This is a genomic window from Salmonella sp. 5800 (assembly GCF_046558195.1).
GTDB classification, from domain to species: Bacteria; Pseudomonadota; Gammaproteobacteria; order Enterobacterales; family Enterobacteriaceae; genus Salmonella; species Salmonella enterica.
The window spans coordinates 173015-230685 of record NZ_JBGDOX010000007.1; the positions used below are offsets into that span (position 1 = coordinate 173015).

Annotated in this window: 55 protein-coding genes and 2 pseudogenes (2 of these 57 running past the window's edge); 26 read left to right on the plus strand and 31 right to left on the minus strand. The window is 52.4% G+C overall.

Annotated elements, in window-relative coordinates; translation table 11 throughout:
* Positions 1-2431 carry the 3' portion of a valine--tRNA ligase gene (locus ACLJZ5_RS14725; protein WP_024797437.1) on the plus strand. It extends 425 nt beyond the left edge of the window, so the window shows 2431 of its 2856 coding nt (coding positions 426-2856); its start codon lies off the left edge, out of view; it ends in the stop codon at positions 2429-2431.
* 141 nt (positions 2432-2572) lie between these two features.
* On the opposite strand, the gene ACLJZ5_RS14730 is transcribed toward ACLJZ5_RS14725, so the two are convergent.
* Complete coding sequence (locus tag ACLJZ5_RS14730; protein WP_024797436.1) at positions 2573-3760, minus strand: YjgN family protein; 1188 nt, start codon at positions 3758-3760, stop codon at positions 2573-2575.
* A 194-nt stretch (positions 3761-3954) separates the two neighbouring features.
* Here ACLJZ5_RS14730 and ACLJZ5_RS14735 point away from each other — a divergent pair, with 194 nt between their 5' ends.
* The gene (locus ACLJZ5_RS14735) at positions 3955-4458 is read left to right on the plus strand and encodes a GNAT family N-acetyltransferase (protein WP_024797435.1); all 504 of its coding nucleotides are present in this window, start codon (positions 3955-3957) and stop codon (positions 4456-4458) included.
* 106 nt (positions 4459-4564) lie between these two features.
* The gene (locus ACLJZ5_RS14740) at positions 4565-5053 is read left to right on the plus strand and encodes a DUF3617 domain-containing protein (RefSeq protein WP_000826193.1); all 489 of its coding nucleotides are present in this window, start codon (positions 4565-4567) and stop codon (positions 5051-5053) included.
* Between the two features lie 244 nt (positions 5054-5297).
* Here ACLJZ5_RS14740 and miaE read toward each other — a convergent pair whose 3' ends face one another.
* Positions 5298-6110, minus strand: coding sequence for a tRNA isopentenyl-2-thiomethyl-A-37 hydroxylase MiaE (gene miaE, locus ACLJZ5_RS14745; RefSeq protein WP_049826045.1), 813 nt, complete (start codon positions 6108-6110; stop codon positions 5298-5300).
* Positions 6111-6121: 11 nt separating this feature from the next.
* The gene (rraB, locus tag ACLJZ5_RS14750) at positions 6122-6538 is read right to left on the minus strand and encodes a ribonuclease E inhibitor RraB (RefSeq protein ID WP_000002940.1); all 417 of its coding nucleotides are present in this window, start codon (positions 6536-6538) and stop codon (positions 6122-6124) included.
* Positions 6539-6638: 100 nt separating this feature from the next.
* On the opposite strand from rraB, the gene argL reads away from it, so the two are divergent.
* Together argL and argF (ACLJZ5_RS14760) are read left to right on the plus strand one after the other, a co-directional pair.
* Positions 6639-6734 carry a putative translational regulatory protein ArgL gene (gene argL, locus ACLJZ5_RS14755; protein ID WP_223148976.1) on the plus strand — a complete coding sequence of 32 codons (96 nt, stop codon included), beginning with the start codon at positions 6639-6641 and terminating at the stop codon, positions 6732-6734.
* Positions 6704-7708 (plus strand): ornithine carbamoyltransferase, encoded by a 1005-nt coding sequence (gene argF, locus ACLJZ5_RS14760; RefSeq protein WP_000103041.1) that lies wholly within the window; start codon positions 6704-6706, stop codon positions 7706-7708. Before argL ends, argF (ACLJZ5_RS14760) begins: the two co-directional genes overlap by 31 nt.
* A 73-nt stretch (positions 7709-7781) precedes the next feature.
* On the opposite strand, the gene ACLJZ5_RS14765 is transcribed toward argF (ACLJZ5_RS14760), so the two are convergent.
* Complete coding sequence (locus ACLJZ5_RS14765; protein WP_000583453.1) at positions 7782-8234, minus strand: YhcH/YjgK/YiaL family protein; 453 nt, start codon at positions 8232-8234, stop codon at positions 7782-7784.
* Between the two features lie 676 nt (positions 8235-8910).
* Here ACLJZ5_RS14765 and arcA point away from each other — a divergent pair.
* The 5 genes from arcA (at position 8911) to ACLJZ5_RS14790 (ending at position 14324) form a co-directional block, all read left to right on the plus strand.
* Positions 8911-10131, plus strand: a complete 1221-nt coding sequence (gene arcA / locus ACLJZ5_RS14770) for an arginine deiminase (RefSeq protein WP_024797433.1) — start codon at positions 8911-8913, stop codon at positions 10129-10131.
* A 10-nt stretch (positions 10132-10141) separates the two neighbouring features.
* Positions 10142-11074, plus strand: coding sequence for a carbamate kinase (arcC, locus tag ACLJZ5_RS14775; protein WP_000428751.1), 933 nt, complete (start codon positions 10142-10144; stop codon positions 11072-11074).
* Between the two features lie 111 nt (positions 11075-11185).
* Positions 11186-12190 (plus strand): ornithine carbamoyltransferase, encoded by a 1005-nt coding sequence (gene argF, locus ACLJZ5_RS14780; protein WP_000237031.1) that lies wholly within the window; start codon positions 11186-11188, stop codon positions 12188-12190.
* 55 nt (positions 12191-12245) lie between these two features.
* Positions 12246-13649 (plus strand): YfcC family protein, encoded by a 1404-nt coding sequence (locus ACLJZ5_RS14785; RefSeq protein ID WP_024797432.1) that lies wholly within the window; start codon positions 12246-12248, stop codon positions 13647-13649.
* Between the two features lie 186 nt (positions 13650-13835).
* Positions 13836-14324, plus strand: a complete 489-nt coding sequence (locus ACLJZ5_RS14790) for an arginine repressor (protein ID WP_000666051.1) — start codon at positions 13836-13838, stop codon at positions 14322-14324.
* Here the strand turns inward: ACLJZ5_RS14790 and ACLJZ5_RS14795 are convergent.
* Positions 14294-14435: pseudogene (locus ACLJZ5_RS14795) on the minus strand (hypothetical protein). The gene ACLJZ5_RS14790 and the pseudogene ACLJZ5_RS14795 overlap by 31 nt on opposite strands.
* Between ACLJZ5_RS14795 and pyrL the strand changes: the two are divergent.
* From pyrL to ridA, 4 genes are all read left to right on the plus strand, one after another.
* Positions 14415-14516, plus strand: coding sequence for a pyr operon leader peptide (pyrL, locus tag ACLJZ5_RS14800; RefSeq protein WP_000249504.1), 102 nt, complete (start codon positions 14415-14417; stop codon positions 14514-14516). The pseudogene ACLJZ5_RS14795 and the gene pyrL overlap by 21 nt on opposite strands.
* 35 nt (positions 14517-14551) lie before the next feature.
* Positions 14552-15487 carry an aspartate carbamoyltransferase gene (gene pyrB, locus ACLJZ5_RS14805; RefSeq protein ID WP_000013055.1) on the plus strand — a complete coding sequence of 312 codons (936 nt, stop codon included), beginning with the start codon at positions 14552-14554 and terminating at the stop codon, positions 15485-15487.
* A 12-nt stretch (positions 15488-15499) separates the two neighbouring features.
* Complete coding sequence (pyrI, locus tag ACLJZ5_RS14810; protein ID WP_000148567.1) at positions 15500-15961, plus strand: aspartate carbamoyltransferase regulatory subunit; 462 nt, start codon at positions 15500-15502, stop codon at positions 15959-15961.
* Positions 15962-16037: 76 nt separating this feature from the next.
* Positions 16038-16424: a 2-iminobutanoate/2-iminopropanoate deaminase gene (ridA, locus tag ACLJZ5_RS14815; protein ID WP_000047544.1), complete on the plus strand. Its 387-nt coding sequence runs from the start codon at positions 16038-16040 to the stop codon at positions 16422-16424.
* 88 nt (positions 16425-16512) lie between these two features.
* Here ridA and mgtA read toward each other — a convergent pair whose 3' ends face one another.
* Positions 16513-19221 (minus strand): magnesium-translocating P-type ATPase, encoded by a 2709-nt coding sequence (mgtA, locus tag ACLJZ5_RS14820; RefSeq protein ID WP_031617833.1) that lies wholly within the window; start codon positions 19219-19221, stop codon positions 16513-16515.
* A 140-nt stretch (positions 19222-19361) separates the two neighbouring features.
* Positions 19362-19460, minus strand: a complete 99-nt coding sequence (gene mgtL, locus ACLJZ5_RS14825) for a mgtA regulatory leader peptide MgtL (RefSeq protein WP_107320725.1) — start codon at positions 19458-19460, stop codon at positions 19362-19364.
* A 144-nt stretch (positions 19461-19604) separates the two neighbouring features.
* Between mgtL and treR the strand changes: the two genes are divergently transcribed.
* The 5 genes from treR (at position 19605) to nrdG (ending at position 26942) form a co-directional block, all read left to right on the plus strand.
* A complete protein-coding gene (gene treR / locus ACLJZ5_RS14830; protein WP_024797430.1) occupies positions 19605-20552 on the plus strand; it encodes a trehalose operon repressor TreR in 948 nt (315 codons plus the stop codon).
* 137 nt (positions 20553-20689) lie between these two features.
* Entirely contained in the window at positions 20690-22108 is a 1419-nt protein-coding gene (gene treB / locus ACLJZ5_RS14835; RefSeq protein WP_000048846.1) for a PTS trehalose transporter subunit IIBC, read from the plus strand.
* 49 nt (positions 22109-22157) lie between these two features.
* Positions 22158-23810: an alpha,alpha-phosphotrehalase gene (gene treC / locus ACLJZ5_RS14840; protein ID WP_024797429.1), complete on the plus strand. Its 1653-nt coding sequence runs from the start codon at positions 22158-22160 to the stop codon at positions 23808-23810.
* Between the two features lie 408 nt (positions 23811-24218).
* A complete protein-coding gene (gene nrdD / locus ACLJZ5_RS14845) occupies positions 24219-26357 on the plus strand; it encodes an anaerobic ribonucleoside-triphosphate reductase (protein WP_000187821.1) in 2139 nt (712 codons plus the stop codon).
* 120 nt (positions 26358-26477) lie between these two features.
* Positions 26478-26942, plus strand: coding sequence for an anaerobic ribonucleoside-triphosphate reductase-activating protein (nrdG, locus tag ACLJZ5_RS14850; RefSeq protein ID WP_023205808.1), 465 nt, complete (start codon positions 26478-26480; stop codon positions 26940-26942).
* A gap of 3 nt (positions 26943-26945) precedes the next feature.
* On the opposite strand, the pseudogene ACLJZ5_RS14855 reads toward nrdG, so the two are convergent.
* The 13 genes and pseudogenes from ACLJZ5_RS14855 to pmbA form a co-directional block, all read right to left on the minus strand.
* A pseudogene (locus tag ACLJZ5_RS14855) lies at positions 26946-27232 on the minus strand (type II toxin-antitoxin system RelE family toxin).
* On the minus strand, positions 27222-27464 hold the full coding sequence (locus ACLJZ5_RS14860; RefSeq protein ID WP_000212722.1) for a type II toxin-antitoxin system RelB/DinJ family antitoxin: 243 nt from the start codon (positions 27462-27464) through the stop codon (positions 27222-27224). The pseudogene ACLJZ5_RS14855 and the gene ACLJZ5_RS14860 overlap by 11 nt, the downstream one beginning before the upstream one ends.
* A 77-nt stretch (positions 27465-27541) precedes the next feature.
* Complete coding sequence (locus ACLJZ5_RS14865) at positions 27542-29455, minus strand: BglG family transcription antiterminator (protein ID WP_024797428.1); 1914 nt, start codon at positions 29453-29455, stop codon at positions 27542-27544.
* A gap of 16 nt (positions 29456-29471) precedes the next feature.
* Positions 29472-30212 (minus strand): 2-dehydro-3-deoxy-phosphogluconate aldolase, encoded by a 741-nt coding sequence (gene dagF / locus ACLJZ5_RS14870; RefSeq protein ID WP_024797427.1) that lies wholly within the window; start codon positions 30210-30212, stop codon positions 29472-29474.
* Entirely contained in the window at positions 30209-31327 is a 1119-nt protein-coding gene (locus ACLJZ5_RS14875; protein WP_024797426.1) for a DgaE family pyridoxal phosphate-dependent ammonia lyase, read from the minus strand. The genes dagF and ACLJZ5_RS14875 overlap by 4 nt, the downstream gene beginning before the upstream one ends.
* Positions 31311-32444, minus strand: a complete 1134-nt coding sequence (locus ACLJZ5_RS14880; protein ID WP_000459926.1) for an amidohydrolase/deacetylase family metallohydrolase — start codon at positions 32442-32444, stop codon at positions 31311-31313. Before ACLJZ5_RS14880 ends, ACLJZ5_RS14875 begins: the two co-directional genes overlap by 17 nt.
* Before the next feature lie 58 nt (positions 32445-32502).
* The gene (locus ACLJZ5_RS14885; protein WP_000392127.1) at positions 32503-33147 is read right to left on the minus strand and encodes a DUF4310 family protein; all 645 of its coding nucleotides are present in this window, start codon (positions 33145-33147) and stop codon (positions 32503-32505) included.
* An 11-nt stretch (positions 33148-33158) separates the two neighbouring features.
* Positions 33159-33935 carry a DUF4311 domain-containing protein gene (locus ACLJZ5_RS14890; protein ID WP_000478578.1) on the minus strand — a complete coding sequence of 259 codons (777 nt, stop codon included), beginning with the start codon at positions 33933-33935 and terminating at the stop codon, positions 33159-33161.
* 22 nt (positions 33936-33957) lie between these two features.
* Positions 33958-34260, minus strand: coding sequence for a DUF4312 family protein (locus tag ACLJZ5_RS14895; RefSeq protein ID WP_000975187.1), 303 nt, complete (start codon positions 34258-34260; stop codon positions 33958-33960).
* The gene (locus tag ACLJZ5_RS14900) at positions 34260-34622 is read right to left on the minus strand and encodes an SFCGS family glycine-rich protein (RefSeq protein ID WP_000435389.1); all 363 of its coding nucleotides are present in this window, start codon (positions 34620-34622) and stop codon (positions 34260-34262) included. Before ACLJZ5_RS14900 ends, ACLJZ5_RS14895 begins: the two co-directional genes overlap by 1 nt.
* Positions 34623-34632: 10 nt before the next feature.
* Positions 34633-34971: a glycine dehydrogenase gene (locus tag ACLJZ5_RS14905; RefSeq protein WP_001255102.1), complete on the minus strand. Its 339-nt coding sequence runs from the start codon at positions 34969-34971 to the stop codon at positions 34633-34635.
* Positions 34972-35248: 277 nt separating this feature from the next.
* The gene (cybC, locus tag ACLJZ5_RS14910; protein ID WP_001232231.1) at positions 35249-35635 is read right to left on the minus strand and encodes a cytochrome b562; all 387 of its coding nucleotides are present in this window, start codon (positions 35633-35635) and stop codon (positions 35249-35251) included.
* A 98-nt stretch (positions 35636-35733) separates the two neighbouring features.
* Entirely contained in the window at positions 35734-37086 is a 1353-nt protein-coding gene (gene pmbA, locus ACLJZ5_RS14915) for a metalloprotease PmbA (protein WP_000852994.1), read from the minus strand.
* Between the two features lie 95 nt (positions 37087-37181).
* On the opposite strand from pmbA, the gene yjgA reads away from it, so the two are divergent.
* Positions 37182-37733 carry a ribosome biogenesis factor YjgA gene (yjgA, locus tag ACLJZ5_RS14920; protein WP_000166287.1) on the plus strand — a complete coding sequence of 184 codons (552 nt, stop codon included), beginning with the start codon at positions 37182-37184 and terminating at the stop codon, positions 37731-37733.
* A gap of 55 nt (positions 37734-37788) precedes the next feature.
* Here the strand turns inward: yjgA and iolH are convergent, their stop codons facing one another.
* The 5 genes from iolH to iolD form a co-directional block, all read right to left on the minus strand.
* Positions 37789-38673, minus strand: a complete 885-nt coding sequence (gene iolH, locus ACLJZ5_RS14925) for a sugar phosphate isomerase/epimerase IolH (RefSeq protein WP_023216472.1) — start codon at positions 38671-38673, stop codon at positions 37789-37791.
* Between the two features lie 52 nt (positions 38674-38725).
* Positions 38726-39541, minus strand: a complete 816-nt coding sequence (gene iolI2, locus ACLJZ5_RS14930; protein WP_001019386.1) for a 2-keto-myo-inositol isomerase IolI2 — start codon at positions 39539-39541, stop codon at positions 38726-38728.
* A gap of 160 nt (positions 39542-39701) precedes the next feature.
* Positions 39702-40928, minus strand: coding sequence for an MFS transporter (locus tag ACLJZ5_RS14935; RefSeq protein ID WP_024797425.1), 1227 nt, complete (start codon positions 40926-40928; stop codon positions 39702-39704).
* A 72-nt stretch (positions 40929-41000) separates the two neighbouring features.
* Positions 41001-42023, minus strand: coding sequence for a D-chiro-inositol-2-dehydrogenase IolG2 (gene iolG2, locus ACLJZ5_RS14940; protein WP_000736098.1), 1023 nt, complete (start codon positions 42021-42023; stop codon positions 41001-41003).
* 180 nt (positions 42024-42203) lie between these two features.
* Positions 42204-44144 (minus strand): 3D-(3,5/4)-trihydroxycyclohexane-1,2-dione acylhydrolase (decyclizing), encoded by a 1941-nt coding sequence (gene iolD, locus ACLJZ5_RS14945; RefSeq protein WP_000849477.1) that lies wholly within the window; start codon positions 44142-44144, stop codon positions 42204-42206.
* A gap of 416 nt (positions 44145-44560) precedes the next feature.
* Here iolD and ACLJZ5_RS14950 point away from each other — a divergent pair, with 416 nt between their 5' ends.
* Both ACLJZ5_RS14950 and ACLJZ5_RS14955 read left to right on the plus strand, forming a co-directional pair.
* On the plus strand, positions 44561-46498 hold the full coding sequence (locus tag ACLJZ5_RS14950) for a bifunctional 5-dehydro-2-deoxygluconokinase/5-dehydro-2-deoxyphosphogluconate aldolase (protein ID WP_014343940.1): 1938 nt from the start codon (positions 44561-44563) through the stop codon (positions 46496-46498).
* Between the two features lie 60 nt (positions 46499-46558).
* The gene (locus ACLJZ5_RS14955; RefSeq protein WP_001111174.1) at positions 46559-47725 is read left to right on the plus strand and encodes an MFS transporter; all 1167 of its coding nucleotides are present in this window, start codon (positions 46559-46561) and stop codon (positions 47723-47725) included.
* Between the two features lie 4 nt (positions 47726-47729).
* On the opposite strand, the gene iolI1 is transcribed toward ACLJZ5_RS14955, so the two are convergent.
* The 5 genes from iolI1 to reiD form a co-directional block, all read right to left on the minus strand.
* On the minus strand, positions 47730-48563 hold the full coding sequence (gene iolI1, locus ACLJZ5_RS14960) for a 2-keto-myo-inositol isomerase IolI1 (RefSeq protein WP_024797423.1): 834 nt from the start codon (positions 48561-48563) through the stop codon (positions 47730-47732).
* Entirely contained in the window at positions 48564-49907 is a 1344-nt protein-coding gene (srfJ, locus tag ACLJZ5_RS14965; RefSeq protein WP_024156583.1) for a lysosomal glucosyl ceramidase-like type III secretion effector SrfJ, read from the minus strand.
* A gap of 97 nt (positions 49908-50004) precedes the next feature.
* Positions 50005-51015: an inositol 2-dehydrogenase IolG1 gene (gene iolG1, locus ACLJZ5_RS14970; RefSeq protein WP_000172704.1), complete on the minus strand. Its 1011-nt coding sequence runs from the start codon at positions 51013-51015 to the stop codon at positions 50005-50007.
* 18 nt (positions 51016-51033) lie between these two features.
* Entirely contained in the window at positions 51034-51954 is a 921-nt protein-coding gene (iolE, locus tag ACLJZ5_RS14975) for a myo-inosose-2 dehydratase (RefSeq protein WP_012601329.1), read from the minus strand.
* Positions 51955-52212: 258 nt separating this feature from the next.
* Positions 52213-53037 carry a myo-inositol utilization transcriptional regulator ReiD gene (reiD, locus tag ACLJZ5_RS14980; RefSeq protein ID WP_000332219.1) on the minus strand — a complete coding sequence of 275 codons (825 nt, stop codon included), beginning with the start codon at positions 53035-53037 and terminating at the stop codon, positions 52213-52215.
* Between the two features lie 122 nt (positions 53038-53159).
* Here reiD and ACLJZ5_RS14985 point away from each other — a divergent pair, with 122 nt between their 5' ends.
* From ACLJZ5_RS14985 to iolB, 3 genes are read left to right on the plus strand one after another with little or no spacing between them, the layout of a single operon-like run.
* Entirely contained in the window at positions 53160-53462 is a 303-nt protein-coding gene (locus ACLJZ5_RS14985) for a hypothetical protein (protein ID WP_410958964.1), read from the plus strand.
* A gap of 15 nt (positions 53463-53477) precedes the next feature.
* Positions 53478-54983, plus strand: a complete 1506-nt coding sequence (gene iolA / locus ACLJZ5_RS14990) for a malonate-semialdehyde dehydrogenase IolA (RefSeq protein WP_000450729.1) — start codon at positions 53478-53480, stop codon at positions 54981-54983.
* Positions 54984-55007: 24 nt separating this feature from the next.
* The gene (iolB, locus tag ACLJZ5_RS14995) at positions 55008-55817 is read left to right on the plus strand and encodes a 5-deoxy-glucuronate isomerase (RefSeq protein WP_000002010.1); all 810 of its coding nucleotides are present in this window, start codon (positions 55008-55010) and stop codon (positions 55815-55817) included.
* Positions 55818-56169: 352 nt separating this feature from the next.
* Here the strand turns inward: iolB and iolT2 are convergent, their stop codons facing one another.
* Positions 56170-57606, minus strand: a complete 1437-nt coding sequence (gene iolT2 / locus ACLJZ5_RS15000; protein ID WP_023138834.1) for a myo-inositol import MFS transporter IolT2 — start codon at positions 57604-57606, stop codon at positions 56170-56172.
* A gap of 36 nt (positions 57607-57642) precedes the next feature.
* Between iolT2 and ACLJZ5_RS15005 the strand changes: the two genes are divergently transcribed.
* A protein-coding gene (locus ACLJZ5_RS15005; protein WP_024797771.1) for a hypothetical protein crosses the window boundary here: on the plus strand, positions 57643-57671 show its 5' end (the start). 166 nt of this gene lie beyond the right edge of the window; only the first 29 of its 195 coding nucleotides appear in the window; it begins with the start codon at positions 57643-57645; its stop codon lies beyond the right edge, outside the window.

Sequence of the window (57671 nt, forward strand, 5' to 3'; positions counted from 1 at the left end):
CTTCACCATGGACGAAGGCCTTTCCAATGCCGTGAAAGAAGTCTTTGTTCGCCTGTACAAAGAAGACCTGATTTACCGTGGCAAACGCCTGGTGAACTGGGACCCGAAACTGCGCACCGCCATCTCTGACCTGGAAGTGGAAAACCGCGAGTCCAAAGGCTCGATGTGGCACATCCGCTATCCGCTGGCCGATGGCGCGAAAACCGCAGACGGTAAAGATTACCTGGTCGTCGCCACCACTCGTCCGGAAACCGTATTGGGCGATACCGGCGTGGCCGTGAACCCGGAAGATCCGCGTTATAAAGATCTGATTGGCAAATTCGTTATTCTGCCGCTGGTTAACCGCCGCATTCCGATTGTGGGCGACGAACACGCCGATATGGAAAAAGGCACCGGCTGCGTGAAGATCACCCCGGCGCACGACTTTAACGACTATGAAGTCGGGAAACGTCACGCCCTGCCGATGATCAACATCCTGACCTTTGACGGCGACATTCGCGAAAGCGCGGAAGTGTTCGATACCAAAGGTGAAGAGTCTGACGTTTATTCCAGCGAGATTCCGGCTGAGTTCCAGAAGCTGGAACGCTTTGCTGCCCGTAAGGCCATCGTTGCTGCCGTTGACGCGCTGGGCCTGCTGGAAGAAATTAAACCGCACGATCTGACCGTTCCTTACGGCGACCGTGGCGGTGTAGTTATCGAACCGATGCTGACCGACCAGTGGTACGTCCGTGCCGACGTGCTGGCGAAACCGGCGGTGGAAGCGGTTGAGAACGGCGACATTCAGTTCGTGCCGAAGCAGTACGAAAACATGTACTTCTCCTGGATGCGTGATATCCAGGACTGGTGTATCTCTCGTCAGTTGTGGTGGGGTCACCGTATCCCGGCATGGTACGACAACGACGGCAACGTCTACGTTGGCCGTACCGAAGACGAAGTGCGTCAGGAAAATAGCCTCGGCGCCGACGTTGCGCTTCGTCAGGACGAAGACGTTCTTGATACCTGGTTCTCCTCCGCGCTGTGGACTTTCTCCACCCTCGGCTGGCCGGAAAACACCGACGCGCTGCGTCAGTTCCACCCCACCAGCGTGATGGTGTCCGGCTTCGATATCATCTTCTTCTGGATTGCCCGCATGATCATGATGACCATGCACTTCATCAAAGATGAAAACGGCAAGCCGCAGGTGCCGTTCCATACTGTCTACATGACCGGTCTGATTCGCGACGACGAAGGCCAGAAGATGTCCAAATCCAAGGGTAACGTTATCGACCCGCTGGATATGGTGGACGGCATCTCCCTGCCGGAACTGCTGGAAAAACGCACCGGCAACATGATGCAGCCGCAGATGGCGGAGAAAATCCGCAAGCGTACCGAGAAGCAGTTCCCGAACGGCATTGAGCCGCACGGCACCGACGCCCTGCGCTTTACCCTGGCGGCGCTGGCCTCGACCGGCCGCGACATCAACTGGGATATGAAGCGTCTGGAAGGTTATCGTAACTTCTGTAACAAGCTGTGGAACGCCAGCCGCTTTGTGCTGATGAACACCGAAGAGCAGGATTGCGGCTTCAACGGCGGCGAAATGACGCTGTCGCTGGCGGACCGCTGGATCCTGGCGGAATTCAACCAGACCGTTAAAGCCTACCGCGACGCGCTGGACAGCTTCCGCTTCGACATCGCCGCGGGCATTCTGTATGAATTCACCTGGAACCAGTTCTGCGACTGGTATCTGGAGCTGACCAAGCCGGTAATGACCGGGGGTTCCGAGTCTGAACTGCGCGGCACCCGCCATACGCTGGTCACCGTACTGGAAGGTCTGCTGCGCCTGGCGCACCCGATCATCCCGTTCATCACCGAAACCATCTGGCAGCGCGTGAAGGTTATCTGTGGCATTATCGCCGATACCATTATGCTGCAGCCGTTCCCGGAATATAACGCCGCACAGGTGGATGAAGCCGCGTTGGCCGATACCGAGTGGCTGAAGCAGGCGATCGTCGCGGTACGTAACATTCGTGCGGAAATGAACATCGCCCCGGGCAAACCGCTGGAACTGCTGCTGCGCGGCTGTAGTGAAGAAGCCGTTCGTCGTGTTAACGACAACCGTAGCTTCCTGCAAACCCTGGCGCGTCTGGAAAGCATCACCGTGCTGCCAGCTGATGACAAAGGCCCGGTTTCCGTGACCAAAATCATCGACGGCGCTGAACTGCTGATCCCGATGGCTGGCCTCATCAACAAAGACGATGAGCTGGCGCGTCTGGCGAAAGAAGTGGCGAAAATCGAAGGCGAGATTGCCCGTATCGAAGGCAAACTCTCCAACGAAGGTTTCGTTGCCCGCGCGCCGGAAGCGGTCATTGCCAAAGAGCGTGAGAAGCTGGACGGTTACGCAGAAGCGAAAGCGAAGCTGATTGAGCAGCAGGCGGTTATCGCCGCGCTGTAATCTGAAAGCCTGATGGCGCTTCGCTTACCAGGCCTACACGTTCGCTTATTGAAATGGCGCGATCGGTAGGCCGGATAAGGCATTCACGCCGCCATCCGACAACATGAATTATGGGCCGACGTAAACGTCGGCCTTTTTACATCAGATAAACGGGAAGTAAGGCATGATGCCACGAGAAATCCACATTAGCGGGCCATTTTCCAGCGGCGTCTCATCATTGGTTAACTCAAGTGAATCCAGATCGCCCTGGACCTGTGTATTCTGCGCCAGCCAGCTCACCAGCCCAATTTTCAACCACGGATAAGCCAGCCCTAAGGTCACGCCGGAAATCACAAACACCACCAGTAACCGCCACAGCATACCGTGTGAAGTGACAGAGGAATGAAAACGAATCGAATCGTTCGCCAGTGACAAATTGTTTAAAAACAGGTTGCGTAACGCCACATATAAGTAACTGGTTACCACAATAATCGCGAGAAAATAGAGGAAATAACATGCCATTATCTGGCTATAATATTGCAGAATAAGCGCCCCTTCTGCCTGCGCATTCCCCATCATACTCAAAAGAATCATGTCGGTGAACACCGGCGCGATTAGATAACCAATCACGACAGCAAAAGGGAAAAGGGTCAACATTGCCAACACGCACCCTCTGATGCACGTTTTAACATTAACCTGAATCGAGAAACGATGAATGCCAAAGTTTGCGCCATTGCCAAACAAGGTCATCCATTTGCTGTAGGTAATACCGTTAATGACCCCTATCCCAATAATAGCCAGCAAACCGAGAAAAACGATATTGAACACTAAACCGCCGACGGCGATGGTTACCAGTGAGATAATATAAAGAACAATATAAAGCGCCACCATCAGGAGTACCGGGAGAGCGAACATGTACCACCAGGCTCGCCGCATGGAACACTGGAATCCAAAATGTACGCCATTAAGCGAAGTCATCATCGCCTGATACTGTAATCCTTTCACCGCCATAAAAGGAATAATCGCAATTAATAAGCCGAATAGCGTAAAACCGAGACCGGGATGACCGTGTTCAATAAGAGAGAGGCTAACAATATAAATAATAAAAACTAACAACACACTAATAAATAATGCGCCGCCCGTGGCTTTGTAAGCAAAAGGCTGATTGTTTAGCGTCATATTAGTATAAATATAACGTCGACATTTCACCATCGCCCACGGCGCATAGATTCCCAACGTGATACACGTCAACAAGAAATTCACAAGGCAAATAACAAAATACTTTCCGCCCTTGCCTGTAAACACCAACGTGTGATTATGGTTATCTTTACTACTGATAACGTTATTCATGAATCATATCCCTGACTTGCAGTCTATTAGAATTAATAATAAAAATCAGTAGATTGTTACTGATTCGACTACAATACTATTTTTGTTTAATTTTTCCGCCTTTTATTTTGTCTGATTCAGGATCTCCTTGCGCGTGACTCAAGACGGTGGTATTAAAGTAATCTATAAATAAATTTTAAAAATTGAGCCATATTATGAATAATGTCGCCTCGCCAACGCTCACGGTGCGCCGAATCACTACCGCCGACAATGCCGCTATTGCTCGTGTCATCCGTCAGGTTTCAGCGGAATACGGACTTACCGCCGATAAAGGTTATACCGTTGCCGACCCCAATCTGGATGAACTGTATCAGGTTTATAGCCAACCGGGCGCGGCCTACTGGGTGGTAGAGCAAAACGGTTGTGTGGTGGGCGGCGGCGGCGTGGCGCCGTTATCCTGTAGCGAACCAGACATTTGTGAACTGCAAAAAATGTATTTTTTACCGATGATTCGTGGTCAGGGGCTGGCGAAAAAGCTGGCGCTGATGGCGCTGGATCATGCCCGTGAACAGGGTTTTAAACGCTGCTATCTGGAAACAACGGCTTTTTTACGCGAGGCGATTGCGCTATACGAACGTTTAGGATTTGAACATATTAGCGAACCGCTCGGCTGCACCGGACATGTCGATTGCGAAGTGAGGATGTTAAAGGATCTCTGAAAACCAGGCGTTTATTTATCCTCGCCAGGTATTATTTTTGCTGATATAAGTAATCCCGGAAACATCCTGTTATCCGGGAATCACTTATTATTCAAGGAAGTTATAAATGAAACGCCTATTATCAGCAATTGTTTTCCCCGCTATGTTTATTAGTATCTCTAATGTATATGCATTAGATATACAGCCCGGCGAATGGAAAATGGAAAATATAGAAATGCGCACCATCAATCCAGATACAAAAGAAGTATTAATGGATGAAAAAAATTCGGGCATAGCGACGCTTATGTGTTATACCCCTAAAATGTCTGAAGATTCTAAAAAAATGGTGAAGGGTTTTTCTACCAGTGCAGGCGGTTGCACGACAACATTTGTAGAAAGTACGGATACCAAACTGATCAATGAGACTGTCTGTAATAATCCTGATGTCAAATCGCACTCTATTGTAGAAACGACGAAAATAAGCGATACAGAATTTGCGATGACCATGAAATCGGATGTCGATGCAGGAGGTAATAAAACAACCTCCATCAACAAAATTAAACAAACTTTTGTTGGCAAGACCTGCTCTGAAGCGTCAAAAGGCGTGAAACAGTAACTATTTCAACACAAAAACCCGTAGTGGTTGATGCAAAAATGGCATTATTCACGGTCAACTTTCGGGAATATAACACTGAGTGAGTTCTTTTTTGCCTGCCGCTGGCAGGCTTTACTCAGAACAGAATATCATGAAAATGACCTTTCCTGCTCGCCAGCAGCTTGATGCCGGGCGGATGACCACCACAAATTTTGCAGGTGGCGACAGCGTAAAAGATAAAAACGCTAATCTTTAATTTTACCCTTTATCCGGCGGCTGGCACGCCGCTATGAAAACGAAACTCGCGGTCTGGCGACAAGATAAGGTCAGCTTCCACCTCGCCAAAATAGCGCACGCGCGCAGAAATGTCCTCGGCGGAAATCTGCTGCGCCAGCGCCAGGTAATCCTGATAATGCCGCGCTTCGGAGCGCAGAAGCGAGAGATAAAACGTCTGTAAATCCTCATCCAGCCAGGGCGCCAGAGCGGCAAAACGTTCGCAGGAGCGGGCTTCGATATACGCCCCGCAAATCAGCTTATCAATTAAGGTGAGCGGTTCGTGCGTGCGTACCGCTTTCAACATTCCTTTCGCGTAGCGGCTGGCGGTGATTTTCACATAAGGAATGTTTCTGACCTGCATGACCTCGCGTACCTGCCAAAAATGGTGCAACTCCTCTTTAATCAATAACACCATATGGTCGATAAGCTGACGACCCCAGGGGTCATCAGTTTGCGGCATGGCGCTTTTGCTAATCTGTTTATGCAGGGCAACAAAATCCGGCTCCGGCCCCTGACGAAACGCGAACGCCTCGTAAGGTTGCAGCCAGGCGAGCAGCGCGTCGGCGCCCGATTTATCGGCGACATATTTACGCACCAACAGCAACGCGGTTTGCGCAGCCTTCAGTTCGCAGATCAAGTGATCGGTAAGCAGAAGAGGAAGATTTTGCGGATCGCGGGCCTGGACAATCCACGCCTGCGGCGTCGGGCAATGCAGGAAATTAAGCACCGGAGAGAGTATTTGCGGGTAATTCATACGTAACCTGTTAAAAAAATACGACAGCAGACGCTGCCGTACCGTCATACTATGCAGCTTTAGTGACGCACGCCGTCGTCATCTTCATCGACATAATCGTCGTCATCACCCTCTTCGCCATTAGGGTCTTCAAAATAGGTTCCCCAGCCGTCGTATTCGACATCATATTTTTCTGCCAGGTTCATCAGTTGCTCAACCTGAGCGTCGATGAGTTCGGCGTTCAACGCGCACTCGCTGAGGATGTCGCAACAAATAACCGTATCGCCCTCTTCCACTTCCAGCTCTTCCGGCTCCGTCACTTCATAGCCGAGTTTAAAGGCTTCTACCGCGGCTTTTTCCAACGTTTCGAAATCGTCAGCGGAAAGGTGATGCTCGATAGTGTACAGCGCATCCGGATCGCTGCCGTCCTCAAGTAACTCTTCAATAATTAACCGCGTTTCTTCACGCTGCTCTTCCAGTAATTCCGGGTTTGCCATAGCTCGTTCCTCATAGATGTCCTGCCGATACTCTTATTGTCACATACCGCCGACGTTGCCTCCACCTTATCGAGAAAAGTTTTATCAAACAGGGTTGCAAATGAATAATCATCCATATAAAGTGAATTTTAATTCAATGAGAGGCCTAAGCCATGTGAGGGAAGTATGTCTACGTTTTACCAAAAACCTTTTTTAAAGTTACTTGATTTCACCGCCAGCGAGCTCACTGCTCTGTTGCAGCTTGCCGCCAAACTGAAAGCCGATAAGAAAAACGGTAAAGAAGAACAAAAGCTGGTGGGTAAGAATATTGCGCTCATCTTCGAAAAAGACTCGACCCGGACACGATGCTCTTTCGAAGTTGCCGCATACGATCAGGGGGCGCGCGTGACGTACCTGGGTTCCAGCGGGAGCCAGATCGGCCATAAAGAGTCCATCAAAGATACTGCCCGCGTCCTGGGCCGGATGTTTGACGGTATTCAGTATCGAGGATATGGCCAGGAGATCGTCGAAACGCTGGCTGAATATTCCGGTGTGCCGGTATGGAACGGTTTAACCGATGAGTATCACCCAACGCAATTACTGGCGGATCTGCTCACCATGCAGGAACATCTGCCGGGTAAAGCCTTTAACGAGATGACGTTGGTCTATGCCGGAGACGCGCGTAATAACATGGGTAACTCCATGCTGGAAGCCGCCGCGTTAACAGGATTGGATCTCCGTCTGGTCGCGCCAAAAGCCTGCTGGCCGCAAGCCGCGTTAGTGGCGGAGTGCAGCGCCATGGCGAAAAAGAACGGCGGCGCCATCACCCTGACCGAAGATATCGCCTCGGGCGTAAAAGGCGCGGATTTTATCTATACCGATGTTTGGGTCTCTATGGGCGAACCCAAAGAGAAATGGGCGGAGCGTATTGCCCTGCTGCGTGATTATCAGGTCAACAGCCAGATGATGGCGTTAACCGGCAATCCGCAGGTTAAGTTCCTGCATTGTCTGCCTGCGTTCCATGATGACGAAACCACGCTCGGCAAAAAAATGGCCGAAGAGTACGGTTTACATGGCGGGATGGAAGTGACCGACGAGGTTTTTGAGTCTGCGGCCAGCATTGTCTTTGATGAAGCGGAAAACCGAATGCATACCATCAAAGCAGTAATGGTAGCGACGCTGTCTAAATAATGTCGTTATGATGCCGGATGGCGGTTGGCCTACAAAATCGCAACGTGCAGGCGCCGCCATCCGGCACAAAATATTACGCCATCAGCATTTTCACAACCGCTTTACGTACCCGCGCCGGTTCTCCCACCGCGCACAGGGGCTTATGCACTTCGCCGGGATAAAACACCACAAAGTCACCTTCGTTCAGGACGACGGTTTTCTCGCCGATGCTCGTCGGTAAAAATGCAATGTCTTTATCCGCCAGCCAGTCCGTGTGCGGCGTTCCCGCAGGCCGGGTACTGAATGCCATCCCTTCCTGACCTTGTAGCACAATCTGAATATCAAGATAACGGGCGTGGTACTCTGCGCTGCGCGATTCGCCCGGCTCCGTCATATTTTCAGAAATCATATAAAACAGCCTGTCGCCGTCAATGTCATACTTACCTGGCGCGGTCGTTGCCGTGACATGCGCATTGACGTGCTCAATCGCCTGCCGTAACGCCGTCGGCAGCCAGGCCTCCAGATGTTCAATATTGCCAATAATCATCGCATCCCCTTAGTTAAAACAGCGTTTTATTTTTTCTCTTTATACGAGAAAAATGGCTGCCATACTACCCTTACTCTCATCGATTTTGCGCCAGCGCATGTTTATCGCCAGCGGTGTTTATATATTGTTAATAGTTCGCCCAACTTTATGCAGTACCTATGCATAAACCCCAGCGGCGCCAAATCGCCATCACTAACAACCCCTTGATATTAAAGGCGTTAACATAAAAACGTTTTAGCGATCACAATTCGCTCTTCCCGCATAAATGACTTCTATATCCATAGTTATTTTTAAATTATTTAAATATCCCCGATAATAAAATCCCCCTCACGCATAGTTATGCAATTCTCAAGAATAATCACTTTATTTTCAATTAGTTAAGATTTAAATATCATTCAATACAACAAACAAATAATTAACAATAAAAAAATAACAAACCATATAGCTGCGTAGTAATTCATTTAATGCCTTATTGTTTTTTGAATTTCTCTGACCCGGCTCATATATTAAATAAGAAAAATAGCACTCCTTGATTGATGTGAATCTCATCACATTAACAACCCAAATAAAATTCAATCATTGCTCCCGAATTTAACTGAAACGCCGCGACTGCAAGCACGCTAAATATTTGCAGTCACTCCTTCTTTATTCTTGAAATTATGTAAAAGGTATAATGATGGAAAAGCATTTTGTCGGTTCTGAAATTGGTCAATTACACAGCGTAATGTTGCATCGTCCCAATCTCAGCCTAAAAAGACTTACCCCTTCAAATTGTCAGGAATTACTTTTTGACGATGTATTATCCGTAGAGCGCGCTGGCGAAGAGCATGACATTTTTGCCAACACGCTGCGCCAGCAAGGGATAGAAGTGTTGCTGTTAACCGACCTGCTCACCCAAACGCTGGATGTGGCTGACGCTAAAGCCTGGCTACTGGACACGCAAATTTCCGATTATCGCCTTGGGCCCACCTTTGCCGCAGATATTCGCGCCTGGCTGGCGGATATGCCGCACCGTGAACTGGCTCGCCATTTAAGCGGCGGTTTAACTTACGGCGAAATCCCCGCCTCCATAAAAAATATGGTGGTCGATACTCACGATATTAATGACTTTATTATGAAGCCATTACCGAATCACCTATTTACCCGTGACACGTCCTGCTGGATATATAACGGCGTCTCAATTAACCCCATGGCAAAACCTGCACGCCAACGTGAAACGAATAATTTACGTGCTATTTATCGCTGGCATCCTCAATTCGCAGGCGGTGATTTCATTAAATATTTCGGCGACGAGGACATTAATTACGACCACGCCACTTTAGAGGGCGGCGATGTGCTGGTGATTGGCCGCGGCGCGGTGTTGATCGGTATGTCTGAACGTACTACGCCGCAGGGCGTCGAGTTCCTGGCGCAGGCATTGTTTAAACATCGTCAGGCGGAACGCGTCATTGCCGTTGAACTGCCAAAACATCGCTCCTGTATGCACCTTGACACCGTCATGACCCACATTGATATCGACACCTTCTCCGTCTATCCGGAAGTCGTTCGCCCGGACGTTCAGTGCTGGACGCTGACGCCAGACGGACGCGGCGGTCTGAAACGAACCCAGGAGAGCACGCTGGTTCATGCTCTTGAAAAAGCGCTTGGCATCGATCAGGTGCGCTTAATCACCACTGGCGGCGACGCATTTGAAGCTGAGCGCGAACAGTGGAATGACGCCAATAACGTGCTCACTCTGCGTCCCGGCGTGGTGGTGGGCTATGAGCGCAACATCTGGACCAACGAAAAATACGACAAAGCCGGCATTACCGTCCTTCCCATTCCCGGCGATGAACTGGGTCGCGGGCGCGGGGGCGCACGCTGCATGAGCTGTCCACTGGAACGCGATGGTATTTAAAGGAGACGTTATGGAAAACAAACGCACACTGGTCGTCGCGCTGGGCGGCAATGCGCTGCTCAAACGCGGCGAACCGCTGGAGGCTGATATTCAGCGTAAAAATATCGAACTGGCGGCCAGAACCATCGCCCAGCTTACCCGGCAATGGCGCGTGGTGTTAGTGCACGGCAACGGCCCACAGGTAGGACTGCTGGCGCTACAAAATAGCGCCTACGCTAACGTTACGCCCTACCCGCTCGATATTCTCGGTGCGGAAAGCCAGGGCATGATTGGCTACATGCTGCAACAGGCGCTGAAGAATCATCTGCCGGAGCGTGAAATCAGCGTCCTGCTCACCCAGGTCGAAGTCGATGCCAACGACCCGGCATTCCTCAATCCAACCAAATATATCGGACCGATTTACGACGAAGCGCAGGCCCGTGCGTTACAGGCAGAAAAGGGCTGGGTATTCAAAGCCGACGGTAACGCCTTCCGCCGCGTTGTGCCCTCCCCGCAGCCGAAACGCATTGTGGAAAACGATGCCATCCGCGCGCTGATTAGCCGCGATCACCTGGTTATCTGTAACGGCGGCGGCGGTGTGCCGGTCGTGGAAAAAGCCGATGGCTACCACGGTATCGAGGCGGTGATCGACAAAGATCTGTCCGCCGCCCTGCTTGCCAGCCAAATTCACGCCGACGCGCTGCTCATTCTGACCGATGCCGACGCGGTGTATCTCGACTGGGGTAAGCCCACCCAACGCCCGCTGGCGCAAGTTACGCCGGAGCTGCTTCGTGAAATGCAGTTCGACGCCGGTTCGATGGGCCCGAAAGTGACCGCCTGCGCTGAGTTTGTCAGCCATTGCCGCGGCATTGCCGGAATCGGCTCGCTGGCGGATGGGCAAGCCATTCTCGCGGGCGAGAAAGGCACTTTGATTCGGTGTGAAACCGCCGACGTTGACGCATAAGGCTTTTTACCGGATGGCGGCTTCCGCCTTATTCGGCCTACAGAGCGCGCATAACCGTGGGCCGGATAAGCGCAGCGCCATCAGGCAATTCATTTTAACAAGGATATTGTAATGGTTATTTCACTGAAAAATCGTAACTTTTTGAAGCTGCTTGACTACACCCCGGCGGAAATCCAACACCTCATCGATCTGGCTATTGAGCTGAAAGCCGCAAAAAAAGCCGGATGCGAAAAGCAAACGCTGATCGGCAAAAACATCGCGCTGATTTTTGAAAAAACCTCTACCCGCACCCGATGCGCGTTTGAAGTCGCCGCTTTCGACCAGGGCGCGCAGGTGACTTATCTCGGCCCAAGCGGCTCGCAGATCGGCCATAAAGAGTCCATGAAAGATACTGCTCGCGTCCTGGGGCGGATGTATGACGGCATCGAATATCGCGGTTTTGGTCAACACATTGTGGAAGAGCTGGGGGAATACGCGGGCGTTCCCGTCTGGAACGGCCTGACCGATGAATTTCACCCCACCCAGATCCTGGCCGATCTGATGACCATGCTGGAACACGCGCCGGGTAAAACGCTGCCGGAACTGAGCTTCGCCTACCTGGGCGACGCGCGCAACAACATGGGCAACTCGCTGATGGTGGGCGCGGCGAAGATGGGCATGGATATCCGCCTGATAGCGCCAAAGTCCTTCTGGCCTGATGCCGCGCTGGTCGCGCAGTGCCGGGAAATTGCCAGCGTTACCGGCGCTCGTATCACCTTAACGGAGAGCGTTGAAGACGGCGTTCACGGCGTGGATTTCCTCTATACCGACGTCTGGGTCTCGATGGGAGAGCCCAAAGAAGCCTGGGCGGAACGCGTCAGTCTGATGACGCCATATCAGGTCAACCAGCAGGTGGTAAACGCTACCGGTAATCCTGATGTGAAGTTTATGCACTGCCTGCCCGCCTTCCATAACGAGCACACCAAAGTGGGACGCGAAATCGAAATGGCTTACGGCCTGAAAGGACTGGAGGTCACGGAAGAGGTGTTCGAGTCCGCAGGCTCGATAGTCTTCGATGAAGCGGAAAACCGGATGCACACCATCAAAGCGGTCATGGTGGCGACGCTCGGCGACTAATCCCACAGGATATGCGCCCTTGCGGCGCATATCCGTGATATCAGGAGAGAACATCATGGGTAAATTTAAATTTCCCACCGCTTATACCATCCTGTTTATTCTTATTGCCCTGGTCGCAGTGATGACCTGGATTGTGCCGGCGGGAAAATACCAAATGGCGATGAACGCCACGCTGGGAAAAGAGGTGCCGGTGGCGGGAACGTATGCCCCCGTGGACGCGCATCCGCAAGGGATTACCGCTGTTTTACTGGCGCCGATTGACGGCCTCTATAACCACGAAACCTACACCGCCGGCGCCATTGACGTCGCGCTGTTTGTCTTGATTATCGGCGGCTTTCTGGGGGTGGTGAATAAAACGGGGGCGATTGATGCCGGTATTGAACGGGTAACAGTCAAACTCAACGGCAAAGATGAGTGGATGATCCCCATTCTGATGGCGCTGTTCGCCGCAGGCGGCACTATCTATGGCATGGCGGAGGAGTCGTTGCCCTTCTACACGCTGCTGGTGCCGGTTATGATGGCGGCCCGCTTCGATCCGTTAGTGGCGGCGGCAACCGTACTACTCGGCGCGGGGATAGGCACGCTCGGTTCGACCATTAACCCTTTCGCCACGGTCATTGCCGCCAACGCCGCCGGCATCCCTTTTACTCAGGGAATGCTGATGCGCGTACTGCTGTTAATTGTCGGCTACGTACTGTGCGTGTTTTGGGTAATGCGCTATGCGCGCAAAGTCCGCGCCCATCCTGAGCTTTCTATCGTGGCGGATAAAATGGAGGAAAATCGCGCCCATTTCCTCGGCAATCGCGCCAATACACTGCTGGAGTTTACGGCTACCCGGAAATGGGTGCTGCTGATCTTCGCCTCCTCTTTCGCGGTGATGATTTACGGCGTGGCGGTTCTCGGCTGGTGGATGGCGGAAATCTCCGGCGTTTTTCTGGCGGCGGCGATTATCGTTGGCGTGATAACGCGGATGGGCGAGGAAGCGTTCACCAGTACCTTTATCGACGGCGCGCGGGATTTGCTCGGCGTGGCGCTAATTATTGGTATCGCGCGCGGCATTGTGGTGGTCATGGATAACGGTATGATTACCCACACCATTTTGCACAGCGCGGAAAGTCTGGTTTCCGGCCTCTCTACCACCATTTTCATAAACGTAACCTACTGGCTGGAAGTATTGCTTTCCTTCCTGGTGCCCTCCTCTTCCGGTCTTGCCGTATTGACGATGCCCATTATGGCGCCGTTAGCGGATTTTGCCCACGTACAGCGGGATTTGGTCGTAACCGCCTACCAGTCGGCCTCCGGGATTGTGAACCTGGTTACTCCCACCTCCGCCGTGGTCATGGGCGGTCTGGCGATCGCGCGGGTTCCCTATGTCCGCTATCTGAAATGGATCGCGCCGCTGTTGCTGATCCTGACATTGCTGAATATGGCGGTACTGAGCATCGGAGCGATGATGTAACGAGCCAGATGGCGACGCGTCTTATCCGACAGGACTGATAAGCACAGCGCCATCAGGCACGCCGTCACCTTTTTTGATCGGCTTCTCATTTTCCTGCAAAACCGCCCGATTGATCCGCAATCGATGTGACAAATGTGATGAATTTCGCCAGTCCGTTGATATTAATAATAAAGATAAGGTGCATTTATGAAGGAATACGATGATTACTCCGCCAAAGAACAACAGCAACTGGCGGTTTGTCAGCGCCTGATTAGTGAAAAAAGTTACCTGTCCCAGGAGGAGATTCGCCGCGATTTACAAAATGAGGGATTTGAAGGTATCAGCCAGTCTACGGTTTCGCGCCTGCTCAAGCTGCTGGGCGCAATAAAAATCAGAAATACGAAGGGACAAAAGATTTATTCCGTAAATCCCCAGCGGCGACCTTCGCCGGATGCCGGACGTTCAATAGCCGAAATGGTCGTTAGCGTTGAACATAATAGCGAATTTATCCTTATCCATACGGCGGCAGGTTATGGTCGCGCCGTCGCGAGAATTCTGGATTACCACGCATTGCCGGAAATTCTCGGCGTCGTTGCCGGTAGCAGTATTGTCTGGGTCGCACCACGGGTCGTTCAGCGTACGGCGCTGGTACACAAACAAATTAATTATTTGCTTAAAATGAATTTAAATTCATAAGAACCGTTTGCGATGAGTAAATCATGCATTAATTCGCTTGATCCCAAAACAGAGCTGAGTATAATCGCGGACAATTTGCCGGGAGGAAGCATGGTTCAGTGTGTACGACATTCTGTCTTACCGCGTCTGAAAAAGGACGCAGGCCTGCCGTTTTTCTTTCCGTTGAAAACCAATACCAAGCCCCTCAATTGAGGGGCTTTTTTTTGCCCAGGCGTCAGGAGATAAACATGGCTAACCCGCTATATCAAAAACATATCATTTCCATAAACGACCTCAGCCGCGACGATCTTAATCTGGTACTGGCGACGGCGGCGAAATTAAAAGCCAACCCGCAGCCGGAGCTATTGAAACATAAAGTGATCGCCAGCTGCTTTTTCGAAGCCTCCACGCGTACCCGCCTGTCGTTTGAAACTTCAATGCATCGCCTGGGCGCCAGCGTAGTGGGCTTCTCCGACAGCGCCAACACGTCGCTGGGGAAAAAAGGAGAAACGTTAGCCGACACGATCTCAGTGATTAGCACTTACGTGGACGCGATTGTGATGCGCCATCCACAAGAAGGCGCGGCACGTCTGGCGACGGAGTTTTCCGGTCAGGTGCCGGTGCTCAATGCGGGCGACGGTTCGAACCAGCATCCGACGCAGACCCTGTTGGATCTGTTCACCATCCAGGAAACGCAGGGCCGTCTGGATAACCTGCATATCGCGATGGTCGGCGATCTGAAATATGGCCGCACCGTGCATTCGCTAACCCAGGCGCTGGCGAAATTTAGCGGCAACCGTTTTTATTTTATCGCGCCGGACGCGCTGGCGATGCCGCAGTACATTCTGGATATGCTGGATGAAAAAGGGATGGCCTGGAGCCTGCATGGGTCTATTGAAGAGGTCATGGCCGACGTCGACATCCTCTATATGACTCGCGTACAGAAAGAGCGTCTCGACCCGTCGGAGTACGCCAATGTGAAGGCGCAGTTTGTTCTGCGCGCCAGCGACCTGAACGGCGCGCGTGAAAATATGAAAGTGCTGCACCCGCTGCCGCGCATTGATGAAATCACCACGGATGTGGATAAAACGCCACACGCCTGGTACTTCCAACAGGCGGGCAACGGTATTTTCGCTCGCCAGGCGTTACTGGCGTTGGTACTGAATAGCGAACTGAGTCTGTAAGGGAGAAAAGCGATGACACACGATAACAAACTGCAGGTTGAAGCCATTAAATGCGGCACCGTGATTGACCATATCCCTGCGCAGGTAGGCTTTAAACTGCTGAGTCTGTTTAAATTGACCGAGACCGATCAGCGAATCACTATCGGTCTGAATCTCCCGTCTGGCGAGATGGGGCGTAAAGACTTAATCAAAATAGAAAACACCTTTCTCACCGATGAGCAGGTTAACCAACTTGCTCTGTACGCGCCGCAGGCCACTGTTAACCGCATCGACAACTACGACGTAGTCGGGAAATCACGCCCCAGCCTGCCAGAGCGTATTAATAATGTGCTGGTTTGCCCGAACAGCAACTGCATCAGCCACGCGGAACCGGTATCCTCCAGCTTTGCAGTGAAAAAACGCGCCAATGATATCGCCCTCAAATGCAAATACTGTGAAAAAGAGTTTTCGCATTATGTGGTGCTGGCCAACTAATTTGGGTTGGTTATGAGATCCCGGCTCCCTATAATGAGCGGGGACATTCTATTACCGCTGTAATTCAGGAGAAATCATGAGCAAAACTATTGCGACGGAAAATGCACCAGCAGCAATCGGCCCATACGTACAGGGCGTTGACCTGGGTAGCATGGTAATCACTTCCGGTCAGATCCCGGTCGATCCGAAAACCGGTGCCGTAGCGGAAGACGTATCCGCTCAGGCACGTCAGTCGCTGGAAAACGTTAAAGCTATCGTGGAAGCCGCTGGCCTGAAAGTAGGCGACATTGTGAAAACGACCGTATTCGTGAAAGACCTGAACGATTTCGCGACCGTCAACGCCACCTACGAAGCCTTCTTCACCGAGCACAACGCCACCTTCCCGGCGCGTTCCTGCGTGGAAGTTGCCCGTCTGCCGAAAGACGTGAAAATTGAGATTGAAGCGATCGCTGTTCGTCGCTAACGCTCGTTTATAGATAGTGGCCGGATGGCGCTATCGCTTATTCGGCCTGGTATGCCATCCAGGCCGATAATGCACAATACTTCGACGCTTACTGCCAGCCATAACGTCTGCTGTAAAACCCTTTCACTAACTGGGTTAACGTCATATAGCCCGCCAGAATGGCAATCAGCCACGGGAAATAGCTTAACGGCAGCGCCTGCAACTGCAGGTAAGACGCCAGCGGCGAAAACGGCAACGAGACTCCCACCACCATCACCAACAATGTCATCGCCATCAGCGGCCAGGCGGCGCGACTTTGAATAAACGGCAGACGACGGGTACGGATCATATGCACAATCAGCGTTTGCGACAGTAATCCCACCACAAACCAGCCGGACTGGAACAAAGTTTGCGTTTCTGGCGTATTCGCATGAAATACCCACCACATCAGACAAAAGGTCAAAATGTCGAAAATCGAGCTGATCGGACCGAAAAAGACCATAAAGCGCCCCAAATCCGCCGGATTCCAGCGCTGCGGCTTTTGAATTTGTTCTTCATCGACATTATCAAACGGAATCGCCACCTGGGATACATCGTACAGTAGGTTTTGAATCAGCAAGTGCAGCGGCAGCATTGGCAGGAACGGCAAAAAGGCGCTCGCTACCAGCACGCTAAACACGTTACCGAAATTTGAGCTGGCCGTCATCTTGATATATTTCAACATATTAGAAAAAGTACGACGACCTTCAATGACGCCTTCTTCCAGCACCATCAGGCTCTTTTCCAGCAGAATAATATCGGCGGCTTCACGGGCGATGTCCACCGCGCCATCTACCGAGATACCAATATCCGCCGCCCGCAACGCCGGGGCATCGTTAATCCCGTCGCCCATAAAACCGACCACATGCCCCTCGCGTTTGAGCAAAGTGACGATGCGCTCTTTATGCATCGGCGTCAGACGCGCAAACAACGTCGTACGGGCGGCCAGCGCCGCCAGCGCGTCGTCGCTTAACCCTTCAATATCACTGCCAATAACGACATCGCCCGCATCCAGCCCAACCTCATGGCAAACTTTCGCCGCTACCAGCTCGCTGTCGCCGGTGAGAATTTTCACCGTAATTCCGCTCGCCTTCAGCGCTTTCAGCGCCGGCGCGGTGGTCTCTTTCGGCGGATCGAGAAAAGCGATATACCCTTCCAGGATCAGGTCAGATTCATCGATACGCTGGTAATCGCCCTCACGCGCAGGCAGGTATTTGGTCGCGACGGCGACCACGCGTAGCCCCTGACGGTTCAGCGTGTCGGTAACGCGTTTCACCCGGCGCAGCATATTGTCGTCCAGCGGCACAATATCGCCGTTGTGGCGCACCTGAGTACACACGTTCAGGATCTCCTGTAACGCGCCTTTGCAGACCAGTTGATGCACGTTCGAATCTTCGGCGACCACCACCGACATCCGGCGACGCTCAAAATCAAACGGGATCTCATCGATTTTCTGCCAGCGTCCGGAGAGCTGACGCGCGGCGGTTTCGTCTACTCCCTCCAGGACCGCCGTATCCAGTAAATTTTTTAGACCGGTCTGATAATGGCTGTTCAGCCAGGCGCAATGCAGTACATGCTCGCTGGGCTTACCAGAAATATCCGTATGATTCTCCAGCACAATTTTGTCCTGCGTCAGTGTGCCGGTTTTATCGGTGCACAGAATATCCATCGCGCCGAAGTTCTGAATCGCATCAAGGTGCTTCACGATAACTTTCTGTTTCGAGAGCTTCACCGCCCCGCGCGCGAGGGTGGAGGTGACGATCATCGGCAACATTTCCGGGGTGAGCCCTACCGCTACCGAAAGCGCAAATAGCGCCGCTTCCCACCAGTCACCTTTCGTGTAACCATTAATAATCAGTACTACCGGCGCCATGACCAGCATAAAGCGGATCAGCAACATACTGACGCGGCTAATTCCTTTCTGGAAAGCGTTCTGCTCGTTATCTTGTTCCGAAACGCGCCCCGCCAATTGACCAAACCAGGTGTCGGCGCCGGTCGCCATCACCACGGCCTGCGCCGTTCCGCTCACGACGTTCGTCCCCATAAAGCACAGCGTGTCGCACTCAAGCGGGTTATTTTGCCGGGGCTCACGCGTCGCAGCGACTTTCTCGACCGGCAGAGATTCGCCGGTCAGCGACGCCTGGGCGACAAACAGATCGCGCGCCTGGATAATCCGTAAATCCGCCGGGATCATATCCCCCGCCGACAGCTTAATAATATCGCCGGGCACCAGTTGATCGATGGGTAATTCCAGCCAGGCGTTTTCGCCATTTTCATTAATAACCCGCAGTACGGTAGCGGTATTACTCACCATCGCTTTTAGCGCGTCCGCTGCTTTCGTCGAGCGCGCTTCCTGCACAAAATTCAGCAGCGTTGAGATACCGACCATCAGGGCGATAACGCCTGCGGCAAACAGATCCTCCGTGGCATAAGAAATGCCGCCAAGAATCGTGAGTAAGATGTTGAAAGGATTGCGATAACATACCCACAGATGCACCCACCACGGCGAGGGTTTCTGTGCCGGAAGGCGGTTTTCGCCATGCTTTTCACGCGCGCGCGTCACCTCGGCGGCGTTTAATCCCTCCGGGTGCGTATCAAAAACGCGCCAGAGAGTCTCCTGCTCCATTGCCGCGACTTTCAGACAGCGTTCGCTCAGCGAAGGCGGGATAGTCGCATTTACCGCGGTCTGCGCGCCGGGCAGCGGATCGCGGTGAACCAGACGATAAGGCAAATGACGATTAAGCCGGGCAAAAAGCTGGCGGGTAATGGTTTTTAGCATAGGTAATCCCTCCGCGCCGAAGTCAGGCGCAGAAAATTCTTCAGGCACGGCAAAGCCTTGCCCGATGAGCAATGTTTAAATAAAAACAGGGACGTTATTGTGTCACTGTCTTACACACCGGTAAGACAGCAGAGGCAGGCTTACCGGAAAAGGAAAATTCTCCATCGCGGGAGAGGGGTGGGTTCAGGGTCCATGTCGCCTCCGGTAAGTAAACGATTTGCGCCGTGGATTATACGCATAAATCCATAAGTTTTGTGGCAATTATGGCGGTATCATACCGTTACGTAATTAAACCAACGATAAACCAGACTTTGCCCATTGCCCTTCGCTTGAGTAAAGTTACTCTTTTTATCACCATCAGCGTCACGCCACGGGAAAACAGGATGCAAAACCGGCTCACTATCAAAGACATCGCCCGCCTGAGCGGCGTAGGGAAATCAACTGTTTCCCGCGTGCTTAACAATGAAAGCGGCGTAAGCGAACGTACCCGCGAGCGTGTCGAAGCGGTGATGAATCAACACGGTTTCTCTCCGTCCCGCTCCGCCCGCGCGATGCGGGGACAAAGCGATAAAGTGGTCGCTATTATCGTCACTCGCCTTGATTCGTTGTCTGAAAACCTCGCGGTTCAGACCATGCTGCCTGCGTTTTATGAACAGGGCTACGACCCTATTATGATGGAAAGTCAGTTCTCGCCGACGCTGGTAATGGAACATCTGGGCATGCTCAGACGACGTAACATTGATGGCGTGGTGCTGTTTGGCTTTACCGGCATCACAGAAGAGTTGATCGCCCCCTGGAAAGCCTCGCTGGTGCTGCTGGCAAGAGATGCGCAAGGTTTTGCCTCCGTCTGTTACGACGACGAGGGCGCGATTCATATCCTTATGCAGCGGCTGTATGAGCAGGGACACCGCAACATTAGCTTTCTGGGCGTTCCCCATAGCGATATTACCACCGGCAAACGTCGGCATGACGCATACCTGGCGTTTTGCAAAAAACATAAACTTCATCCCGTCTCCGCCCTGCCCGGTCTTGCCATGAAGCAGGGCTATGAGCATACGGCAAGTGTCATCATGCCGGATACCACCGCGTTAGTCTGCGCCACCGATACGCTGGCGTTGGGCGCCAGCAAGTATTTACAGGAGCAACGTATTGAGACGCTGCAACTGGCAAGCGTCGGGAACACGCCGCTGATAAAATTCCTGCACCCGGAGATCGTCACTGTCGATCCTGGCTATGCTGAAGCCGGACGGCAGGCGGCTTCGCAGCTGATCGAACAGATCAATGGCCGCTGCGATCCGCGCCGGATCGTCATTCCTTCTACCCTCGCCTGAGTGACTGATTAAACGGAATACCACGAGTAATTTGTGATCGTCGCTGCGTTTCGGGAACGTTCCCATTTTTAAACCAACGTTGAAGAGATACTCTTGCGCCAACCCATAACATACCTCCTCTGCCATGAGGCTTTACGATGAGCAAAGTAAAACAAGCCGATATCGACCGGCTGGTTGACCTGGTTGGCGGGCGCGACAACATCGCCACGGTGAGCCACTGCATTACTCGCCTGCGCTTTGTGCTCCACCAGCCCGCGAACGCCAGGCCAAAAGAGATCGAACAATTACCGATGGTTAAAGGCTGTTTCACCAACGCCGGGCAGTTTCAGGTGGTGATCGGCACCGAAGTCGGCGATTACTATAACGCGCTGCTGGAGACCACCGGCAAAGCGTATGCCGATAAAGAGCAGGCCAAAAAAGCCGCTCGCCAGAACATGAAATGGCATGAGCAGTTAATTTCCCACTTTGCGGAGATCTTCTTTCCGCTACTACCGGCGTTGATCAGCGGCGGTTTGATCTTAGGCTTTCGTAACGTGATCGGCGATGTGCCGATGAGCAACGGCCAAACGCTGGCGCAGATGCATCCGGCGCTAAAAACGCTTTATGATTTTTTATGGTTGATCGGCGAAGCGATCTTTTTCTATCTGCCGGTGGGGATCTGCTGGTCGGCGGTGAAAAAAATGGGCGGCACGCCGATTCTTGGTATCGTGCTCGGCGTGACGCTGGTGTCGCCGCAGTTGATGAATGCGTATCTGCTGGGCCAGCAAACGCCGGACGTCTGGAACTTCGGCTTATTTAGCATTGAGAAAGTGGGCTACCAGGCGCAGGTTATCCCGGCGCTACTGGCAGGGCTGGCGCTTGGGTTTATTGAAACGCGGTTGAAACGCATCGTACCGGATTATCTCTACCTGGTCGTCGTCCCGGTTTGTTCGTTGATACTGGCCGTCTTTCTCGCCCACACCTTTATCGGCCCCTTTGGTCGTATGATCGGCGACGGCGTGGCCTTTGCGGTACGTTATCTGATGACCGGCAGTTTCGCCCCGATAGGCGCGGCGCTGTTCGGCTTCCTGTATGCCCCGCTGGTCATTACCGGCGTCCACCAGACAACGCTCGCTATCGATATGCAGATGATCCAGAGCATGGGCGGTACGCCAGTCTGGCCGCTGATTGCGCTATCGAATATCGCGCAGGCCTCCGCCGTGGTGGGCATCATCATCTCCAGCCGTAAACACAATGAACGCGAGATCTCCGTTCCTGCCGCCATTTCCGCTTACCTTGGGGTAACCGAACCGGCGATGTACGGTATCAACCTGAAGTATCGTTTTCCGATGCTGTGCGCGATGATCGGATCTGGTCTGGCGGGACTGCTCTGCGGTCTGAACGGCGTCATCGCCAACGGTATCGGCGTGGGCGGCCTGCCGGGCATCCTGTCTATACCGCCGCGCTACTGGCAGGTGTACGGCATGGCGATGGTTATCGCGATCGTTATCCCGGTGATTCTGACCACCTTTATCTATCAGCGTAAGCATCGTCAGGGCACATTACAAATTGTCTAATACTTCTTCGGGGCGCAGTTGCGTCCCAACGCACTTGCAGGAAACAACAATGACTATTCCCCTCTGGTGGCAAAACGGCGTTATTTATCAGATCTACCCAAAAAGTTTTCAGGACACGACCGGCAGCGGCACCGGCGATTTACGCGGCGTCACGCAGCACCTTGACTATCTACAGCGACTCGGCGTGGATGCCATCTGGCTCACGCCGTTTTATATCTCGCCGCAGGTGGATAACGGTTATGACGTCGCAAATTATACGGCCATCGACCCGACCTACGGCACGCTGGATGATTTTGACGAGCTGGTCGCGCAGGCGAAAGCACGCGGTATTCGCATCATCCTGGATATGGTGTTTAACCATACTTCTACCCAGCACGCCTGGTTTCGCGAAGCGCTGAACAAAGAGAGCCCATACCGTCAGTTTTATATCTGGCGCGATGGCACGCCGGATGTCTGCCCGAATAACTGGCAATCCAAATTTGGCGGCAGCGCCTGGCGCTGGCATAGCCAGAGCGAACAATATTATTTACACCTTTTCGCGCCTGAACAGGCCGACCTGAACTGGGAAAACCCCGCCGTGCGCGCCGAGCTGAAAAAGGTCTGCGAATTCTGGGCCGATCGCGGCGTGGATGGCCTGCGTCTGGACGTGGTGAACCTGATCGCCAAAGATCAGGACTTCCCTGACGATCCGACGGGCGACGGACGCCGCTTTTATACCGACGGACCGCGCGCGCATACGTTTTTACGCGAAATGAACCGTGACGTTTTTACACCGCGTAATCTGATGACGGTAGGCGAAATGTCCTCTACCACGCTGGAAAACTGCCAGCAATATGCCGCGCTTAGCGGCGACGAACTCTCGATGACCTTCAATTTTCATCATCTGAAGGTGGATTACCCCAATGGCGAAAAGTGGACGCTGGCAAAACCTGATTATGTGGCGCTGAAAGCGTTGTTCCGCCACTGGCAACAGGGAATGCATAACGTCGCCTGGAACGCGTTATTCTGGTGTAATCACGATCAGCCGCGCATCGTTTCCCGCTTTGGCGACGAGGGGGAATACCGGGTTCCAGCCGCGAAAATGCTGGCGATGGCGCTGCACGGTATGCAAGGGACGCCTTATATCTATCAGGGCGAAGAAATCGGCATGACCAACCCACACTTTACCCGCATCACCGATTATCGCGACGTGGAAAGCCATAACATGTTTGCCGCGCTACGCGCCGCCGGACGCGACCCCGACGAACTACTGGCTATCCTGGCCAGTAAATCCCGCGACAACAGCCGCACGCCGATGCAGTGGGACAACGGTAAAAACGCCGGTTTCACCCAGGGCGAGCCGTGGATAAGCCTGTGCGATAACTATACGGAGGTTAACGTCGCGGCGGCATTACGCGATAAAAACTCAGTGTTTTACACCTATCAAAAGCTGATTGCGCTACGTAAAACCCAGCCTGTACTGATCTGGGGCGATTATCAGGATCTCCTCCCGGATAGCCCATCAGTATGGTGTTATCGCCGCCAGTGGCAGGGGCAAACCCTGCTGGTCGTCGCCAATCTGATCGACCAGTGTCAGGAGTGGCATCCGCCGCATATCAAAGGACAGTGGCAGGCGCTACTGCACAATTATGGCGAGGTCGCCAGCCAGCCAGCGGCGATGACGCTCCGCCCATTTGAAGCCATCTGGTGGTTACAACGCTAACGCGACGTCCTTATACGGATAAACGCCACAGGCCTATTGACACGGGCTGTGGCGTTGCTCCTGGTTACTGTCTGTTTTTGTTGAATAATTAATCAGATTTTTCTTGCTATCTTTTACAAACGCTACAGCGCCCGCCATCTGTACGCTCTGATTTTTACCTTGTTCTACATCAATAAAATTGCAAACATCCTTGATGCAAATCACTACATATAGACTTTAAAATGCACGCCGCCCCAATATGTTGTATTAATTGACTACAATTGCTACAACACCCGTTCACTCGACACAAGGTGAATTGTGGATAACCTGGGTCAGGATTGCGGGAAGTCATTGGAAAAGAGATGAATAAACCTGTTATGGCTTCCCCGGCCTCTGTGGATAACCTGTTCTTACAAATATGGAGTGATCATGACACCGCATGTGATGAAACGAGATGGCTGTAAAGTGCCATTCAAATCAGAGCGCATTAAGGAAGCCATTCTACGTGCAGCTAAAGCAGCGGGAGTCGATGACGCAGATTACTGTGCCACCGTCGCAGAAGTCGTTAGCAGCCAAATGAACGCGCGCAGTCAGGTGGATATTAACGAGATCCAAACTGCGGTTGAAAACCAACTGATGTCCGGCCCGTACAAACAGCTTGCCCGCGCCTACATCGAATACCGTCACGATCGCGACATTCAGCGTGAAAAGCGTGGTCGTCTGAACCAGGAAATTCGCGGCCTGGTAGAGCAAACTAACTCCGCGTTGCTCAATGAAAACGCCAACAAAGACAGTAAAGTCATTCCCACCCAGCGCGATTTGCTGGCCGGGATTGTCGCCAAACACTATGCCCGCCAGCACCTGTTGCCGCGTGACGTAGTACAAGCGCATGAGCGCGGCGATATCCACTATCACGATCTCGACTATTCGCCGTTCTTCCCGATGTTCAACTGTATGTTGATCGACCTGAAAGGCATGTTGACCCAGGGCTTTAAGATGGGTAACGCCGAGATCGAACCGCCAAAATCTATCTCTACCGCCACTGCCGTTACTGCGCAGATTATCGCGCAGGTCGCCAGCCATATTTATGGCGGCACCACCATTAACCGTATCGACGAAGTGCTGGCGCCGTTTGTCACCGAAAGCTATAACAAGCACCGCAAAACCGCCGATGAGTGGCAGATCCCGGATGCCGAAGGGTATGCGCGTTCTCGCACCGAAAAAGAGTGCTACGACGCCTTCCAGTCGCTGGAGTACGAAGTTAACACGCTGCACACCGCTAACGGCCAGACGCCTTTCGTGACCTTTGGTTTTGGCCTCGGCACCAGTTGGGAGTCGCGTCTGATCCAGGCGTCTATTTTGCGTAACCGTATCGCCGGTCTGGGTAAAAATCGCAAAACCGCCGTGTTCCCGAAACTGGTCTTCGCTATCCGCGACGGTTTGAACCACAAGTTTGGCGATCCGAACTACGACATTAAACAACTGGCGCTGGAGTGCGCGAGCAAGCGCATGTATCCGGACATCCTCAACTACGATCAGGTAGTCAAAGTCACCGGTTCGTTCAAAACGCCAATGGGCTGCCGCAGCTTCCTCGGCGTGTGGGAGAACGAAAACGGCGAGCAGATCCACGACGGGCGTAACAACCTGGGCGTGATTAGCCTTAACCTGCCGCGCATCGCGCTGGAAGCAAAAGGCGACGAAACCGCATTCTGGAAACTGCTGGATGAACGTCTGGCGCTGGCGCGGAAGGCGCTGATGACCCGTATCGCCCGCCTTGAAGGCGTGAAAGCCCGTGTCGCGCCTATCCTGTATATGGAAGGCGCCTGCGGCGTGCGGCTGAAAGCGGACGACGACGTGTCTGAAATCTTTAAAAATGGTCGTGCGTCCATCTCTCTGGGCTACATTGGTATCCATGAAACCATTAATGCGCTGTTCGGCGGCGAGCACCTGTACGACAGCGAGCAGCTTCGCGCTAAAGGCATCGCGATCGTGGAGCGTCTGCGCCAGGCCGTGGATCAGTGGAAAGAAGAGACCGGCTACGGCTTTAGTCTGTACAGCACGCCAAGTGAAAACCTCTGTGACCGCTTCTGCCGTCTGGATACCGCCGAGTTCGGCGTGGTGCCGGGCGTAACCGATAAAGGTTACTACACCAACAGCTTCCACCTCGACGTGGAGAAGAAGGTCAACCCGTACGACAAAATCGATTTCGAAGCACCGTATCCGCCGCTGGCGAACGGGGGCTTCATTTGCTACGGCGAATACCCGAACATTCAGCACAACCTGAAAGCGCTGGAAGATGTCTGGGATTACAGCTATCAGCATGTACCGTATTACGGCACCAACACGCCGATCGATGAATGCTACGAGTGCGGCTTTACCGGCGAGTTCGAATGTACCAGTAAAGGTTTCACCTGCCCGAAATGCGGCAACCACGACGCCGCCCGCGTCTCGGTCACCCGCCGCGTGTGCGGTTATTTAGGCAGCCCGGACGCGCGTCCGTTTAACGCCGGCAAGCAGGAAGAAGTGAAGCGCCGCGTGAAGCATTTAGGCAATGGGCAGATCGGTTAATTTCCGTTTGCAAAGACCGTAGGCCTGATAAGACGCAATCGCGTCGTCATCAGGCATCACAATGTTGCCGGATGCGGTGCAAGCACCTTATCCGGCCTACATGCTTTCTGGACACCCGCTATGCGCTACCACCAATACTACCCCGTAGACATCGTTAACGGCCCCGGCACCCGCTGCACCCTGTTTGTGTCAGGGTGCGTGCATGAATGCCCTGGCTGCTATAACAAAAGCACCTGGCGGCTGAACTCCGGCCAGCCGTTTACCAAAGAGATGGAAGATAAGATCATTGCCGATCTGAACGACACGCGCATTCACCGTCAGGGGATCTCGCTGTCGGGCGGCGATCCGCTGCATCCGCAAAACGTACCGGATATCCTGACACTGGTACAACGTATCCACGCGGAGTGCCCGGGGAAAGATATCTGGGTGTGGACCGGCTACAAGCTCGATGAACTTAACGCCGCACAGATGCAGGTGGTCGATCTCATCAACGTGCTGGTCGATGGCAAATTTGTGCAGGATCTGAAAGACCCGGCGCTTATCTGGCGCGGTAGCAGCAACCAGGTAGTGCATCATTTGCGTTGATCGCTAAAGCCGTTTGTTTGCATCGTGATAGACGGCTGAATGTTCTCGCTTGCCGACCGCGACAACAAACACAATCACAACGTCATCCCGAACTTGGTACACCAGACGATAACCGGACGATTTAAGCTTAATTTTATAGCAGTCAGGAAGACCGTTTAAACGGGCAGAGAGTCAATTCTGGGGTTCAATAGCACATCAGCCAACTTTTTCTTAAGCTGAGCCTTCACCGTATCGCCCAGCTTATGCCACTCTTTTAAGGCCCTCGGGTCGAATTCCAGTTCATAAGTCATCCAGACTAACCTTGATTCCCTTTTGCGGACTAGACAACCTCTCCCGAACTGTCTGAATCAGTGCATCTTCATTGTCGCTAAGAGTGACAGTTTTCACTGGCATGCGCCCCGTTTCCGCGACGTACTGGAACAGTAATCGCACGGCTTCCGTTGGAGTAATGTTCAGTTTTTCCAGCACGGCATAAGCCTCATTTTTGAGTTTGTCATCCAGACGGACGTTCAGCGTGGCCATTATGCCTCCAGTAAAATCGAATGTGTAATGCAGTTTAGCATTACATTCGCATTACATCGAATTCTGGATAACGCCTCTCAAAAACGACTCACGCACTCCATCGCGACCGTTTTAAATTGCGTAAAATTCTGACATGCGCAGAGGCGCGTCATGGCGCGTTCACGCAGGAAAGTGACGAAAATATCGTAGATGGCCATCGCCTCTTCATATTCACTTTTGCTGATGGCGAGTAAAAAAATAACGTGCGCCGTTTCGTCACCCCAGACAATCCCCTGCGGCGCGAGTACCGTATAAACCACCGTTTTCTTCGCCAGCAGCCCCAGCGCGTGTGGCAAGGCAATCCCGTCGCCTAATAACGTACTGACGATAGCTTCACGTTCAATAACCGAATCGAGAAACGCCGCATCAACAAAGCCTTCCTCATGCAACTGATCGCACAGCGTTTTAAACAGCGTCTGTTGATCTATTTCCCCCTCCACGATGCGAAAATGCGAGGCATCGAAATATTTATCCAGCATCCACGGACGGGTTCTGTCCACCAGCACCAGCTTACCGATCTGCTCCAATTGATAGTCGGTAGGAAAGGGCGCGATCATGATGACCGGTTTATCTTTTTCACCGATCCGCGCCGTGGAAATCACAAAATCCTCCACAATACTGTCCCGCGCCTCATAGTCGCGTAGCGTCAAAGTGCGGGCTATCTCAATCTGCGGGTATTTCCGCGCCAGTACCGCTTCAATCATCCGCACCATCGCATTACCAGCATCACACACCAGCAGTACCTGCGGCTGCCGCTGGTAGCCAATGTTGTAACTACGTTCCAGCCCAACGCCAATATGCAGCACCAGAAAACCGATTTCGTTTTCGCTAATGGTATACGGCGTGTATTTTCCCCAACTCGATATCGCCGCCAACGTCATATCCCACGCCATCGGATAGTGCTGCTTAATATTTTCCAGTAGTGGGTTGGGGATCATGATCTGGTAGCGCACGCGGGTGATCATCGTTTTGATGTGGGTCAGCAAGTCCGCGTGAAGCTGTTTATCATTCAACAGGTTATAGTTGTACTGGGTATTAATAAAATTGAGGATATAGCGCACCAGCGCCTCTTCATCATCGGCATTAATGGCGCTGGGGGCAATTTCCTGTACCTGGCGGGCGGCAATATGCACCTTCAGCCAGCTTACTTCCGGCTCCGACAGCGGCTTGTCGGCCAACTGTTGTAGTAGCTCCGCAATCTCATGCGCCGCATGGCGCACCTTTTCATCGACCTCCTCCGCCACGCATTCCGATAACGGATAACCCTCGCGAATGCGCCGTACCGCCACCGCGCAGTATAAACGCAGAAACAGCTCGCCCTCATCGGTCAGGCGGATTTGACAATGAGAGAAAATATCCGGCAAAAGAGACCGCAACCGTTGGGACACCTCGGTGTTCAGCGTGGTATTAACGATTAACGGATGGGAGGGCTCCTGCTGCGCCAGCGTCCATAAAAGATCGGTCAGACAGGCGCGAATCGCCATCTCTCCGCCAAACAGTTTCATGCCATGACGCGGACGCGTTTCCAGCGTCAGATGATAACGCAGCAAATGCTCGCGCACGTCCGCCATATCGTTCTGCAACGTCGCACGGCTGACAAACCATTCATCTGCTAAATCCTCCAGCTTCAGCGAGAAGGCGGAGGTTAAAAAACGCGCCAGCAAATAGTGTATCCGCTCCTGGCTGGTGCGCGGACCGCGCGCCAGGGCGGGAGATTGCTGCGTTTGCAGGGATTGATAACGTGCCGGATCATCAATTTTGAGCTGATACCCGTTGCCGCGGCTGAGAGTAAATTGCGCGCCATGCGGCGTCAGCAACATGTTCAGCGCGGCGATATCCGCCCGAACGGTACGCGTGGAGACCGACAACCGCTGCGCCAGCTCGTCCTGCGGCAGCGTCTCGTTTTGCAGCATCGCAAATAGCTGCGCTAAACGTTGGTTGGGGAATCGCACGTCTCTCTCCTCATGATTAGCCGACACGCGACCGGACGATAGCGAGTAACTGACGCACATCGTCCGCACGGGTGTTGCCGCTCACCTTATCAATAATCGAACTATAAATGTGAGGAATGATTTTGCTTACACCTGCATCAAGGGCGATGTGCAGAATCTCGGCGAAGTTTTCCAGATCGATGCCGCCCGTCGGTTCCAGCCAGAAATCATGGCGGGCGCAGGCGTCAGCCACCGCTTTATACTCGTCGCGACAGGTGAGCCCTCCCATCGGAAAGTATTTAACGGAGCTGCCGCCCATGTCTTTGAGTAGCGCAATCGCCGTTTCTATGGGTACGATACCGTCCGGCGCGCAACTGCTTAGCGGGCCGGTGGAAATTTTCACCAGTCCCGGCGTGCCGGTCGGCGAGACAAGACCGTTCACCACCGTCTCGTTTTGCCCCAGCAGCGCCCGGCTGGCCCCTACGCCGGTAAACACCTGGTTGACATGCTGCGGCTGTACCTGACGCGAGATTTCGCTCACCATCGCCGACTGGTTAGGATCGCCTGCCCCCAGTCCGACGGAGAGCGCATTGTCGATAAGCGCCGCATATTCACGCATATCCGCGACTGCGCTTGCCACATCCGGATAATTTTTGGAGAGCACGCCAACCAGCACATGACCTTCCGCCGCCGCGTAGATTTCCCGGGCGTTATCTTTCGAACCGGCCAGTACGTTCAGGCAAACGCGATCGCGGTAAAAGTTAGGGGTCAGTTTCATGCTTGTTTCTCCTGATTAATCACCTCACCAATACGACGCGCCACAATCGCTAACTGCGCGCGATCGACGCTGCGGACATCCGCTTCAATAATCCCTTCGTTGGCTTTGTATCCGCGAAAGTAAATCGCGTATTCCCCTTGCTTCAGCGCGTCGACCAGTTCGCCTGTGGCGATGCCGGTAACGGCTTCATCAAACTTAATTTCCGTGCGCGCGATGTCGCGTCCGGCGCTGTCCCACACCACGCGGGCGCTGACGCCGTTAAACGTGTTCAACGTGTCGATAAAGGGCGCCATTTTTTCTACCATCTCCGCGCCGCTCTCTTTTTGCGCCCGCAGGTACAATTCAATGGCGCAGGTCAGGCCAACAATTCCTTCTTTGCCGACCTTCATCGCCCGGCCTATGCCCGCTGACTGACGTTTTACCCACTCAACATACTGCGTTTTACCAATCACCAGCCCGCTGGTCGGCCCTTCAATCGCTTTCGCGCCGCTATAGATAACGAGATCTGCGCCCACGCGGTAGTAGCACTGCAAATCTTCTTCCGCCGCCGCGTCCACAATCAGCGGGAGATTATGCGTGCGCGCCACCACCGCAGCCTGCTCCACGCTGAGCATACTTTTCTGCACGCAGTGGTGAGATTTGATATAGAGAATAGCCGCCGTGCGCGGCGTAATGGCCGCCGCCAACTGCGCGGCGGAACATTCGTTGGCGTAACCGGCTTCCACCAGTTTGCCGCCGCCCAGCGCCACCATCGTTCCCACCGGCGCGCCAAAGTTGACGTTGTGGCCCTTTGGCAGGACGATTTCGTTATTTTCAATCGGTGTAACGTGCAGGTTTTCCAGCAGCCAGTCGCTGTCCTGAACCAGGACCGCGGCAACCGACTGGGCAAGGCCCGCACTGGCGCAGGAGACTACCGTCGCCCCTTCCACCTCCAGCAATTTCGCAATGTACTCGCCAGTTTTATTCACCAGATCTTTCATCTCGAAATACTGATTCATTCCGGCCATCGCCGCGTCTATCACTTCCAGGCGCGGCGTGGAGACGCCGAGCGCCGTCATACGTCCGGAGGCGTTAATCACCTGTTTTAATTGATACTTCTCAAAAATCGAAGGCATGTTCCGCGCTCCCTTGTTCGGTCATATAGCCCTTGCCTGCGCGTATCGCGGCAAGCGGCGTCAGCAATTCTTCAGCCTGTAAGCTGTCGTTTTCCGCGTCTACCAACACGGTGGGCTGGCGTTTAAGCGTAAAGAGGGTCAGGTCGGCATCCAGACCAGGCTGAAGACGACCTTTGGTTTTCAGATTCAGGCTATCGGCGGCATTGGCCGTCACGCACGCAATGACCTGCGGCAGCGACATGCCGATGGCGAGGAATTTCGACATCACATTAGCCAGCGAATGCACCGGGCCATTGATGCGGTTACGACAGTAGATATCGGAACTGATGGTATGCGGTAAAATCCCCAGGCTAATAGCGCGTTTCGCCACCGCAAAGCTCAGGCTGGCGGTACCATGCCCGACGTCCAGACGCACGCCGCGCGCCAGCGCTCGTGTCACCGAGGCGCGCAGCTCGCCTTCCGGCGTCAGAATACGGTTCGGCTTACCGTTGTAACAGTGGGTAATGATATCGCCCGCCGTCAGACGCTCCGCGATTTCGTCCAGATCCGGCGGGTTATTGCCAATATGCACCATCAACGGCAGGTTGCCGTTTTCTTGCTGCATGGCTTTAGCGCGTTCCAGCGGCGTGATGCCGTTAACGCCTACCACGCTGCTGCTCATCCGCGCCTTGAGGCCGACGATAAAATCCGGGTGGCGTTTTACCGCCTGTCGGACCGCATCGGCGTCAATATTGGCCATGTTAGCCAGTTCATTCTGAGCTATCAGCCCGACGCGGGAAATATTCAATAGCGCATAAACGTCGGTGGTCGCCTGACGGGTCAGGGTGTAAAAATCGTCAATATCATCTGCGCCAGTGCTGCCGGCATCAATCACCGTCGTCACCCCCGTCGCGATGCCGATACTATCCGGCTCATCGAAATAAATCGGCGATTTTGGGTAGCAGTGAACATGAGAATCAATCCAACCCGCACTAACGTAACACTCGCCGCGCAGGTCAATGGTTTTCACCGCCGGGCCATCAACGTCACCCAACGCCGCGATTTTGCCATCTTGCAGGGCAATATTAGTCAGCGTGTCATCGACCAGACACGCATGGCGCAGGAGTAAATCAAACATCGTTCTCTCCTTTGCCGGATGGCGGCGCAACCGCCTTATCCGGCCTACAAATCAACAGTTAGCTAATCGCAATCGGGAAGATGGAACCGAGGATCATCGCGCCTAAAATCGCGCCGCCGGTAATCGGCTTCTGCCAGATATAAAACAGCAGCGCGCCCACCAGAGAGCCCAGACCAATAGGAATCGATGCCGTCATGGCGCTGAGGATAATCAACGGCCCCAGAAAACGGCCTGAAGTGTTACCAGCCCCCATCATGACGTCCGCCCCGTACGTGGAGTCGCTCTGATTAATGGTGAACTTACGCGCCAGAATAATGATGTAGCCAATCGCCAGGCCAATCACCAGACCGGTTATCAGCGAAGCGATAAAGTTCGCCACCGGGAAGACAAAGCCAGCCCCCAGCAGTAACGCCGGAACCCCTAAGCCCACGCCAGTCTGAATTGCCCCGCCGATATCCAGAATCCCGACCAGCGAACCTTCGATAATGCGGGCAAATAAAAAGCTGGCGCCGAAAGCGGCGACCGCGCCGTAGACGCCGGTATCCATCCCCGCTTTCAACATCGCCACAAAAGCGACTTCGTTAAATGCGCCGATACCGTACAGATAGTACATATGCGTCCCGGCGAAAACGCCGGAGGAGAGCAGGCCAACAAAGATCGGGAACGACCAGTCGGCATACCAAAAACCTTTATTCTCTTCCATTGTGGCCTCCGTTATTTGCCGCTGAGCGAGTTGTGGATCAGTTCAAGCCAGTTCGGTACCGTCATGTTGAAAGACTCGATCATTTTCATGTCGAAGCCGCGGAAGAAGCCGCTCAACACAAACAGCAAAACGATGGCGACCATCATCACTTTGGTGACATGGTTCCAGCCGCTCTCTTCTACGCCTTTACCGATCAAAATACCCAGTACCAGCCCCGGTACGGCGTTCCCCATGATGAGCTGCGCCGCGCCGCCGAAAACGGTGGCCCAGAAGCCCGATTTTTTACCAGCGTCGATCGCCGCTAACCAGAAGATCACAGGCATGACGATATTGACCAGCAGGTTTGCCGCCGGTACCAGCACCTTAACCGCCGTCACCTGTAGCGCTTCTGGCACGGATGAGGCGGTCAGGTTAAGGAACGTTACGACAATCATGCCGATGACGGCGCAGGCGATCGCCATTTTTTTCGGGTCGTGCAGCGTCTCGCCGACGTTACGGTTTTTGATCATTAGCGCCGCCGCGCCCCAGTTAGGGATGATGCGGTGATCGACATCCTGGGTGAACGATCCGGCCGCCACAGACGACGCCCAGGCGTTAAAGAAGAAACCCAGCCCAAAGGAGAAGTGAGATGCCGGGTCGCCTTCACAAGAGTTGAGTTCGCCCAACGTACGGAACGCGCCCATCCCCTGCGTGGTTGGCGCGTGAAACATGCGTGCAGCCCCAGCGCCCACCCCTACGCCGACCAGCGCGCCGATAATGAGCGATTTAATTAGTATTATCAGGAACATAACTATGCCTTTTTAATAAAAATCAGCGTTTCGCGACGAAATCCACCCTGTCGAGATTGATGGCGGTCACGTTGACGGTCACATCCAGCTCCACGCTGTAAGTGCGTCGTTCCCGGCGCAAAAAGAAAAACAGAAAGGCCTCTTTACGCACCGACTCATGCGCCTGAACAATCCGCACATCCTGTGGCTCAATACGCAGTAAGATATACGGCGACTCTCTCATCACCGCCGACTGAACATGGTTCAGCGCATCGGCAAAGGCGCGTGCTTTGGCGTCGCCCTTGCCTTTTACTCTCACCGTGGTGGTGAATTGCTCTTTCATCATCAGGCGCCGTATTTCTTTTGCCACGCCTGCACCAGGCGCTCGCCGAGCTCTTCTTTATCCATAAAGCCGAAACCCAACACGTTGCAGCCTTCATTGATAGCGGTGACGCCTTCATCCACTGACCGCATTCCATATTTGGCTTTGTAGCCATGCTTGTTTTGCGCGGTGATAGCGCCCGCGCCGCCGCTGCCACAAAATGAAATGCCGAAGGTGGCGTTTTCCGCTTTCATCACATCGCCAAGCTTCATGTCTGCCGCGACGCCCGGTACGACGACCGCGCGACCGCCCGCTTTTTCCACGCCTGCCGCCACTTTCTGGCCTTTACCCAGGCGATCGCCAATCACGACGGTAATCTGTTCCATTTTTTGCTCCTTAGAAGTTGTCTTTCGCGACTTCAAAATGTACCGATAATAGCCAGGCTTCTTCGTCAGGAAGGTTGCCAAACGCCGCCACGATTTCGCGGGCGAGCGCCATTGATTCGGCTGAGATTTCATCAAACAAGCTGGCATCGACTTCCGGTAAAGGCTCGCCGGTAATTGACCGGTGCGCCATCGCGCGAACGTGCGAGGTCAGCATTTGCGTCTGTACCGCATTGGGGACAATGTGATGCCGCCCCAGCAGGCCATCCACCTGCGTTAACACCTGTTCAGCCAGTTCGTTAATTCGCTCACCGGCATCGTGTTTTACTGCTCCGTTATCCACGCGTCTCACCCCGTTAATGGCAATGAGATAAAACTAGCGGCAAGGGTTAAAAGTTTGTAGCGAGTTATTTTCCACCTCGAAGTGGAAACGCGAGTGGGATAGGTGATCTGCGCCACAGAAAAGGCGGCATTAATGAATTATCGCCGGGAAAGTGTGAGATCTATCGCGGCATAAAGAGGAAATGGCGAAACAATGACGTTGTCGTATAAAGTGAGAAAGTGTGATGGGTATTACATTTTGCCGGATGGCGACCTGCGGATAAAGCGAAGCCGCCATCCCACAAAAATTAACGATACTTTTTATGATACGTATTGCGGGTGGTTTTTAGCGCTTCCGCCGCCGCTTTCGCTTCTTTAACGTTACCTTCGTTCGCCAGCTTCAGCGCGCCATCAATTTGGCCGACCAGAATGTCAAAACCGTGACGAAAATCCTTCATTTCCGGGCTATCCGGCGCTTTATCTTCCAGCTTTGGCGGCGTAGCTTTTTGAGCATCCAGCGCGGCCGCGCGCATTTTGGTTAATGCCGCTTTCAGTTCAGGGGCACTATCCGTTTTCTCAACAACTTTCAGGTTATCATTGAGAATATCCATATTATCTTCAAGATCGGCAGCAAAAACAGCCGAACCGAATACCAGCGATGACACAGCAAGAATAGCTAACAGGCTTTTACGCATTGCTCACTTCCTTTTTTATTATTAACGATAAGTGTAATACCCTGAATAATTCAAGTTGCAGGCAGCCAACGCGCCTGCAGCCTGAAGTATGACGGGTATTATTGTCCGGCGATTTTCATCTCCGGTAACAATACCGAACCACACTGTATATTACTGCGCGTTTCAATATCATCACCCACAGTGACAATATTACGCCACATCTCTTTTAAATTACCGGCAATGGTAATTTCACTTACCGGGTACTGGATTTCACCATTTTCAACCCAGAATCCCGCAGCGCCGCGGGAGTAGTCGCCGGTAATACCGCTGACGCCCTGGCCCATCAGTTCCGTCACCACCAGGCCGGTGCCCATCTCTTTCAGTAACTGCTCAAAGTTCAGCCCCTGCCCGGCGATACGCCAGTTATGAATGCCGCCAGCATGACCGGTACTTTTCAGCCCCAGTTTGCGGGCGGAATAGTTGGTCAGCAACCATTGCGTCAGTACGCCATCCTTCACAATGTCCCGGCGCTCCGTACGCACGCCTTCGCTGTCGAACGGTGAAGACGCCAGCCCTTTTAGCAGATGCGGGTGTTCTTCGATGGTTAACCATTCCGGCAGAATTTGTTTGCCCAGCGAGTCGAGCAGAAAAGTGGATTTACGGTAGACCGCGCCGCCGGCAATCGCCCCGACCAGATGACCAAATAGCCCTGTCGCCACTTCATTGGCGAAAATGACCGGCGCTTTCATGGTGGAGAGCTTGCGCGGCGACAGGCGGGATAAGGTGCGGCGCGCGCACTCGGCCCCGACCCATTCCGGCGCTTGCAGATCCGCCATTGCCCGACCGATGGTGTAAGCGTAATCACGCTCCATATCGCCGTTCTCTTCGGCGATGACGCAGCTTGAGAGCGAATGGCGCGTGGAGCAATAGCCCTGCAACATGCCGTGGCTGTTGCCGAACACTTTAATGCCGTAATGGCTGTTAAAGCTCCCGCCTTCGGTATTGGTGATGCGTTTATCCGCCTTTAGAGAAGCCTGTTCCGCACGCGCGGCCAGTTCAATGGCTTCGTCTGGCGTAACCTCTGCCGGGTGGAACAAGTCCAGATCCGGCGCGTCAAACGCCAGCAGTTCTTTGTCCGCCACGCCTGCGCACGGGTCCGGCGACGTGTAACGCGCGATATCCAGCGCGGCCTGCACGGTACGGGCAATCGCCTGCGGGCTTAAATCCGTCGAAGAGGCGCTGCCTTTGCGGTTCTGGTGATACACCGTAATGCCCAGCGCGCCGTCGCTATTAAATTCGACATTCTCTACTTCACCATAACGGGTGCTGACGCTAATGCCGGTGGTCTTGCTGACGGCGACTTCCGCCCCATCCGATTTGCCTGAGGCTAACTCCAGCGCTGTCGAAACTGCTTCTTCCAGAATCTTACGCTGCGCTTCAACTTGTGAGATTACTTTCATTGCAAATGCCATAATGTAGAGAGAGTTTCTCTGAAGTCTAACAGAGAACCGTTTTTCAGTGCGCATCTTAACTGGTAACATTAGCCTCTTTTTTTAAGGAGCCTGACATGACAAAGCAGCCCGAAGACTGGCTCGACGACGTTCCCGGTGATGACATCGAAGACGAAGACGATGAAATTATCTGGGTCAGTAAAAGTGAAATTAAACGCGATGCCGAGGAATTAAAACGCCTGGGCGCGGAACTGGTGGATCTGGGGAAAAACGCGCTGGATAAGATCCCGCTGGACGCCGATCTGCGCGACGCCATTGAACTGGCCCAGCGAATCAAAATGGAAGGACGCCGCCGCCAGTTGCAGCTTATCGGAAAAATGCTGCGCCAACGCGACGTTGAACCTATTCGCCAGGCGCTGGACAAGCTGAAGAACCGCCATAATCAGCAGGTGGTGCTGTTTCACAAGCTTGAGCATCTGCGCGATCGTCTGATCGTCGAAGGCGATGACGCGGTAGCCGAAGTACTGACCCTGTGGCCGCACGCCGATCGTCAACAGCTTCGTTCATTGATCCGCAATGCGAAGAAAGAGAAAGAAGGCAACAAACCGCCGAAATCAGCGCGTCAGATTTTCCAGTATCTGCGCGAGCTGGCGGAAAACGAAGGGTAATTGCCGCAAATGACCGCGCCAGCCTGTGGCGCGGTACAGGCAAATCCACCCGTTTTTAACGTCCGAGTAGCTCCCGCTCGATCCGCTCGCGCGTTTCCACCGCCTGAACACTCATTTTTTCAGGATAACCAAACAGCGACGTGGTGATAATTGCCTCACCGCCCACCTTAAACGTGCGGTTTGCAAAATCCATTTCACGCAGCGCCTGGAATAGCGCGTCAAAATCGACCTCACCTTCTCCCAGCCCGATGTGCTGATGAATCGTCGCATTCACGCCAGGCGGGTTCATGATATAGCGGCAGGGAAGCGTGTGGTTGTGCGTATCGGCCAGCAGAACATGCGAAAGATCGGCCCCGGCATAGTTCAGCATCCTTGCGACGTCGCCCTGCCCTTTATCGTAAAAGAAGCCATGCGGTGCGCTGTACAGATAGGTCACGTTATCACTACGCAAAGACTGCACCATGTCGACCGTCTCATCGTTCAGTTCGCAGAAATCCCAGGGGTGAGACTGAATTTCGATTCGAATTCCCTCTCGTTCCACGATCGGCAGCAGTTCCTCCATGGAGCGATACCACATCTCTTCACAAATCTCCGGCTCATCCGGCGTCCCGGAAAGCTCGGTATTAATCACCTGTACGCCCATATCAACGGCAATCTCAATCATCCGCTTCCAGTTGGTTACCGCGGCGTGCCGACGCTCTTCATCGGGGCCGGACCAACGATAAACCACAATAAATGACGAGATTTCCACACCGTAGTTCTGCAAGGCGCGTTTATATTCCTGCATGGTATCGCGACCAGCTTTAGGGTGTTTATAAAACGGATTAATACGCGGGTGCGGCGACTGCTCAATATATTTATACCCCCACTCGGAAACCTGCCGTACCATTTGGGTAATGGGTAAATGTTTAATAACATCGACATCAAAAGCAATTTTCATTGTAAATACCACGCTGCGGAAACTGAAAACGGTCACCTGGAAATTAGCTGTATCATTGCAACAGCAATGACACGCTGCGATTAATTTGTTCCTCTATTTCCGCCTCACTCCAGGAAGCCAACTGGGAAGAAAAAGGTTCAAAAGCGTAAATACCGCGATATCCCATATTTTCCAGACGCTGCACCTGCTGGTAATTCTGCATTACATCCTTTTCACTCAGCATAATACGCTGCTCATCAGCCAATGCTTCCGTTGGTCGTGTGTCTTCCACACCGGACAAATGCACCAACCCGATAGCAGAAATATCAATGCGCGACGCAAACTCCTTTTCGGCCTCTTCGTACAGATGATGATGGAAGGTATCCAGCAAAACCTTAAAGGGGGAACCTGCTTCCCGGATCAGTTGCTGAGCCCAGACGGCAGAACGCAGCGAACTTACGCGGAATCCCAAAGGTTCAACCAGCCCCTGAATATCATACCGGGCAAAGAGATCGCTCAGTCGTTTTATTGCCTCAACCGTAACCTCCGGCGGCACAATCGTTCCATCATTCAGCGGACAAAGAACTAATGCCCGCGCGCCGACTCCCTGCGCGTCTCGTAATAATCCTTCCGTTTTTTTTACTACCTCCTCGGTCAGTTGGTTGAAGGGATAGACCGCATTAATTGTGACAATTTCAAGTCCATACTTTTCTGCCAGGTTACGCACCTGGTTATAATTCAAGTCATCAGTAACGCTGCCGCTTGGCATATCATTACGCAATTCCACTTTATTAAACTCAAGACGTTTAACCAGTCGAAAGAATGCTTCTATGCTTAGACCCGGTGCAATTTTCCGGTTAATACAAAACCGTGTTTTTTCGATATTCATTATTTTCTCCCTGAACGTATATGAGTGGGTAAATAACCGTAATCCGTTAGTACAATTTAACGTAGGGTGAAAAAACCGGCTTTATCAATCTTGATAAAAACCGGTTTAATTTAGTGATGAACATCACAGGCTATAAGGGATTTTTGAAGAATATTTGAAGCTATTTCTCGCCAGGCACTTTAAGAAACTGCACCAGGATGCCGCTGAATAAATAGAGCCCCGCCATAGTATACATCACCACGCCGGTGCCGAACCCTGCCAGAATGGAGACCAGCGCTGGCCCAACGAAATTCCCCAGGCCGGAGCCAAAGTTCACGGCCGAGTTCGCCGCCCCCTTCTTATCCGGCGCCATCATCGGCACCAGCGGCGTCATTGGCACAAAGCCAGCCAGCCCGGCTCCCCACAAACACATCGCCAGCATAAAGGCGACATAGTTATGCCCCCATATCATCGGCACCCAGTAAACAATCAGCGTAGCGACACCAGTCAGGATGCTGCCAAAAATCTGGATGGTTCGGCGAAAACCAATTTTATCGCCCATCCAGCCAAAGATAATGTTGAAGACCTGGTTAGAGATAAAGGTAATCCCCCAAATACTCGCCCATTCCTCAAGCGTAAAGTGCTTATCCAGCAGAAACAGAGGTAATACGACAACAAAACCATAGGTGCCAAGACCGTTAATAGTTTTGACAATCACCGCCAGACCGATCCGTGGCCGTTCATACATAATGGAGATACCCGCAGATAACTCTTTGAAGACCGGCGTCGTTCGCGGTTTCAGAATGAATTCATTGCGTTCCAGCACCAGCATGAAGAGAACCCCCAGCAGCGCAACGCCCATCCCGGCCCACATCACGTTGATATGCCCCAACGCAGGAATTAACGACGCCGCCACCACCGGCCCAATGATAGTAAAACCAAGGTTATAGACCACCCAAAACAGCGAGGTGCCGATCCCTTGCTGGTGATTATCCAACTGGATGGTCAGGCGTACCAGGAAGGAGTAACAGACCAGCGGATACCCCACGCCACGCAGCATATAGGTCACGAGAATGGCGCCAAAATCATGGCTGGGTAGCGCAAAGTTCAGAAACGCGACGGAAGCCAGAAGATAGACGATAAAACCGGTAACCATCACCTTTTTAGGACCAAAAACGTCCACACAGACGCCGGATAGCCAGGAGGTAATCGCGACCACAATCCCATACCCGGCAAAAATCTGCCCGATATGCGCCTGATCAAACCCCTGCGTATTTAACCAGGCAGATAACCAGCTGTTCTCAATACAGCCGCCCAACATAAATAAAAATGTTCCCAGGTAGCTCCAGATAAACTTACCTGGTTTTATATAAAATGTCTGGGGCAGCGTTGCCTGCATTTCTTTCATTTTATTACCCTCGGTATAGAAAAGCTCTCACACTTTTCAGTGCGAGAGTTTCTTCATTATTAATAGATGCAGTTAAAGATAAATATCGCTTGTTATTTTCACCGGCAGCCCGCTTTTTAATGATTGCTGCGCGGCAATAGCGATACGCTGGGCCAATAATGCGTCTTCGCCGGTACAGACAACCGGCGTATGATGCAGGACTGAATCAATAAAGTGTAATATTTCCGTTCGGTAAGCTTCGCGATAACGGACCGTGAAATCAGGAAGGGGATTTTTCATTATGCAGTGCTGGCTGTTGAAAACTTTCACCGTCGATTCACTAACGTTATCCGCATACGCCATCCCTTCTGAGCCAAAAACCTCCACCCGTTGGTCATAGCCATATACCGCCCGACGGCTGTTATCAATGAGCGCGTAGCCGCCGTTTCTGAAAGTCAGCATCACCGCAAGCGTATCAACATCATCAATATTTTTCAGGCTGGGATCAATCAGCGTATTGCCCTTAACATAGACTTCGCTGACTTCATCCTGCATCATAAAACGAGCCATATCAAAGTCATGCATGGTGAAGTCAAAAATCAGACCGCCAATACGTTTGATCAGATCATGGGGTAGCAGGTCCGGATCGCGGGAGGTGATTTTTATCATCTGGGGCCGACCAATCTTGCCGCTGCGCACCAGCTCAAAGACCTCGTGAAACTGAGGATCAAAACGGCGATTAAAGGCAACCTGCAGCGTCACCCCCTTCTCTTTCACTTTTCTCAGCACCGCCATTGAGGCCTGCTCATCTTCATTCATGCTGAGCGGTTTTTCACAAAAAATGTGCTTCCCCGCCTGCGCTGCCGCCGTGACGATCTCTTCGTGCATATCCGTTGAGGTGAAAATAAAAACTGCCTCTATATCATCACGCTGTAAAAGTTCCTGATAATTTTTATACCCTGAAGTTATATTTACCGAATAAAGCCAATCGCTCATCTCCTCAATAAAATAATCGGCGGCGCAGATAATATCTAATTGAGGCAGTAAATACATATTCTCAACATGCATTTTACCTACCCGACCGAGGCCAATAACACCACATCGAAGCTTTTTCATTCGTACCTCTTAATCTCATGAATAGTAAATTTAAAACCGCAAAAGAAAAGCATCCGTAATTCTGCGAAAAACGGATCGTTTTATTTTGCCGTTCTGAAAAGCAAACAATGCGTTGACGCTGTATCGTTCAGGTTGCAGAACAATAACCACACTTCTGCAACCTGAACGACGGCAAATTAATCAGTACTGCCGGGCCTGTCCGATATGTTCTTCAAGCATACGCGCTACCGCCTGGATACGTTCGCTACGGGATACCTGCGCCCCACCAACGCGCCACCAGCTCAGGTACTTATGCACCATCGTTTTGGGAAGCACTTTTATGTCTATCAGCGTGCTCACGGTCTGTTTACGAGCATCTTCCAACGCTTCATGCAGTTGTTCAATGGTGGTGACGCGATAGCTTTTACAGCCATATCCTTCAGCGATGCGAGCGAAATCGACCGGGATAAACCCGCCTTCCTGACGACCGCTCTCCTGCTGATGGAAACGAAACTCGGTGAAGTAACTGTCCATACCGTGTTCCATTTGCAGATTATTGATACAGCCGTTGGTCATGTTATCGAGCAAAATGACGGTAATCTTTTTCCCCATCTGGACGGAAGTGACCAACTCAGAGTGCAGCATCATGAACGAACCGTCGCCCACGAAGCTGTACACCTCGCGCTCCGGCTGCGCCAGTTTGGCCCCCAATGCGGCATTGACTTCGTAGCCCATACAGGAGTAGCCGTACTCGACGTGGTAATCATTCTCGCCGCGGCTTTGCCAGACACGCTGGAGGTCGCCCGGCAGGCTGCCCGCCGCCGCCACCACCAGCGCGTTTTCCGGCAACATCCGGTTAAGCACGCCCAACACGCGCGTCTGGGTCAGCCACGACCGCGTAATCTCATTAAACTCTTCAAACACCTTTTGAGTATCCATATGATCCTCAATTTCAGGTTTGAAGCCCTCTCCGCTATATTCCACAGCATAGACGCGCTCAACTTCCGCCATATATTGCGAGCGGACGCGGTGAATAGTCTCACCCCATTGCGAAGCATAATGCTCCTGGGCCAACCGTTCGCTAAGCTGCGTCAGGGCGACGCGAGCGTCACCCTGCATCTGTACGCCATCCAGCTTGAAGACATCAAAGCGGCTAACGTTGATATTTAAGTAGCGCACGTCGGGATTCTGGAAGATCCACTTTGAGGAGGTGGTGAAATCGGTATAGCGCGTCCCCACACCGATAATCAGATCGGCTTCCTGTGCCAGCAGATTCGCCGCCAGTGAACCGGTTTCGCCAATCCCGCCGACGTTCAGCGGATGTGCAGAACTGAGCGCTCCCTTGCCAGCCTGGGTTTCAGCAATCGGCAGATGACAGCGTTCGGCAAATCTCAGCAGCGCCTCTTCAGCCTGCGAGTACTTCACGCCCCCGCCGCAAACGATCAGCGGCCGCTGGTGGCGGCGAATCAGCGCAACCGCCTCGTTCAGCATCGGCTCCGTCGGCGCGTGACGCTCAAGACGATAGACCCGGCGAGCGAAAAAATAATCCGGATAATCCCAGGCTTCACCCTGCACATCCTGTGGCAGGCAAAGCGTCACGGCCCCCGTATCCGCCGGATCGGTTAACACCCGCATCGCGCTGATACAGGCGCTCATTAGCTGTTCCGGACGCGTAATGCGATCCCAGTAGCGGCTAACTGCACGGAAAGCATCATTGGTGCTCAGCGTCAGATCGTGTTCTTGTTCAACCTGTTGCAAAACCGGGTCGGGTTGACGAGATGCGTACACATCGCCCGGCAGCAAAAGCAGTGGAATACGGTTAGCCGTCGCGGTCGCCGCTGCGGTGATCATATTGGCGGCCCCTGGCCCCACTGAGGAGGTGCAGGCATAAATCTGATGGCGACGCATCTGGCGGGCAAATCCCGTCGCGATATGCGCCATTCCCTGTTCGTTACGCCCTTGATGAACGCTAAGTTGGCCACAGTCCTCTTCCAGCGCTTGCCCCAATCCGACGACGTTCCCGTGGCCAAAAATGGCGAAAATCCCTTTTACAAATTTGATTTCGCTGCCGTCTACGTCGATGTACTGATTATCAAGAAAGCGCACCAAAGCCTGCGCCATGGTCAACCTGATTGTTTTCATGTACCCCACCTGCTTTTATCAACCGTTCGGCTGTCGTTGCCTGCTTATGCATCGCTTCAGCCCCAAAAACACAGAGACTTATCATAGGATCAAAATTTCCGTTCTCACAATTATATGGAATTTATATTTCATTTATGGGAAGGAGATCAAAAAACGGTTAAAAAATTTCGCCATTCAGGCGTGTTTTTCATGAAAATGAAATTTATCTTCCATGTGCTTTTAAAATAAATAACACATTAATAATCAATCAATTAAAACAAAAAACACAACAAAAAACGATCATACGCGTTGCCAGGAAATGCCATTTCTGTGATCTTGTTCAAACAATAAATGAAAACATTATTTCCATTTTTATTGAAAATGAAATCACCAAACCTTAGTATGGGCAAAAATAACACCGTCTTCTGTTAGGGGATATGTCAATGAATAAAGCAGTCAGTAGTGAGCAAAAGCCGCTGGACGTTATCTGTCTGGGACGAGTCGCCGTTGATTTGTATGGTCAACAAATCGGGTCGCGGCTGGAGGATATGACGACTTTCGCTAAATATTTAGGGGGATCGTCAGGCAATGTTGCCTACGGCACGGCCATTCAGGGATTACGTTCCGCTATGCTGGCCCGCGTCGGCGATGAGCATATGGGACGTTTCGTTCGTGAAGAATTAAACCGCGTTGGTGTGGATACGCAGTGCCTGCTGTCGGATCGCGATCGTCTGACCGCGCTGGTGATCCTCGGCATTAAAGATCAGGACACCTTTCCTCTGATCTTCTACCGCGATAACTGCGCGGACATGGCGCTAACACCCGAGGATATCCGCGAAGATTACATCGCTTCTTCACGCGCATTAGCCGTCACCGGTACCCATCTTTCTCACCCCAATACGCGCGCCGCCGTTCTTAAAGCGCTGGAGTATGCGCAAAAACACGGGCTGCGGCGGGCGCTGGATATCGACTACCGCCCCGTACTGTGGGGCCTGACGTCGCTAGGAGACGGTGAAACGCGTTTCATCGCCTCATCACAGGTTACCGAACAGCTCCAGCAGGTATTGCGCCATTTCGATCTGATCGTTGGGACCGAAGAAGAATTCCATATCGCCGGCGGCAGTACCGACACGCTGACCGCCCTGCGGCGCGTCCGTCAGTTGACCCAGGCCGTACTGGTGTGCAAACGCGGCGCGCTGGGCTGCTCAGTCTTTGAAGGCAACATCGCCGATGACTGGTCGCAGGTGAAGATACATAGCGGCGTTCGCGTAGACGTTCTGAACGTTCTGGGCGCGGGCGATGCCTTTATGTCAGGACTGCTGCGGGGATACCTGAACGATGAAAGCTGGGAGCAAGCCTGCCGTTATGCAAACGCCTGCGGCGCGTTAGTGGTATCGCGCCACGGTTGTGCCCCCGCCATGCCAACCAAAAAAGAGCTGGACGACTACCTCGCGCGTGAACAATCCATCACCCGGCCAGACAAAGACCCGCGGCTGAATCACCTTCATCGGGTCACAACCCGTAAACAGCACTGGCCGGAGCTGTGCGTATTCGCCTTTGACCATCGCAAGCAACTGGTGGATATCGCAAATGAAGTCGGCGCCAGTGAATCCGCGATCCCTCCCCTGAAGATGCTACTGCTGGAAGGGGCGCGTCAGGCGGCGCTTGAGGCCGGTTTACAGAATAATAGCGGCATCCTTGCCGATACCACCTTTGGTCAGCAGGCGCTTAACGACGTGACCGGCCAGGGATGGTGGATTGGCCGACCGGTTGAGATGCCCGGTTCGTATCCGCTGAAGCTGGAACATGGCGATATTGGCTCTCAGCTTGTCAGCTGGCCGCAAGAGCACGTCGTGAAATGTCTGGTCTTCTATCATCCACTCGATGCAGAGTCGGTACGTCTTGAACAAGAGGCGCTCATTGACGAGGTTTACCGCGCCTGCTGCCAGTCTGGTCACGATCTGCTGCTGGAAGTCATCTTGCCGCGCGATGCGGCAGACCAAAATGAGCAATACTATCCTCAGATTGTGGAACGTTTTTATCAACTGGGGATCCTGCCGGACTGGTGGAAACTGCCGCCGTTAAGCCCAGATCGTTGGCGAGAAATCAGCCAGCATATTGAGCATTATGACCCTGAATGTCGCGGTATATTGATACTTGGCCTGGACGCACCGGAAAGCGAGTTGAAGTCAGGATTCGCCGCAGCAGCGGATATGCCCTGGGTGAAAGGTTTCGCCGTCGGCCGGACCATCTTTGGCGAACCGTCACGCCAGTGGTTAGGCGGCCAGCTTAACGATGAACAGCTCATCGCAACGGTGAAACAAAAATACCGCATGCTTATCGACTACTGGCGCGAATACCGCCCGGCACGTTAATGCCTGCCTCATCACGCCCCGTGTCTGCATCGGACAAGGGGCGTGTTCAAGGACGATTCCATGCCAGCTCTCACACAACATTCCACATCGATCACGCTGTTTCGCATCAGCGCCGCGATGTTTCTCAACTATCTGACTATTGGCATCCCGTTAGTCATGCTGCCGCTGTACGTTCAGCAGCAGTTGCATCTGAGCGATCTGTTGATCGGTATCGCGGTAGGCAGCCAATTTATCGCCACCTTGCTTACCCGGGGCGCCGCGGGTCGAAAAGCCGACACGTCAGGCGGACGTCGGACGGTTATCACCGGTCAGTTCTACTGCGCCGCATCAGGTTTGCTGATGCTGGTCAGTCTAATCGCTCACCCGGTTCCGCTGCTCGCATGGGCCATACTGATTGTTGGTCGTGTGCTGCTGGGCATCGGTGAAAGTTTCATTTTGACCGGTAATTTAACCTGGGGGATGTGGCTGGCGGGCTCGACCCACGCGGGTCAGGTTATTTCCTGGAACGGCATGGCGACCTACGGTGCGCTGGCTATCGGCGCGCCGCTGGGGCTGTCGCTTTACGCCAGGGCCGGCCTGGCGCTTCCGGCGCTCCTCGTCGTGCTGTTGCCGATCATCGCCAGCGGAGTCATCTATGGCATTCCGGGGAATATCCCAACAGCCCGTCCCCGCGTGCCAGTGCTACGGGTAGTCGGCCTGGTGTGGCGACCCGGAACAGGGCTTGTGCTCCAGGGTATTGGTTTTGCCACCCTTAGCGCATTTACCGCCCTCTGGTTCAACGAGCGTCACTGGGATAACACCGGTTTTGCGATGACGCTATTTGGCATTGCGTTTATCGCTGTCCGCTTTTTCTGCGCCAAATTTCCCGACCGTTACGGCGGCGCCACGGTCGCAACCTTTTCACTACTGGTAGAGGGGACCGGACTGGCGGTAATGTGGGCCGCTCCGTCAGCAGGCGCTGCGCTGATTGGCGCGGCGATTACCGGCTGCGGCTGTTCGCTGATGTTCCCATCGCTGGGCGTAGAGGTTGTGCGCAGAGTGCCACCGGAGATTCGTGGTACGGCCCTCGGCGTCTGGTCAGCGTTTCAGGATCTGGCCTACGGATTTACCGGACCAATAGCGGGCCTGCTGACGCCGTTTATCGGCTATCAGCAGGTCTTTCTTCTGGCCGCGGCCTGCGCGCTGCTGGGCGCGGCGGTTGTCCATCTCCTGCTGCGGCAACATTAAGCTGTTAAGCTGTTAAGAAGGGGCGAGTCTTTTCCGCCCCTATCGCAAAGACTTCGCTGGCCGCCATCTGCCAGTAGCCAGGGTTAAACAGTTCCAGCGAACAGATCCCCTCATAGCCCTTCTGCACTAGCTCATGCGTGATCTCATGCAGTGGGATCACGCCGTTGCCAGGAAACAGACGATGGCAATGCTCCAGCGTTGCCAGCGGCAGATTATCGGCGTCATCAATATGGTAAACGAAGATCTTTTCCACAGGGATCTGGCGAAGCGTGGTCAGATCCCGCCATTGATCGTGCAGGTAAAGATTAAAGGCATCGACGACCAGCCCGACGTTACTGCGATCGACCGCATCTACGATCTCCATCGCCATGGCAAGACTGCGCACACAGCATCCTGCGGAACCGATCGGCTCAAAGGCCAGCCGCATCTGGCTTTCTTCCGCCACTGCCGCCATCTCGCGCAGACGCTTCACTGAATCTTTCACCGTTTCCCCTGGCGGAAAATTTCTCCCCTGACGAATGGTGGGCACCACAACCAGACAATCACCCCCCACCACTGAGCCAGCATGGCAGGCGAAAGCCAACTGCCGCCGTTTCTCCGCCCAGCTTTCGCTATCACAAAACGTAATGTCTTCCAGCGAATTGTAGCCCCAGGGCTTAAGGTGGCCGACGGCAAAAATGTCTGCCAGCTCGCTTAACGTATGTTTCTGTAACCACTCCTGCAACATATCCAGACGGATTTCGATGTAGTCATAGCCAAAACGTTCCGCCAACACAACATCCTGTGCCAGCGTGGAGTTTCGCATACAGGTCGCTTCATTAAATCCCAGCTTCATCATTCAGATCGACTCCTGCCGCCATAGCAACGTACTGGCGCCTGACGGCGGCAGCGTTAACGCGATCTCTTTATCGCCATCCAGCACCCGGCAACGCCTTTCCTGTACATCACGGTTATACACCACCAGCACACGCTCGCCGTCGGGATTCACAAATCCCACCTCTTCCAGAAGATTATCGTAACTTGAAGAAAGCATGACCCTCGCCCCCGGACGCACATAGCGGCAGAAGTGGCCAATACCATACCAGGAGTGGTTACGCCGCAGCACGTCGTTTTGCGCATCGTATTGAATGGGCGCTTCACACAGATTACCCTGATGATTCGGCCCCCCCTCACTGTTCAACAGCAGATTCCAGTCGATAAACCCGCTACAACCCGATTTGAAATTACCAATCATGTCATGGAGATAGGTATGCCAGTGGCGAATCTGGCTACCGGCATCGCTCTCCATTGGCACACAGCCTTCGGAAAACAGGAGTTTTTTATCCGGCAGGCACTGGGCCAGATACTGTATTTGCGAAAAATGGTCGCCGGTATACCAGTGGAATGCCAGCCCGTTAATTCCCTTATAATTAGCTTCGTCAGCAAAGGCGAGTTCAGCCCAGTCTACCAGGCCATCTTTATCGTGATCCCAGATATAGATCTCCATCTCATCCATACCCTGCCGGGCGAGGCGCGGACGCAGATACTGCACGGCAAAGGCTGTCTCCTCTTCCACGCTATACAGACAGGAGTCCCAGGTTTTTACCGCCACCGGCTCATTCTGCACGGAGAGCGCCTGCACATTAATGCCGTGGCGGCGGTATTCCAGCAGGTAGTTGATAATGATATCGGCCCAGTCGGCGTAGCATTCGCGCCGCAGCTTGCCGCCACCGTTCATATCGTTATTAGTTTTCATAAACGCCGGCGGACTCCACGGCGAAGCCATCAGCTTCATTTGTGGATTTAACCGCAACGCCCCGGAAATCAGCGGTATTAAATGCGCTTCATCGCGGGAAAAGGAGAGCCGTCCCTGCTGCAGGTCAGCGCTGGAATCGACATACGCGTAATTGCCCAGGGAAAAATCACAGCTCTGAATTGGCATCCGCGCCAGAGTGTAATTATGTTCCTGAGCAGAAAAATAAAGGGAAAGAAATTGCGCCTTCGTCTTTTCGCTCATGCTGTTGAATACCACGCCCGCACCTTCGGTAAAGCTGCCGCCGAATCCGTCAATCTGCTGTAACGTGTGGCGCGGTAAGACGCTGATTAATTCACTGCAATCACGCTGACGATGCGAAAAAGAGACCGCACGCTCAACAAGGAATTGCTGACGATACGGATCGGAAGAGATGAGTCTGCCTTTCATAGGGAAGTTCCGGATAAAAGAAGATAATAAATTGTGATATGCCGGATAGGACGCTTAAGCATCGCTATCCGGCAGGAGGTTTTAATACGCGGAAGGTTTATTTGTAGAAATCAGGTTTTGAGGGTAATTCAACAATCTCGGTATTCCCTGTTTCCTGAGACTTCACGCAGGCATCAGCGGTAACCGCAGCCAGATAACCATCCCATGACGTTGGGCCTGCCGGCGGCAATCCTGCGTTCAGGCGATCGAAGAAATCCTGGAACTCAATGTCGTAGGCATCAATAAAGCGCTGTTTCCAGTCAACCAGGATATCGGTGCTATACTTCGCCGCTTTCCGTACCGCGGCGCTGGCGACGGTTGGCAGCTCCGCCATTCCTTTCTCGCCGGTAACATCGCAGTGAATGTCATAGCCATACTGGCAGTTCACAAACACTTCAACCACAATATTGATGCCGGAGGTGGTTTCCATTACAACCAGCTGCGGATCACGCAGAGTGGTCACCAGGCTGGACTGACGCGGGAAGTAAACCTTAACGGTTTTATAATCTTCGTTAAGCAGCCAGTGCATAACGTCAATTTCATGAATCAATGTTTCATAGATAGCCTGTGGCGTTTTGTATTCTGGCACCGTGCTGGCATTGTAATGACGTCCATGAACCATTAATGGCTGACCGATTTCGCCGCTGTCGATAATATTTTTCAGCTGAACGTAACCTTTGTCGTAGCGGCGCATAAAACCAATCTGCACCATGCGCTTACCATTTTTCTGCTCTGCTTCAATCACACGCTGACAATCCGCAGCCGTCACCGCTAACGGTTTTTCGCAGAAAACATATTTGTTAGCATTTAGCGCGGCAACGGCCACATCGGCATGCGCCTCATTTGATGCGGTAATGATGACCACTTCAACGTCTTTATCATTAATCAGATCGTGATAGTCATTATAATCTTTGGCTTCGATCGCATACTTATCCAGCGCCGCCTGCGCCCTACCCGCGACGATATCACATACGGCAACAACCTCTACACCCGACACGGTGTTGGCCAGACGTCTTAAGTGATCGGAGCCGATCATGCCGATACCTACAATACCTGCTTTTAAAGTCATTTTCTGTTTCCTTTTCAATTAAAGATAATTTTTCAGTAACTCATCAATATGCTTTTTACCTTTTTGCGCATATTCCAATGGGTTATATTTCTTAGGATCCTGCTCGGCCTCAACAACAATCCAGCCAGAATATTGATGCCCGACCAGATAAGCTAATACGGATTTAAAATCAATATTTCCATCGCCGGGGACGGTAAACACACCATCAAGGAAAGAATTGAGGAATGATTTCTTCGCGAGGCGACATGCTTTGAGTTTTTCATTACGCACATCTTTAAAATGAACGTGTTTAATACGATCAAAATGTTTACTCAGTAGCGGCATGACATCGCCGTCAGAAACATATATATGCCCGGTATCAAACAGCAGATGTACAAATTGCGGATCGGTATTCTCCATGAGTCGATCCACTTCTGGCAGAGTCTGCACACCGGTGCCCATATGATGATGGAAAGCGAGCTTCAGCCCGTGCGCATTGGCAATCTTCCCAAGCGCATTAAGTCCTTCGCATAAAAGCTGCCATTCGCTGTCGCTGAAGTTAGGCTTCTCTGTATAAACGCACTTATCGATAATACCTTGAATACTATAAGTTTGTTCAGAAACAACGGCGACATATGCATGTATTGCCTGCAAATAAGCACAATGCTGTTCAAAAGCATTCATCGCAGATGCAATACCATCGCGAATAATAAAGGAAGAAAACCACTGGCCTGGTATTTCCAGTCCGCGAAGCATTAACTCTTTATTTAACTCAGCAGGATCCTGCGGATAACAACCGCCAACTTCCGTCCCGGAAAAACCGGTGAGCGCGGCATCACTAAGTATTTGTTTATATGTATTTTCTTTACCAATCTCAGGAATGTCATCATTGCGCCAACCGATAGGCGCAATCCCCAACTTAATGCTCTTTTTTACATTGTACATGTTGCTGGCTCCCACTTAATGAAACGCTTTTACTGCATACCGCGATGCAAATTAACCTTTGATGGACAACATATTACTTTTTGTAGCCTGAAAAACTTTATCTATCCTGGTTGAAGAAGTGGGATAAATGCGTCAGGTATCACAAAAAAATCATCACTCTTTAATGATATTGCCAGACTTTTCGCGCTATAGATAAACGCATAAAATATACCGACAAATAAAAATGGCCGCAGTATTGCGACCATTCTCATGACGATTAAATTTTAGCAAGAATTAATATTCAAATAATAAATAATTAGCTTTACGATAGTCCTTGCGATATTGACCGGGCGTTTTCCCCACTTTATTTTTGAAGTAATTCTGAAAATGACTAAGGTTGCTAAAGCCAACACGATAGGCAATAGAGGTGATCTTTTCGCGCCCGCCTTCATCCGTGGTTAGTAACGATTGAGCCTCCCCCAGCCTACGTTTTATCAGGTAATCCATCGGTGAATAACCATAGCGGCGTTTAAATTCATGGGAAACATAATAAGGACTGACATTAAATTTCGTCGCCAGTGTATCCAGCCGAATTGGCTCATAGAAATTGCGATCAATATAGGATTTTATTGAATCAAGTAAATTTTCATGGCGCTGTATGGCATCGTTACCTGTGCGTAATAAGACATTTCCCTCAATGTATTTGAGTACTACCTGGGTCAATAGCTGCGCCATTGCTGGCCCTTCTACCGCATGCTGATTAATAACGGTAAACACGGAGCTCATCAGTTTTTCCACCGTCGCATAATGGTGATACAGTGGAATAACCGGCACAATATCATCCGGTATTAGCGCATTCTCACGTAGACCCGGACACGAAATATTGTTAATCCCACAACAAATAGTGCCAATTGGCCGCCCGCTTTCCAGATACTCATCATGCACTACCTGGCTGTTATAAATGACCAGGTCGCCTTTACGAACCGGGTAGATGCGATCGCCAATGAAATACTCTCCGTCTCCTTCGGTGATAAGAATCAGTTCAACGGTCTGTGGGTGCATATGCATGAACCGGACAAACGGACCATTGCTCTCACTGACCTGACTCACATACGCCAACTGGGGCTGAGCCTTATTCTCTCGTTCTGAAGGACAGAAGCACAAGCGCATGATTTACCCTCCAATATCCGAAACTGTGGTGCCGAAACACCCCTGAAATTTGAATTTTTATACCACAATAAATGAAACAAAAATGCTATATAGATCATAATTTTTTCCAAATCTTTCCTCGTCACAACAGACAACCATTGATACCACACCAAATAAAAACAATAAAAATCAATAATTTAATTAGATTTTTGATTTCTTACTGCACATACCATCGTATAAAAATCAGTCGTCAAATTTTCAAAATAAAATTTCATAAAAATAAATTTGAAATTTTTAATCCTAAAATTTACATTGAATACGGTATGCGTTTTAGGCTGAAGATAACCAGGCTTTCCTGTGACCGCTCAGTCAGAACGTCGTCAACATCGGTTTAAGAGGATAAAAAAGAGATGGAAACAGTCGGCAATTTTATTCATGGTAAAACGACACTGAGCAGCAGCGGCGAGACGCTACCGGTGACTAATCCGGCCACCGGTAAAGTAATTCGTCAGGTCACCCAGAGCACCCGAGAGGAGATGCTGGCGGCAATTCAAAGCGCACATGAGGCTTTTCCGGCATGGAGTAAAATGACTCCGCTACGCCGGGCACGTATCCTTTTTGAATTCAAAGTATTACTGGAAAAGCATCGGGACGAACTGGCGGCGCTGATCGTCAGCGAGCATGGCAAGGTCTGGTCAGATGCGCTTGGCGAACTGACGCGCGGCATAGAGGTTGTCGAATTTGCCTGCGGGATCCCGCACCTCAGCAAAGGAGAGTACTCCTTTAACGTCGGCTCAGGCGTTGACAGCTTTTCATTAATGCAGCCGCTTGGGGTTGTGGCAGGCATCACACCGTTTAACTTCCCGGCAATGGTGCCTATGTGGATGTTCCCGGTTGCTCTGGCTTGCGGCAATACCTTCGTCCTGAAGCCGCCCGCACTGGTGCCGTCCGCATCGTTACGTATGGCGCAGCTTCTGCAGGAGGCTGGCCTGCCGGACGGCGTGTTTAACGTTGTTCACTGTGGCAATGAGGCGGCTAGCCTGTTGACCAGCGACCCTCGCGTACAGGCCGTCAGCTTTGTCGGTTCCTCCGCCGTCGCGGAACATATCTATACCACCGCCAGCGCCCATGGCAAACGCGTACAGGCCTTCGGGGCCGCCAAAAATCACGCAATCGTCATGCCGGATGCAGACCTGGACGCCACCGTCAACGCCATTATGGGCGGAGCATTTGGTTCCGCGGGCGAACGCTGTATGGCGCTGCCGGTAGTGGTCGCGGTGGGCGATGAAACGGCGGACCGTCTGATCGAACGCCTGAAACCGCTGATTGCGGCGCTACGTATCGGCCCGGGAGAGCTGCGCGGCAAAGATGAAAATGAAATGGGCCCGGTTGTTTCACGTGCTCATCAACAGAAAGTGTTGGGTTACATCGACAAAGGAGTTAGCGAGGGAGCAACTCTGGTCATGGATGGCCGCAACTATAGCGTAGCGGGATATCCTGAAGGCTTTTATGTCGGCGGCACTCTGTTTGATAACGTCACGCCTGAGATGACCATCTGGCGTGAAGAAATTTTTGGCCCGGTTCTCGGAATTGTGCGCGTCCCGGATTATGCCACCGCCATTAGCACGGTAAACTCCCATGAATTCGGCAACGGCAGCGTGATTTTCACCACCAACGGTCACTATGCGCGCGAATTCGCCCAGTCGGTTGAAGCTGGGATGGTCGGTATTAATATTCCAGTTCCGGTTCCGATGGCATTTCACTCTTTTGGCGGCTGGAAGCGCTCGGTGTTTGGCGCCCTGAACGTCCATGGGCCGGATGGCGTGCGCTTCTATACCCGGATGAAAACCGTTACCTCGCGTTGGCCGAACGGACAGCAGATCGTATCGGAGTTCAGTATGCCGACTCTCGGTTAATACGCTTTCAGGAAGGAGAAGATTATGGCCAACTTGCTGAGTACCTGTACCTCTGAGTCGGGAAATATCCAACACATTTCCCCTCAAAATGCAGGCTGGGAGTATGTCGGTTTTGATGTCTGGCAGTTAAAGGCTGGAGAGTCGATAACCCTGCCGTCCGATGAGCGTGAACGCTGTCTGGTGCTGGTTGCCGGGCTGGCCAGCGTTAAGGCCGCCGACAGTTTTTTCTATCGGATTGGTCAGCGCATGAGTCCGTTTGAACGCATTCCGGCTTATTCGGTTTACCTCCCCCATCATACGGAGGCGAAAGTGACAGCCGAAACCGACCTTGAGCTGGCCGTATGCAGCGCGCCGGGATTCGGAGAGCTTCCGGTACGTCTGATCTCGCCACAAGAGGTCGGGGTAGAGCATCGGGGAAAAGGGCGCAATCAGCGCCTGGTGCATAACATCCTTCCTGATAGCCAGCTCGCCGACAGCCTGCTAGTCGTTGAAGTGTACACTAATGAAGGCGATACCAGCTCCTGGCCCGCGCACAAGCACGATACGGCAGTTGAAGGCCAGGAGACCTATCTGGAAGAGACGTACTATCACCGTTTCAATCCACCTCAGGGATTCTGCTTACAGCGCGTCTACACCGACGATCGCAGCCTGGATGAATGTATGGCGGTCTATAACCGGGATGTAGTGAAAGTACCTAAAGGCTACCACCCGGTTGCCACCATCGCGGGTTACGATAACTACTATCTGAACGTGATGGCCGGCCCGCTACGAAAATGGCGTTTCACCTGGGAAGAGAACCACGCGTGGATTAACTCACCAGACTACCCGCGATAACACTTCGTTGAGTGGTACTTTGCCAGCCGTCCTCTGCGGCTGGCTTTTTTATTCAACTCAGCGCCACACACGCTCATAAGATCGCTATCCGCCTTCTCTTAAATTATTTCCCTGTTTTGTATATAGCGTATTTACGGCACGGCCCCCACCAGGAATACGCAATAAAATAATGATGCAGAAGAAGACTTACCCTATTTGCCGATATTATTATGGATCAAGTAGTTACGTAGAGGTGGTAAACACTGGGGAGGTTTCAACAGGGTATATCCTGTGCGCACTCGCTGGAGGGAGTAAAGGTTGTGTAACCAGCGGAGAATATCTCTGGATATTCTCCGCTAATATTGGAGAGGTATCAGGCTATTACATCGCGACGTTTCCCCTGAATTTCACGCAGCTTGTTCTCGGCCAGCCGTTCAATTTCTGTTAGCGGCACCCCTTTTGTTTCCGGCACATAACGAGAAATAAAGACATAGCAGACCAAATTAAAGACGACAAAAATCCACATCGAGAAAGCGCCGCCGAAGGTCTCCTGCAGCCAGGCGTTATCATTTATGACCGGGAACAACAGTGAGATGAGGAAGTTGGCTATCCACATCAGGCTCACCGCCAGCCCCATCCCAAAACCTTTTATCTTTTCAGGGAAAACCTCAGAAATCAGTACCCATGCGCCAACGCTCCAGCTGACGGCAAACAGCAGCATAAAAAACAGGATGCCAAAGATGGTAATGTAGCCTGTATCGTGGGTGTACAAACCGTATGACGCGATCAACAGGCCGACAATTGAGCCGATGGTACCAATTTTCATAATCGGTATACGGCCATAGCGGTCGAACAGGATCATGCCGATAAAACTGCCCACCACATTACATACCGCGATAAAAATGGTCTGGAACATAACCACTTCGGTACTGCTGTTCTGCAACACCAGCGGCGCATAATAGTTCATTACGTTAACGCCTGTGAACTGTTGCAAAACGGCGATACAGCATCCAACCAACAGAATATAGCGGAGCACCGGCGAGCTTTTCAGGTTGGTGCGTTCTCCCCCGGCGACGTTGTCCTGTGGACGTACGGTTTCTTTCATGCTGTCAAAAATAGCGGCCACATCTGTGGCCGTTAATCCACTGTAGATCCGGGTAAGCACCTTTATCGAACGGGTTTCGCTGCGGTTGTTACGGGCGCACCATGCCGGTGATTCGGGTAGGAAAAGCGTAATCGCTAACATCGCAATGGAGGGTACCACTTGGGCAAAAAGCATAGTCTTCCAGCCCTGGGAAACCAGCACATCAGCAGGCATTCCTTTTGCTATCAGATAGTTGACTATAAACACGATAACCTGGCCAGATACCACGGAAATATTGTAAATGCCCAGCGCTTTGCCGCGAATTTCAGCAGGCGCCAGTTCAGACATATACATGGTGGATGCCGTTCCGGCCATCCCAACCGCAAAACCACACACAATGCGGGAAAGGGAGAAGATCATGAACGATTCACTCATCGCCGCCCCTAAGGAAGAAGCGATAAAAATGATCGCAATGATCAGAAGCGCAGGTTTACGCCCCAGTTTATCGGCAATTTTTCCACCGACCAGCGCGCCGATGATACAACCAATCACGATACTGGAAACGGCCCATCCGGTCTCGGTTGGCGTCAGTTGGTAATACTGCTGTAAAGGCAATACCACCCCGGTAATCACCGCCGTTGAATAACCAAACATCAATCCAGCCAGCGCCGCAATACAACACAGGACGTACACATAGGCCGAATTGTACTTACTTCTCTGAGACATAATCCCTCCCTTGCCTGTTGAGGAAACAACACACCAATGAAATTTTTCATTTTATTTTTGCATTC

Coding starts and splice junctions, on each gene's coding strand:
- ACLJZ5_RS14885 (WP_000392127.1), bottom strand. CDS start 33,147: ATGGAAGAGAATAAAGGTTTTTGGTATGCCGACTGGTCGTTCCCGATC.
- ACLJZ5_RS14935 (WP_024797425.1), bottom strand. CDS start 40,928: ATGAAAGAAATGCAGGCAACGCTGCCCCAGACATTTTATATAAAACCA.
- iolD (WP_000849477.1), bottom strand. CDS start 44,144: ATGAAAACAATCAGGTTGACCATGGCGCAGGCTTTGGTGCGCTTTCTT.
- iolA (WP_000450729.1), top strand. CDS start 53,478: ATGGAAACAGTCGGCAATTTTATTCATGGTAAAACGACACTGAGCAGC.
- ACLJZ5_RS14790 (WP_000666051.1), top strand. CDS start 13,836: ATGAAGGAATACGATGATTACTCCGCCAAAGAACAACAGCAACTGGCG.
- cybC (WP_001232231.1), bottom strand. CDS start 35,635: ATGCGTAAAAGCCTGTTAGCTATTCTTGCTGTGTCATCGCTGGTATTC.
- rraB (WP_000002940.1), bottom strand. CDS start 6,538: ATGGCAAACCCGGAATTACTGGAAGAGCAGCGTGAAGAAACGCGGTTA.
- yjgA (WP_000166287.1), top strand. CDS start 37,182: ATGACAAAGCAGCCCGAAGACTGGCTCGACGACGTTCCCGGTGATGAC.
- ACLJZ5_RS14765 (WP_000583453.1), bottom strand. CDS start 8,234: ATGATTATTGGCAATATTGAACATCTGGAGGCCTGGCTGCCGACGGCG.
- nrdD (WP_000187821.1), top strand. CDS start 24,219: ATGACACCGCATGTGATGAAACGAGATGGCTGTAAAGTGCCATTCAAA.
- ACLJZ5_RS14730 (WP_024797436.1), bottom strand. CDS start 3,760: ATGAATAACGTTATCAGTAGTAAAGATAACCATAATCACACGTTGGTG.
- pmbA (WP_000852994.1), bottom strand. CDS start 37,086: ATGGCATTTGCAATGAAAGTAATCTCACAAGTTGAAGCGCAGCGTAAG.
- ACLJZ5_RS14895 (WP_000975187.1), bottom strand. CDS start 34,260: ATGATGAAAGAGCAATTCACCACCACGGTGAGAGTAAAAGGCAAGGGC.
- arcC (WP_000428751.1), top strand. CDS start 10,142: ATGGAAAACAAACGCACACTGGTCGTCGCGCTGGGCGGCAATGCGCTG.
- miaE (WP_049826045.1), bottom strand. CDS start 6,110: ATGACGGTACGGCAGCGTCTGCTGTCGTATTTTTTTAACAGGTTACGT.
- ACLJZ5_RS14785 (WP_024797432.1), top strand. CDS start 12,246: ATGGGTAAATTTAAATTTCCCACCGCTTATACCATCCTGTTTATTCTT.
- ACLJZ5_RS14880 (WP_000459926.1), bottom strand. CDS start 32,444: ATGTTTGATTTACTCCTGCGCCATGCGTGTCTGGTCGATGACACGCTG.
- dagF (WP_024797427.1), bottom strand. CDS start 30,212: ATGAAACTGACCCCTAACTTTTACCGCGATCGCGTTTGCCTGAACGTA.
- treR (WP_024797430.1), top strand. CDS start 19,605: ATGCAAAACCGGCTCACTATCAAAGACATCGCCCGCCTGAGCGGCGTA.
- ACLJZ5_RS14860 (WP_000212722.1), bottom strand. CDS start 27,464: ATGGCCACGCTGAACGTCCGTCTGGATGACAAACTCAAAAATGAGGCT.
- mgtL (WP_107320725.1), bottom strand. CDS start 19,460: ATGCGTATAATCCACGGCGCAAATCGTTTACTTACCGGAGGCGACATG.
- ridA (WP_000047544.1), top strand. CDS start 16,038: ATGAGCAAAACTATTGCGACGGAAAATGCACCAGCAGCAATCGGCCCA.
- ACLJZ5_RS14740 (WP_000826193.1), top strand. CDS start 4,565: ATGAAACGCCTATTATCAGCAATTGTTTTCCCCGCTATGTTTATTAGT.
- pyrB (WP_000013055.1), top strand. CDS start 14,552: ATGGCTAACCCGCTATATCAAAAACATATCATTTCCATAAACGACCTC.
- iolG1 (WP_000172704.1), bottom strand. CDS start 51,015: ATGACTTTAAAAGCAGGTATTGTAGGTATCGGCATGATCGGCTCCGAT.
- ACLJZ5_RS14985 (WP_410958964.1), top strand. CDS start 53,160: ATGAAACAAAAATGCTATATAGATCATAATTTTTTCCAAATCTTTCCT.
- argF (WP_000237031.1), top strand. CDS start 11,186: ATGGTTATTTCACTGAAAAATCGTAACTTTTTGAAGCTGCTTGACTAC.
- nrdG (WP_023205808.1), top strand. CDS start 26,478: ATGCGCTACCACCAATACTACCCCGTAGACATCGTTAACGGCCCCGGC.
- ACLJZ5_RS14890 (WP_000478578.1), bottom strand. CDS start 33,935: ATGTTCCTGATAATACTAATTAAATCGCTCATTATCGGCGCGCTGGTC.
- iolH (WP_023216472.1), bottom strand. CDS start 38,673: ATGAAAATTGCTTTTGATGTCGATGTTATTAAACATTTACCCATTACC.
- ACLJZ5_RS14955 (WP_001111174.1), top strand. CDS start 46,559: ATGCCAGCTCTCACACAACATTCCACATCGATCACGCTGTTTCGCATC.
- argF (WP_000103041.1), top strand. CDS start 6,704: ATGTCTACGTTTTACCAAAAACCTTTTTTAAAGTTACTTGATTTCACC.
- ACLJZ5_RS14900 (WP_000435389.1), bottom strand. CDS start 34,622: ATGGAACAGATTACCGTCGTGATTGGCGATCGCCTGGGTAAAGGCCAG.
- srfJ (WP_024156583.1), bottom strand. CDS start 49,907: ATGAAAGGCAGACTCATCTCTTCCGATCCGTATCGTCAGCAATTCCTT.
- arcA (WP_024797433.1), top strand. CDS start 8,911: ATGGAAAAGCATTTTGTCGGTTCTGAAATTGGTCAATTACACAGCGTA.
- ACLJZ5_RS14950 (WP_014343940.1), top strand. CDS start 44,561: ATGTCAATGAATAAAGCAGTCAGTAGTGAGCAAAAGCCGCTGGACGTT.
- argL (WP_223148976.1), top strand. CDS start 6,639: ATGAATAATCATCCATATAAAGTGAATTTTAATTCAATGAGAGGCCTA.
- iolG2 (WP_000736098.1), bottom strand. CDS start 42,023: ATGAAAAAGCTTCGATGTGGTGTTATTGGCCTCGGTCGGGTAGGTAAA.
- iolT2 (WP_023138834.1), bottom strand. CDS start 57,606: ATGTCTCAGAGAAGTAAGTACAATTCGGCCTATGTGTACGTCCTGTGT.
- pyrI (WP_000148567.1), top strand. CDS start 15,500: ATGACACACGATAACAAACTGCAGGTTGAAGCCATTAAATGCGGCACC.
- mgtA (WP_031617833.1), bottom strand. CDS start 19,221: ATGCTAAAAACCATTACCCGCCAGCTTTTTGCCCGGCTTAATCGTCAT.
- iolB (WP_000002010.1), top strand. CDS start 55,008: ATGGCCAACTTGCTGAGTACCTGTACCTCTGAGTCGGGAAATATCCAA.
- ACLJZ5_RS14735 (WP_024797435.1), top strand. CDS start 3,955: ATGAATAATGTCGCCTCGCCAACGCTCACGGTGCGCCGAATCACTACC.
- treC (WP_024797429.1), top strand. CDS start 22,158: ATGACTATTCCCCTCTGGTGGCAAAACGGCGTTATTTATCAGATCTAC.
- treB (WP_000048846.1), top strand. CDS start 20,690: ATGAGCAAAGTAAAACAAGCCGATATCGACCGGCTGGTTGACCTGGTT.
- ACLJZ5_RS14875 (WP_024797426.1), bottom strand. CDS start 31,327: ATGCCTTCGATTTTTGAGAAGTATCAATTAAAACAGGTGATTAACGCC.
- pyrL (WP_000249504.1), top strand. CDS start 14,415: ATGGTTCAGTGTGTACGACATTCTGTCTTACCGCGTCTGAAAAAGGAC.
- iolI1 (WP_024797423.1), bottom strand. CDS start 48,563: ATGATGAAGCTGGGATTTAATGAAGCGACCTGTATGCGAAACTCCACG.
- iolI2 (WP_001019386.1), bottom strand. CDS start 39,541: ATGAATATCGAAAAAACACGGTTTTGTATTAACCGGAAAATTGCACCG.